At 54.0% G+C, this 56670-nt stretch carries 53 protein-coding genes, 2 tRNA genes and 2 pseudogenes (1 of these 57 only partly in view); 28 read left to right on the top strand and 29 right to left on the bottom strand.

Going from position 1 to position 56670, the window contains the following annotated elements; genetic code table 11:
* The 7 genes from K334_RS13735 to K334_RS0107950 form a co-directional block, all read left to right on the top strand.
* A protein-coding gene (locus K334_RS13735) for a PdxA family dehydrogenase (protein ID WP_025879941.1) crosses the window boundary here: on the top strand, window positions 1–150 show its 3' portion. Its footprint begins 1023 nt before the window's first position; the window shows 150 of its 1173 coding nt (coding positions 1024–1173); the start codon falls outside the window, past its left edge; it ends in the stop codon at window positions 148–150.
* Window positions 147–1163 carry a lysylphosphatidylglycerol synthase transmembrane domain-containing protein gene (locus K334_RS0107975; protein ID WP_027444796.1) on the top strand — a complete coding sequence of 339 codons (1017 nt, stop codon included), beginning with the start codon at window positions 147–149 and terminating at the stop codon, window positions 1161–1163. The genes K334_RS13735 and K334_RS0107975 overlap by 4 nt, the downstream gene beginning before the upstream one ends.
* Window positions 1164–1244: 81 nt before the next feature.
* Complete coding sequence (locus K334_RS0107970) at window positions 1245–2468, top strand: sigma-54 interaction domain-containing protein (protein WP_025879942.1); 1224 nt, start codon at window positions 1245–1247, stop codon at window positions 2466–2468.
* Window positions 2469–2546: 78 nt separating this feature from the next.
* Window positions 2547–3107, top strand: a complete 561-nt coding sequence (locus K334_RS0107965; protein WP_036890178.1) for an LptE family protein — start codon at window positions 2547–2549, stop codon at window positions 3105–3107.
* 16 nt (window positions 3108–3123) lie between these two features.
* The gene (locus tag K334_RS0107960) at window positions 3124–3888 is read left to right on the top strand and encodes a DUF8458 domain-containing protein (protein WP_025879943.1); all 765 of its coding nucleotides are present in this window, start codon (window positions 3124–3126) and stop codon (window positions 3886–3888) included.
* Window positions 3889–3956: 68 nt separating this feature from the next.
* The gene (gene secG / locus K334_RS0107955) at window positions 3957–4352 is read left to right on the top strand and encodes a preprotein translocase subunit SecG (RefSeq protein ID WP_025879944.1); all 396 of its coding nucleotides are present in this window, start codon (window positions 3957–3959) and stop codon (window positions 4350–4352) included.
* 115 nt (window positions 4353–4467) lie between these two features.
* Window positions 4468–4541, top strand: a tRNA-His gene (locus K334_RS0107950).
* Between the two features lie 348 nt (window positions 4542–4889).
* On the opposite strand, the gene K334_RS0107945 is transcribed toward K334_RS0107950, so the two are convergent.
* On the bottom strand, window positions 4890–6347 hold the full coding sequence (locus K334_RS0107945) for an aminoacyl-histidine dipeptidase (RefSeq protein WP_027444794.1): 1458 nt from the start codon (window positions 6345–6347) through the stop codon (window positions 4890–4892).
* Between the two features lie 11 nt (window positions 6348–6358).
* Window positions 6359–7369, bottom strand: a complete 1011-nt coding sequence (locus K334_RS0107940; RefSeq protein WP_025879945.1) for a lysylphosphatidylglycerol synthase transmembrane domain-containing protein — start codon at window positions 7367–7369, stop codon at window positions 6359–6361.
* Window positions 7370–8490: 1121 nt separating this feature from the next.
* Here K334_RS0107940 and K334_RS0107925 point away from each other — a divergent pair.
* The 9 genes from K334_RS0107925 (at window position 8491) to K334_RS0107885 (ending at window position 17929) form a co-directional block, all read left to right on the top strand.
* On the top strand, window positions 8491–10056 hold the full coding sequence (locus K334_RS0107925) for a glycine--tRNA ligase (protein WP_025879947.1): 1566 nt from the start codon (window positions 8491–8493) through the stop codon (window positions 10054–10056).
* Window positions 10057–10098: 42 nt separating this feature from the next.
* Window positions 10099–10803 carry a BamJ family beta-barrel-assembly machinery protein gene (locus K334_RS0107920; RefSeq protein WP_021589973.1) on the top strand — a complete coding sequence of 235 codons (705 nt, stop codon included), beginning with the start codon at window positions 10099–10101 and terminating at the stop codon, window positions 10801–10803.
* A 98-nt stretch (window positions 10804–10901) separates the two neighbouring features.
* On the top strand, window positions 10902–12287 hold the full coding sequence (locus tag K334_RS0107915; RefSeq protein WP_025879948.1) for an MATE family efflux transporter: 1386 nt from the start codon (window positions 10902–10904) through the stop codon (window positions 12285–12287).
* A gap of 173 nt (window positions 12288–12460) precedes the next feature.
* Window positions 12461–13030 (top strand): sugar O-acetyltransferase, encoded by a 570-nt coding sequence (locus K334_RS0107910; protein WP_025879949.1) that lies wholly within the window; start codon window positions 12461–12463, stop codon window positions 13028–13030.
* A gap of 22 nt (window positions 13031–13052) precedes the next feature.
* Entirely contained in the window at window positions 13053–13346 is a 294-nt protein-coding gene (locus tag K334_RS0107905; RefSeq protein ID WP_025879950.1) for a glutaredoxin, read from the top strand.
* A gap of 253 nt (window positions 13347–13599) precedes the next feature.
* Window positions 13600–14469 carry an electron transfer flavoprotein subunit beta/FixA family protein gene (locus K334_RS0107900; RefSeq protein ID WP_027444790.1) on the top strand — a complete coding sequence of 290 codons (870 nt, stop codon included), beginning with the start codon at window positions 13600–13602 and terminating at the stop codon, window positions 14467–14469.
* An 8-nt stretch (window positions 14470–14477) separates the two neighbouring features.
* Complete coding sequence (locus K334_RS0107895; RefSeq protein WP_025879951.1) at window positions 14478–15500, top strand: electron transfer flavoprotein subunit alpha/FixB family protein; 1023 nt, start codon at window positions 14478–14480, stop codon at window positions 15498–15500.
* A 63-nt stretch (window positions 15501–15563) separates the two neighbouring features.
* Window positions 15564–17294 (top strand): acyl-CoA dehydrogenase family protein, encoded by a 1731-nt coding sequence (locus K334_RS0107890; RefSeq protein ID WP_027444789.1) that lies wholly within the window; start codon window positions 15564–15566, stop codon window positions 17292–17294.
* A gap of 68 nt (window positions 17295–17362) precedes the next feature.
* Complete coding sequence (locus K334_RS0107885) at window positions 17363–17929, top strand: GNAT family N-acetyltransferase (protein WP_027444788.1); 567 nt, start codon at window positions 17363–17365, stop codon at window positions 17927–17929.
* Between the two features lie 33 nt (window positions 17930–17962).
* On the opposite strand, the gene mutY is transcribed toward K334_RS0107885, so the two are convergent.
* From mutY to K334_RS0107870, 3 genes are read right to left on the bottom strand one after another with little or no spacing between them, the layout of a single operon-like run.
* A complete protein-coding gene (gene mutY, locus K334_RS0107880; RefSeq protein ID WP_025879953.1) occupies window positions 17963–18976 on the bottom strand; it encodes an A/G-specific adenine glycosylase in 1014 nt (337 codons plus the stop codon).
* A 44-nt stretch (window positions 18977–19020) separates the two neighbouring features.
* Complete coding sequence (locus K334_RS0107875; RefSeq protein WP_025879954.1) at window positions 19021–19335, bottom strand: MGMT family protein; 315 nt, start codon at window positions 19333–19335, stop codon at window positions 19021–19023.
* 15 nt (window positions 19336–19350) lie between these two features.
* Complete coding sequence (locus K334_RS0107870; protein ID WP_025879955.1) at window positions 19351–19908, bottom strand: methylated-DNA--[protein]-cysteine S-methyltransferase; 558 nt, start codon at window positions 19906–19908, stop codon at window positions 19351–19353.
* A 114-nt stretch (window positions 19909–20022) separates the two neighbouring features.
* On the opposite strand from K334_RS0107870, the gene dnaG reads away from it, so the two are divergent.
* Both dnaG and cls read left to right on the top strand, forming a co-directional pair.
* On the top strand, window positions 20023–21957 hold the full coding sequence (gene dnaG, locus K334_RS0107865) for a DNA primase (RefSeq protein WP_021590034.1): 1935 nt from the start codon (window positions 20023–20025) through the stop codon (window positions 21955–21957).
* A 16-nt stretch (window positions 21958–21973) separates the two neighbouring features.
* Window positions 21974–23398, top strand: a complete 1425-nt coding sequence (gene cls / locus K334_RS0107860; protein ID WP_025879956.1) for a cardiolipin synthase — start codon at window positions 21974–21976, stop codon at window positions 23396–23398.
* Window positions 23399–23519: 121 nt separating this feature from the next.
* Here cls and K334_RS14460 read toward each other — a convergent pair whose 3' ends face one another.
* From K334_RS14460 to K334_RS0107850, 3 genes are all read right to left on the bottom strand, one after another.
* Entirely contained in the window at window positions 23520–23843 is a 324-nt protein-coding gene (locus K334_RS14460; protein WP_235782170.1) for a hypothetical protein, read from the bottom strand.
* Between the two features lie 470 nt (window positions 23844–24313).
* Complete coding sequence (gene rsmD, locus K334_RS0107855; protein WP_021590087.1) at window positions 24314–24856, bottom strand: 16S rRNA (guanine(966)-N(2))-methyltransferase RsmD; 543 nt, start codon at window positions 24854–24856, stop codon at window positions 24314–24316.
* A 39-nt stretch (window positions 24857–24895) separates the two neighbouring features.
* Window positions 24896–25708 (bottom strand): DUF3822 family protein, encoded by an 813-nt coding sequence (locus K334_RS0107850; protein WP_025879960.1) that lies wholly within the window; start codon window positions 25706–25708, stop codon window positions 24896–24898.
* Window positions 25709–25852: 144 nt separating this feature from the next.
* On the opposite strand from K334_RS0107850, the gene K334_RS13725 reads away from it, so the two are divergent.
* Entirely contained in the window at window positions 25853–27304 is a 1452-nt protein-coding gene (locus K334_RS13725) for a sodium:solute symporter (protein WP_025879962.1), read from the top strand.
* Window positions 27305–27390: 86 nt separating this feature from the next.
* On the opposite strand, the gene K334_RS0107840 is transcribed toward K334_RS13725, so the two are convergent.
* From K334_RS0107840 to K334_RS0107830, 3 genes are read right to left on the bottom strand one after another with little or no spacing between them, the layout of a single operon-like run.
* On the bottom strand, window positions 27391–28581 hold the full coding sequence (locus K334_RS0107840) for an anaerobic nitric oxide reductase flavorubredoxin (RefSeq protein ID WP_025879964.1): 1191 nt from the start codon (window positions 28579–28581) through the stop codon (window positions 27391–27393).
* 11 nt (window positions 28582–28592) lie between these two features.
* Window positions 28593–29522, bottom strand: coding sequence for a thioredoxin-disulfide reductase (gene trxB, locus K334_RS0107835; protein WP_021590082.1), 930 nt, complete (start codon window positions 29520–29522; stop codon window positions 28593–28595).
* Between the two features lie 17 nt (window positions 29523–29539).
* Complete coding sequence (locus tag K334_RS0107830) at window positions 29540–30094, bottom strand: glutathione peroxidase (protein WP_021589999.1); 555 nt, start codon at window positions 30092–30094, stop codon at window positions 29540–29542.
* A gap of 253 nt (window positions 30095–30347) precedes the next feature.
* Between K334_RS0107830 and K334_RS14215 the strand changes: the two genes are divergently transcribed.
* Window positions 30348–30905, top strand: coding sequence for a lipocalin family protein (locus tag K334_RS14215; RefSeq protein WP_025879968.1), 558 nt, complete (start codon window positions 30348–30350; stop codon window positions 30903–30905).
* Between the two features lie 79 nt (window positions 30906–30984).
* Here the strand turns inward: K334_RS14215 and K334_RS0107820 are convergent, their stop codons facing one another.
* The 5 genes from K334_RS0107820 to K334_RS0107790 form a co-directional block, all read right to left on the bottom strand.
* Complete coding sequence (locus K334_RS0107820; RefSeq protein ID WP_025879971.1) at window positions 30985–31896, bottom strand: DNA/RNA non-specific endonuclease; 912 nt, start codon at window positions 31894–31896, stop codon at window positions 30985–30987.
* Window positions 31897–32056: 160 nt separating this feature from the next.
* Entirely contained in the window at window positions 32057–32308 is a 252-nt protein-coding gene (locus K334_RS0107815; RefSeq protein ID WP_021590023.1) for a type B 50S ribosomal protein L31, read from the bottom strand.
* 1124 nt (window positions 32309–33432) lie between these two features.
* Window positions 33433–34794, bottom strand: a complete 1362-nt coding sequence (locus tag K334_RS14210) for a hypothetical protein (RefSeq protein ID WP_025879973.1) — start codon at window positions 34792–34794, stop codon at window positions 33433–33435.
* 40 nt (window positions 34795–34834) lie between these two features.
* Window positions 34835–35674 (bottom strand): DUF5689 domain-containing protein, encoded by an 840-nt coding sequence (locus K334_RS0107795; protein ID WP_025879974.1) that lies wholly within the window; start codon window positions 35672–35674, stop codon window positions 34835–34837.
* A 20-nt stretch (window positions 35675–35694) separates the two neighbouring features.
* Complete coding sequence (locus K334_RS0107790; protein WP_027444785.1) at window positions 35695–38232, bottom strand: TonB-dependent receptor domain-containing protein; 2538 nt, start codon at window positions 38230–38232, stop codon at window positions 35695–35697.
* A 211-nt stretch (window positions 38233–38443) separates the two neighbouring features.
* Between K334_RS0107790 and K334_RS0107785 the strand changes: the two genes are divergently transcribed.
* The 3 genes from K334_RS0107785 to udk are packed head-to-tail and all read left to right on the top strand — an operon-like array spanning window position 38444 to window position 40691.
* On the top strand, window positions 38444–39487 hold the full coding sequence (locus K334_RS0107785) for an endonuclease/exonuclease/phosphatase family protein (RefSeq protein ID WP_025879976.1): 1044 nt from the start codon (window positions 38444–38446) through the stop codon (window positions 39485–39487).
* Window positions 39484–40059 carry a uracil-DNA glycosylase family protein gene (locus K334_RS0107780; RefSeq protein WP_025879978.1) on the top strand — a complete coding sequence of 192 codons (576 nt, stop codon included), beginning with the start codon at window positions 39484–39486 and terminating at the stop codon, window positions 40057–40059. Before K334_RS0107785 ends, K334_RS0107780 begins: the two co-directional genes overlap by 4 nt.
* Window positions 40056–40691 (top strand): uridine kinase, encoded by a 636-nt coding sequence (gene udk, locus K334_RS0107775; RefSeq protein ID WP_025879980.1) that lies wholly within the window; start codon window positions 40056–40058, stop codon window positions 40689–40691. The genes K334_RS0107780 and udk overlap by 4 nt, the downstream gene beginning before the upstream one ends.
* 162 nt (window positions 40692–40853) lie before the next feature.
* On the opposite strand, the gene K334_RS14805 is transcribed toward udk, so the two are convergent.
* Window positions 40854–41051 carry a hypothetical protein gene (locus tag K334_RS14805; RefSeq protein WP_154655575.1) on the bottom strand — a complete coding sequence of 66 codons (198 nt, stop codon included), beginning with the start codon at window positions 41049–41051 and terminating at the stop codon, window positions 40854–40856.
* 258 nt (window positions 41052–41309) lie between these two features.
* Window positions 41310–41972 (bottom strand): HdeD family acid-resistance protein, encoded by a 663-nt coding sequence (locus K334_RS0107770; RefSeq protein ID WP_027444784.1) that lies wholly within the window; start codon window positions 41970–41972, stop codon window positions 41310–41312.
* A gap of 95 nt (window positions 41973–42067) precedes the next feature.
* Between K334_RS0107770 and K334_RS0107765 the strand changes: the two genes are divergently transcribed.
* Window positions 42068–42577: a histidine phosphatase family protein gene (locus K334_RS0107765; RefSeq protein ID WP_027444783.1), complete on the top strand. Its 510-nt coding sequence runs from the start codon at window positions 42068–42070 to the stop codon at window positions 42575–42577.
* A 309-nt stretch (window positions 42578–42886) separates the two neighbouring features.
* On the opposite strand, the gene K334_RS0107760 is transcribed toward K334_RS0107765, so the two are convergent.
* The 3 genes from K334_RS0107760 to K334_RS0107750 all read right to left on the bottom strand — a co-directional run bounded on the left by K334_RS0107760 (window position 42887) and on the right by K334_RS0107750 (window position 45209).
* A complete protein-coding gene (locus K334_RS0107760) occupies window positions 42887–43957 on the bottom strand; it encodes a hypothetical protein (protein WP_025879982.1) in 1071 nt (356 codons plus the stop codon).
* Between the two features lie 199 nt (window positions 43958–44156).
* The gene (gene yfcE / locus K334_RS0107755) at window positions 44157–44690 is read right to left on the bottom strand and encodes a phosphodiesterase (RefSeq protein WP_027444782.1); all 534 of its coding nucleotides are present in this window, start codon (window positions 44688–44690) and stop codon (window positions 44157–44159) included.
* Window positions 44691–44753: 63 nt separating this feature from the next.
* Entirely contained in the window at window positions 44754–45209 is a 456-nt protein-coding gene (locus tag K334_RS0107750) for a hypothetical protein (protein ID WP_036890158.1), read from the bottom strand.
* 78 nt (window positions 45210–45287) lie between these two features.
* Between K334_RS0107750 and K334_RS0107745 the strand changes: the two genes are divergently transcribed.
* On the top strand, window positions 45288–46748 hold the full coding sequence (locus K334_RS0107745; RefSeq protein WP_027444780.1) for an ATP-dependent DNA helicase: 1461 nt from the start codon (window positions 45288–45290) through the stop codon (window positions 46746–46748).
* Window positions 46749–46806: 58 nt separating this feature from the next.
* Here K334_RS0107745 and K334_RS13710 read toward each other — a convergent pair whose 3' ends face one another.
* Window positions 46807–48291 carry a potassium/proton antiporter gene (locus tag K334_RS13710; RefSeq protein ID WP_025879983.1) on the bottom strand — a complete coding sequence of 495 codons (1485 nt, stop codon included), beginning with the start codon at window positions 48289–48291 and terminating at the stop codon, window positions 46807–46809.
* A 268-nt stretch (window positions 48292–48559) separates the two neighbouring features.
* On the opposite strand from K334_RS13710, the gene K334_RS0107735 reads away from it, so the two are divergent.
* Window positions 48560–49225 carry a SprT-like domain-containing protein gene (locus K334_RS0107735; protein WP_025879984.1) on the top strand — a complete coding sequence of 222 codons (666 nt, stop codon included), beginning with the start codon at window positions 48560–48562 and terminating at the stop codon, window positions 49223–49225.
* 33 nt (window positions 49226–49258) lie between these two features.
* Here the strand turns inward: K334_RS0107735 and K334_RS0107730 are convergent, their stop codons facing one another.
* The 4 genes from K334_RS0107730 to alaS form a co-directional block, all read right to left on the bottom strand.
* Window positions 49259–49567, bottom strand: a complete 309-nt coding sequence (locus tag K334_RS0107730; protein WP_025879985.1) for a helix-turn-helix domain-containing protein — start codon at window positions 49565–49567, stop codon at window positions 49259–49261.
* Window positions 49533–49877 carry a type II toxin-antitoxin system RelE/ParE family toxin gene (locus K334_RS0107725; RefSeq protein ID WP_025879986.1) on the bottom strand — a complete coding sequence of 115 codons (345 nt, stop codon included), beginning with the start codon at window positions 49875–49877 and terminating at the stop codon, window positions 49533–49535. The genes K334_RS0107730 and K334_RS0107725 overlap by 35 nt, the downstream gene beginning before the upstream one ends.
* 168 nt (window positions 49878–50045) lie before the next feature.
* Window positions 50046–50116, bottom strand: a tRNA-Gln gene (locus K334_RS0107720).
* A 253-nt stretch (window positions 50117–50369) separates the two neighbouring features.
* A complete protein-coding gene (alaS, locus tag K334_RS0107715) occupies window positions 50370–52994 on the bottom strand; it encodes an alanine--tRNA ligase (RefSeq protein ID WP_027444779.1) in 2625 nt (874 codons plus the stop codon).
* 196 nt (window positions 52995–53190) lie between these two features.
* Between alaS and K334_RS0107710 the strand changes: the two genes are divergently transcribed.
* Together K334_RS0107710 and K334_RS0107705 are read left to right on the top strand one after the other, a co-directional pair.
* Window positions 53191–53541 (top strand): MerR family transcriptional regulator, encoded by a 351-nt coding sequence (locus K334_RS0107710; protein WP_025879987.1) that lies wholly within the window; start codon window positions 53191–53193, stop codon window positions 53539–53541.
* A gap of 428 nt (window positions 53542–53969) precedes the next feature.
* Window positions 53970–54893, top strand: a complete 924-nt coding sequence (locus K334_RS0107705; RefSeq protein ID WP_025879989.1) for a PD-(D/E)XK nuclease family transposase — start codon at window positions 53970–53972, stop codon at window positions 54891–54893.
* Window positions 54894–54956: 63 nt separating this feature from the next.
* Here K334_RS0107705 and K334_RS13705 read toward each other — a convergent pair whose 3' ends face one another.
* From K334_RS13705 to K334_RS14800, 3 genes and pseudogenes are all read right to left on the bottom strand, one after another.
* Window positions 54957–56252 carry a glycoside hydrolase family 28 protein gene (locus tag K334_RS13705; RefSeq protein ID WP_051218696.1) on the bottom strand — a complete coding sequence of 432 codons (1296 nt, stop codon included), beginning with the start codon at window positions 56250–56252 and terminating at the stop codon, window positions 54957–54959.
* A 3-nt stretch (window positions 56253–56255) separates the two neighbouring features.
* A pseudogene (locus tag K334_RS14455) lies at window positions 56256–56480 on the bottom strand (hypothetical protein).
* A 12-nt stretch (window positions 56481–56492) separates the two neighbouring features.
* Window positions 56493–56670 (bottom strand): annotated as a pseudogene (locus K334_RS14800) (IS1380 family transposase); the annotation flags it as partial.

The following is a 56670-nucleotide window of genomic DNA, read 5'->3' as shown; positions in this document are numbered from 1 at the left end:
CTGCAGAAACTCTATCATGAGAAGCGAGACGAGAGTGAGAAGACGCGTTTCGCCGTTCAGAAAAAGCGGGAGACGGCCAAGGATGCTTCGCAAGCGAAGCGGTCGCCGAGACCACAGGGCGACCATGGCGTAGCTGAGACCAAGGAATGAAAAAAAAATATCAGAACAGCTTCTTTGCCTTTGGAATCATAGTGCTGGTCATTATGGTTTCCCAGTTGGACTTTTCACAGGTATGGGCGGGGCTGAAGCATGCTGGCTATTGGTTTTTGGCCGTGCTGCTGTTGTGGTTGTTCCTATATATGTTCAATACGGCAGCCTGGTATACGATCATAAAAAGTCAGGAAGACAAGGGAAAGGCTGCGTCGAACATATCGTTCGGCTGGTTGTATAAGATAACGATTTCGGGTTTTGCCTTGAACTATGCGACGCCGGGAGGGCTGATGGGGGGAGAACCTTACCGAGTCATGGAGCTGGCGCCCAAGATAGGACCTGAGCGGGCGTCGTCATCGGTCATCCTATATGCGATGACGCATATCTTCAGCCATTTCTGGTTTTGGACTTTGTCCATATTCCTGTATCTGTTCACCCAGCCCCTCAACGTGATGATGGGGATTTTGCTGACTGCGGCGGGGGCGTTCTGTATCTTGGGCTTGTGGTTCTTCATCTCTGGTTATCGCAAGGGGTTGGCCGTGCGCGTGATGAATTTGATTCGCCATGTTCCGTTTGTCAAGAAGTGGGCGGCGCCTTTCGTGGAGAGCCACCGGGAACAGCTGGACACGATCGACAGGCAGATAGCGGCGTTGCACAACCAGACTCCAATGTCTTTCATCGGTGCCGTGGCTTTGGAATTGGCGTGCCGCATCTGTTCGGCTTTGGAGATTTATTTTATCCTTCTTGTCATGATGCCGGATGTCGGTTATGCGCAGTGCATCTTGATACTGGCATTTACGACGTTGTTTGCCAACCTGCTGTTTTTCATGCCACTCCAGTTGGGCGGCCGGGAAGGCGGTTTCGTCTTGTCGACAACCAATTTGGGAATAACCTATAGTGCGGGCGTTTTCGTCGCGTTGATAGTTCGTATTCGCGAACTGGTTTGGACAGGATTGGGCTTGTTGTTGATTAAATTGGATAAGACGCGCAAAACGGAGAACTCGCACCGGTAGCGTGCTGGATTTTCTCAAGATATATTAAAAAACTGCCAAAATTGCAGATTGTTGGAATTAATGATGTAATTTTGTCACTCAATGAATACATCGGAACTACAGAATATAAAGCAGAGATATAGTATCGTAGGAAATTGCGATGCTTTGAATCATGCGCTTGACGTCGCTTTGCAGGTGGCGCCTACCGACCTTAGCGTTCTCATCGTGGGTGAAAGTGGTGTGGGCAAGGAAATTTTCCCACGGGTAATCCATGACAATTCACCAAGGAGGCGTGAAAAATACTTTGCTATAAACTGTGGCTCGATTCCTGAAGGAACCATCGACAGCGAGCTCTTTGGCCACGAGAAAGGTTCGTTTACCGGTGCCGTTGGCGAAAGCGAGGGGTATTTTGGCGTAGCCAATAAAGGAACAATCTTTTTAGACGAAGTGGGAGAGTTGCCCCTGGCTACGCAGGCCCGCTTGTTGAGAGTGTTGGAAACGGGTGAGTATATCCGCGTGGGAGGACAGAAGGTCATGAAGACGGATGTGCGCATCGTTGCGGCCACCAATGTGAATATGCGCAAGGCCATCACTGAAGGCCGTTTCCGAGAAGACTTGTTCTATCGCTTGAATACGATTCCCATCTCCATCCCGCCTTTGCGTGACCGTGGTGAAGACATCGTGTTGCTGTTTCGGCTTTTTGCCATGCAGATGGCAGAGAAGTATCGTCTGCCTAAAATTACGTTGACGGATGAGGCCAAGCAATTGCTGTTGAAATACAAGTGGCCCGGCAATGTCCGCCAGTTGAAGAACATTACGGAGCAGATGTCTGTCCTTAGCAAGCAGCGTGAGATAGATGCTGAGACCATCTTGCAGTTCATTCCTCAAGACATGGAGAGTCGAGAGCTGGCCACTATTACACCCGCGGGAGGGCATTCCTATGAGAATGAACGGGAGATTCTTTACAAGATTCTTTATGAACTCCGTGGGAATGTAAGTGACTTGCGACGTGAAATGAATGGTTTGCGCAAGCAACTTGATGAGGCACGTTCACTGGAAAGCACTGCGTTCAAGTCTCATCAACTGGATAGTGCGGGGAGTTTTCCTGCTGTTCGGCCTTCCCAGGAAATGCGGCATGCAACGATTCAGGATGCGGTGGCTGAGGAAATCAACGAGCCGGAAAGCCTGAATCTGAGCGATCTTGGGAGACAGATGGTTGAGAAGGCTTTGGAACGGAATGGGGGAAATCGAAAGAAAGCAGCCCAGGAACTCGGCATATCGGACAGGACGCTTTATCGGCGTATCAAGCAATTTGGCCTGGACTGATGCTTACACATTATTATATATATAGAGGAGTCTTGTTTTTCAAGGTTTTGGATGCAGGAAATAACGATGGAAAAAGGAATGATTGACAAGATTGAACATATAATTCAACATCGGGAGAAGAGGAAACTTCACCTTGTCTGGGGACTTGTGGGCGTTCTTTTCTTTTCTTTATTGTTCTCATCGTGTTCAATCAAGGTAAGAATGGATGGTGCCAGTATAGACTATTCAAAGACGAAAACCATTCAGATTTCAGATTTCCCAATTCGTTCCAGCTATGTGTGGGGACCCATGGGGCCTTTGTTCAACAATGCGTTGAAGGACCAGTATGCCAATCACACAAAACTGATTCAGGTGCGACGGAACGGAGATTTGAAACTGGAAGGTGAAATTACGCAGTATAGTCAGCGAAACAAAAGTGTTTCGAGCGAAGGTTATTCCGCCCAAACGGAACTTTCTATCACCGTGAATGTTCGTTTCACGAATAAAGCAAACCATGCCGAGGACTTTGAACGCCAGTTTACCGCCTCACAAACTTATGAAACGACAAGGAGCTTGAACTCTGTCCAAGAAGAATTGGTTACGGAGATGTGTAGGGATTTGTGTGACCAGATTTTTAATGCAACGGTTGCCAATTGGTAAATAATCTGCAACAAGTATGAACCTGACCGAACTGATACAGCACCCTGAACGGATGAATCGTGAGACATTATATGATCTGCGAAGCCTTCTGGCTTTGCATCCCTATTTTCAGACGGCAAGGCTTTTGTTATTGCAAAACCTCTATATCCTCCACGATCCTTCTTTTGATGAAGAGTTGCGTAAAACCGCAATCTATATTACAGACAGGCGCGTTATCTTTAATATGATAGAGGCGGCTCACTATCGGCTCAAGCAGCTGTCCGGCCAAAAGTCCGACAAGAAAAGGGACGGGGTGGGCAATAGGACGATTTCATTGATTGATGATTTTTTGGAAACTATTCCTGTCGACGATTCAGAGAAAAGAAACAAAAGGAAACCCACACCGGCAGATGCGGCGGTAGACTATGTGTCCTATCTCATGGAAGTGGAGGCTAAAGAGTCGAATGTCCCGGTAGAAGAAGTGATGCCGCAGATGAAAGGCCAGAATCTCATTGATAATTTTATTAATAATGAGGGCGGAAATTTCACCTTGCAGGAAACGCCTGAATATGTTCCGCTTTTGGAGGAAGAACTCGTAGACGAAGCAGATAAAACCGGTGATGAAGGTTACTTCACCGAAACATTGGCCAAAATCTATATCAAACAGGGGCGTTATTCCAAAGCACTGGAAATAATTCAGCGATTAAATTTGAATTATCCAAAAAAAAATGGTTACTTTGCAGACCAAATACGGTTCTTGGAGAAATTGATACTCAACGAATCGTATGGTAAGCGGCATTAACTGCCCAGTATTTTTATTTTACTTTCCATCGTTACGTTAAGCAATAAATAATATAAAATAACAGCAAAATGATTTACACATTATTCGTAATTCTGATTGTCCTCGCTTCAATCCTGATGATTGGAATTGTTCTTATCCAAGAGTCAAAGGGTGGCGGCTTGGCTTCAAATTTTTCTTCTTCCAATTCCATTATGGGTGTTCGCAAGACCCATGATGTCGTGGAAAAAGCAACATGGATACTTGCCGTGTCAATGGTTTTTCTGAGTGTAGTTTGCGCTCACGTAGCACCTATGGCCGTTACAGACCAAAGCGTTATGGAAAACAACGCGGTAGAAAATGCAACCACCAATCCAAACAATGCTCCAGGTTTTGGGGCAAGTCAGACTCCTGCGGCTGGTCAGCAGCAGAATGCAACTCCCGGTCAGTCTTCGACTCCGGCTGCAAAGCCTGCCCCTGCAAAATAAGTCAGGTTGCAGAAAGCTAAAAGAGGTGGTTGTTGTGTAGAAATACGACATTTTATTTTGTAGATAAAAAATAAAGTTATATCTTTGCACTCGCTTTTGATAAGCAACCAACATGGTGCCCGTAGTTCAGTCGGTTAGAGCGTCAGATTGTGGTTCTGAATGTCGTGGGTTCGAATCCCACCGGGCACCCAAAGCGGAAGTCTTCACGTAAGGCTTCCGCTTTTGTTATATATCCCAGTATAAATTTCCATTTAATCGATATAGTCCTGTCAATACTTTAATGGTAATTGATGGGAGGAAGTCCGGTCTTTGAAGAGTGTTTCTAAAACAAAAGGGCACAAAAAAAGCGATTAACTTCACAGTCGACCGCTCCAAATCTTCAATAGGTATTAGTTTTCTTTAAGGTAAAAAGATTGTATTCAGGATAACGAATGCAAAAGTAAAGATTTCTGCTTAAACTTCCAAACAAAAATATATGTTCCTTAACACATTTGAACGTTTGCGGCAAAAATCTTCACTCTTTCGTTTCATTTAGTCTTATTTGGCGGGTATTTGCTCGAGCGCGCCCTTCAGCAGATTCCAGAACGGCTCTATCGTGGCGATGAGGCAACGCTCCGTCGTGGTGTGCGGTGAACGCAGGGTCGGACCGAAGCTCACGACATCCATGTGGGGATACTTGCCCAGGATGACGGAACACTCCAAACCGGCATGGTCCACCTGCACGATTCCCTCTTCACCGTTCTGCTCTTTGTAAACTTTTTTCAGCAAATTGAGGACTTCGCTGTCAGGGTTGGGATCCCATCCTCCATAGCTGCCGCTCATCTCTACCTTCATGCCGGCCATGTTGAAGCAGCTTTCCAGCATTGTTGCCACGTAGTCTTTCATGTCCTCGCGTGAAGAGCGGGCCAAAATCTTGATGGCAGCCTTGCCGTCTTCAATGTCGATAATGGCCAGGTTGCTCGATGTCTCGACCACGTCGGGGTAGACGGGGATGAAGCGGATCACGCCGTCGTGGCAGGCATAGATGGCGTCTACCAGATTGTCCTGAATCTCTACGGGTACTTCCATCTTCGGAGTTTCAACCTCTTCGGCAAAGAATTCTATGCCGCTTTCGATGGTCTTGAACTCGTCTTCAAAGTCGGCTTTCCATTCAGCCACCATCTCCTTGAGTGGCTCGACGTTCTCCTTCGGCAGCGTGAGCACCACTTCGGCCTTGAACGGGATGGCGTTGCGCATGTTGCCGCCATGCCAGCTGGCCAGACGGGCTTCTGTCTCCTCAATGGCCTCGCGCACGAAGCGCACCATCAGCTTGTTGGCATTGCCGCGGCCTTCGTTGATTTCGAGACCGGAGTGACCGCCGCGGAGTCCCTTGAGGGTCACTTTTACGGCTGCGTCTTCGGTGTCGGTGGCCACTTCCTTATAGTCGAGCGTCGCGGTGACGTCAATGCCGCCGGCCGAGCCGATGACAAACTTGCCCCAGGTCTCTGAGTCGAGATTCATGAGAATGTCCCCTTGCAGCTCGCCTTCGGGCAGGTCGTTGGCACCGTACATGCCCGTCTCCTCGTCGGCAGTGATCAGCGCCTCCACCGGGCCGTGTTTCAAGTCCTTTGCTTCCATGACGGCCATGATGGCGGCCACGCCCATTCCGTCGTCGGAACCCAGCGTCGTGCCTTTGGCTTTCACCCACTTTCCGTCGATATAGGTCTCGATGGGGTCGGTCTCGAAGTTATGTGTGCTCTCCGGCGCTTTCTGGGGCACCATGTCCATGTGTGCCTGCATGGTCACAACCTTGCGGTTTTCCATGCCCGGTGTGGCCGGCTTGCGCATCACGATGTTGCCCGCGGGGTCTTGGAAGGCCTCTACGCCAACGCTTGCGGCAAAGTCGAGTAGGAATTTCTGTACTTTTTCCAAATGTCCGGATGGACGTGGAACTTGTGTCAGTGCATCGAAGTTACGCCAGATGCACTCTGGTTTTAGATTTCTGATTTCTCCCATAAATTAAGTATTTAGGTGTTGAACAAATGTTTCCTTTTCGTGAACGACAGGGCTATCCACCCATAGACGCCCAGCAGGATGACCAGCATGGTCTGCACGGTGTGTACGATGAGCACGAAATACAAGGCGTCCGTGTCGGCCACGCCGTAGAGAATGAGCATAGTCTTCACGGCAAAATGCCACGGGCCGGCCCCGTTGGGCGTGGGCACGACCACGGCTATGCTGCCCACGATGAACGTGACGAGGGCGCACGTCATGCCCAGGTGTGCCGTGGCGTCGAAGCAGAAGAACGTGAGGTAGTAGTGCAGGAAGTAGCTCAGCCATATTCCCAAGGTGAGAAGGATGAACAGCGGCACGTTCTTGACGCTGCGCAGCGACAGCACTCCCTGCCAAATTCCGCCGAAGGTAGCTTTCACCTTGTTGTAGATGCGCAGTCGCCGCAGTAGATAGAAGAGCAGCAGCAAGGCCGCCGCGCCGCAGATGGCGGTCACGAGATAGCCTGCGGGCGAGAATTGCGCCAGCAAGCCGTCGAGGCTGGTGCCCGTCTTGTCGAAGAACGTATCGAACACACGCAGTTGCAACAGGATGGTGAGCCCCGTGACGCACAGCACGAGCAGCGAGTCGATGGCCCGTTCGGTCACCACCGTGCCCAGGGCCTTGGGGAAGGACACGCCGTCGTAGCGTCGCAAGACGCCGCAGCGCGCGAACTCGCCTATGCGGGGTATCACCAGGCTCACGGCATAGGACAGGAATACGCTGTTGATGCGCACGCCGCAGCGCGAGCGTTCGCCCACCGGCTCCAAGGTCTGGCGCCATCGCCAGCCTCTGAACACCTGGGCCGACACCCCGAACGGGAACGACAGCAACATCCACGTCCAATCCATCTTATGGAACAGCACGTCGCTGATTTGGTGGAAATCGAAGTCGCGATACATCCAATAAAGTATCACGCCGCCCAGCAAGAGCGACAGCGACACTTTGAAGATGTTGTCGGCCATGTTTCGATGTTTGGATTCTTCCATATTGTCATTACAAAGATATAGCTTTTGAAGCACAACGCAACCAATCGTTTGTTTAATTTGACCTAAATCAACAAAAAAGCCATGAAACATGTTTTTCAGCATGATTGTTTGCTGACACGTATGAAAGATGGTACCTTTGCACCCACAATAGAAAAGCAACCGCAGAGGTTGTGAAATGAAAATAAAGGATAACAATTTAAAGATTAAAAACTATGGTAGCATTGATTTCATTTGCCGTTGTCGCAATCATGATTGCGCAGGCCATCAATTTGAACAACAAGATCAACTTGGACAACAAGTAAATCTTGTGTTCTCCACAACAAAGGAGTTGTTTAAAAACGATATTCAGCGGCCCGGGTGAAAGCTCGGGCCGCTTTTTTGTTCCGTCATCTCTCAAAAACTTGTTGCCGTAAGGCAGACTTGGCGATGCCTCGCTGGGGGATAGGGATGGCGGGAGTCGCGTGTCCGAAGCTTTTTTGTCAATTTTTGTTGTTGGGAAAACGTGCCTTTTCTTTTGACAACTTAGCGAATATGGACGATGAAATGCCGGAATGAGCGAGGCCGATTATGCTTCAAAACGGCAAAAGCGAAGTCTTTGTTTTGCAAAAGGGCAGCTCTTGCATTCTCAAAGCAGTGCTTTGGGTGGGTGAAAGGGCTGCGATTGCATTCTCAAAGCAATGCTTTGGGTGGGTGAAAGGGCTGTGATTGCAGCGCAAAAGCGGCCTTTTGGAAACGCGATTAACATGTTTTTTGAGGATAAAAAGCCTCTTTTGGAATGGCATGAATTCATAACCTGTTGCCTGCCAGTGAGAAGTGAATTGCTGTCAGAATCGCTTGTTTTTGCCAGCAGGTCGATTTGGAATAAAGATTCGCGTTTTAAATCCACAATGAACGATTTGGGTTTGATGTCATTTGTCGATAAAATGACAATCCACTTGCCAAACGGCATGGACGAAATGGAACGGAGGCCGCCATGTGACGACTGCGCGTTCCGGTTTGATGAATGTGATGAGACCCAATTGCCTACTTCCTTTGTTTTAAGTTGTTTTTACATCTATATAAGTCGTTGTTGGTGGAAAAAGTCGTAACTTTGCCGCAAATTCCGAAATTCAAGTTAGTTTATGGCACAAGAAGATGTTTTCAAGAAGATAGTGAGCCACTGCAAAGAGTACGGCTTCGTCTTCCCCAGCAGTGAAATCTATGATGGCCTGGCCGCTGTCTACGATTACGGACAGAACGGCGTAGAGCTGAAAAACAATATCAAGCAGTATTGGTGGCAGAGCATGGTGTTGCTCCACAGCAACATCGTAGGACTCGACGCGGCCATCTTCATGCACCCCACCACCTGGAAGGCCTCGGGCCATGTGGACGCGTTCAACGACCCGTTGATCGACAACCGCGACTCGAAGAAACGCTACCGTGCCGACGTGCTCATCGAAGACCAGATTGCCAAGTACGAGGAGAAGATACAGAAGGAAGTGGCCAAGGCCCGCAAGCGGTTTGGCGACAGCTTCGACGAAGAGAAATACATGGAGACCAGCGAGCGTGTGAAAGAGGCCCGCGAGAAGCGCGACGCGCTGCATGCCCGCTATGCCGAGGCCATGCAAGGCCCCGACCTGGAGGCGCTGAAGCAGATCATCGTCGACGAGGAAATCGTCGACCCCATCAGCGGCACCAAGAATTGGACCGACGTTCGCCAGTTCAACCTGATGTTCGCCACCGAGATGGGGGCCAGCGCCGATGGCGCCATGAAGGTTTATCTGCGCCCCGAGACGGCACAGGGAATCTTTGTCAACTATCTGAATGTGCAGAAGACCGGCCGCATGAAGCTGCCGTTCGGTATCGCCCAGATAGGCAAGGCGTTCCGCAACGAGATTGTGGCCCGCCAGTTCGTGTTCCGCATGCGCGAGTTTGAGCAGATGGAGATGCAGTTCTTCTGCCAGCCCGGCACGGAGATGAAGTGGTTCGAGTATTGGAAGCACGTGCGTCGGGCATGGCACGAGGCCCTCGGCATGGGCACGGAGAACTATCGTTTCCACGACCACGAGAAGCTGGCCCACTATGCCAACGCCGCCACCGACATCGAGTTCAAAATGCCTTTCGGCTTCAAGGAAGTGGAAGGAATCCACTCGCGCACCGACTTCGACTTGAGTCAGCACGAGAAGTTCAGCGGCAAGAGTATCAAATACTTCGACCCCGAGAAGAACGAGAGCTATGTGCCCTACGACGTGGAGACCTCCATCGGCGTAGACCGCATGTTCCTCAGCGTGCTCTGCCATTCGTATTGCGAAGAGCAGCTTGAAAACGGCGAGACACGTGTCGTCTTGAAGTTGCCCGAGGCCCTGGCGCCCGTGAAGTGTGCCGTGTTCCCCTTGGACAAGAAAGACGGATTGCCCGAGCTGGCCGAGCAAATCGTGGATGAACTGAAGTTCCACTTCAACACCCACTATGGCGATCCCAAGGACTCCATCGGCAAACGGTACCGTCGTCAGGACGCTGTCGGTACGCCGTTCTGTGTGACCGTTGACCACGAAACGCCTAAGGATGGCAAGGTGACGCTGCGCCATCGTGACACGATGGAGCAGGAGCGCGTCGACATCAGTCGGCTCCGTTCCATCATCGAAGACCGTGTGAGCATTACTTCGGTGCTGAAGAAGCTGGGCGACGAAATCAAGAAATACGAATAGGCTGGTCACCGCTGTGGTGGCTATATATAATAAGGTGAGAAAATGAACCTGAATACAAATCATCATCCAATCATGGCAGCCCTTTCGAAGCTGCATGGAACGCTGACACCGAGCGTGTTGTCAATCCTGCTGCTTGCAGGGGTGCTCATGACGGCCTGCAAAGAAGACGACGGCAACACCGATGAATATGCCAATTGGCAGGAAGTGAACGACCGCTACATCAACAATCTTCAGACGACGGTCGACCAGCGCATTGCCGCCGGCGACAAGAGTTGGAAGAAAATACGCAAGTGGTCGCTCGAAGAGGCTGTCGCCACCGAGGCTTCGCAGTATGTCTACGTACACGTACTGACCGAGGGGCAAGGTTCGGGCTGTCCGCTCCTTACCGATTCGGTGAAGCTGAACTACCGCGGACGCCTTCTTCCGACGACGGCCCACCCGTCGGGCTACGTCTTTGACCAAAGCTATACGGGCGACCTGGACAACACGGCCATGCCCGCTAAGTTTGCGGTGAGCGGCAGTGTCATCGACGGCTTCACCACCGCTTTGATGCAAATGCACATAGGCGACGTGTGGGAAGTGTACATTCCCTATCAGTTGGCTTACGGCAGTCGGGCTAAAGGCAGCCTTCCAGCTTATTCCACATTGGTGTTCACCATGAATCTGAAGGCTTACTACCGTGCCGGACAGACCGTGCCCGAAACCCGTGGCGCGCAAGCGGCGGCCGGTCAGTGGGTCGAACGCTGAACGGAAACAATTCAACCAAACAGACCATGGATAGTGACGGGGCCGCATGTCTTCCGCCACTATTCGTGTTTTAACGGCATTCTTCATTCAAATAACGTATGTTCGGCAACAAACGCAATGAGGCCTTGATGGCCAGTATTCGCAACGGACTGCCCATGACGCAGCGTGAAAAGCTCAATCTGATAGTCGGATTGAGTATTCCCTCCATCCTGGCGCAGATCACCAACGTGATGATGTTCTTCATCGACGCGTCGATGGTGGGTCATCTGGGTGCGGAAGCTTCGGCCAGTATCGGACTTGTCGAGTCCACCACATGGCTTCTGGGCAGCGTGATGGGGGCTTCGGCCATGGGATTCTCGGTGATGGTGGCCCATTTCATCGGTGCCAATGACTTCGTGAAAGCCCGTCAGGTGCTGCGCCACGCCTTTGTCTGCGGACTCGTTTTTGCGTCGGCACTCGCGCTGATGGGTGTCGCTGTCCACGCGTCGTTGCCGTTTTGGCTGGGCGGCAAGGCCGACATCGCCCCGGCGGCGTCGAATTATTTCCTTGTTATCTCGCTCTGTTTGCCTTTCATGTTGCTGTTCCATCTGTCGTGCGACATGCTCAAGAGTGCCGGAAATATGCACGTGCCGAGCGTCATGAGCGTCGTGTTGTGCGTGCTCGACGTTGTCTATAACTATTTCTTCATCTATCTGCTCGGCCTGGGCGTGATGGGGGCTGCCATCGGAACGGCCTTGGCCTATGTCACGGTGTCGCTGCCTGCCACGTGGATTACGGTGCGCAAGAACAAGATCTTGGCCTTGCAACAAGATACGGAGCCGTTCCGTTGGGTGTGGGATTATGTGCGCAATGCCGTGAAAATCAGCCTTCCCATGGCTGTTCAGTCCGTGCTGATGAGTGGCGCGCAGATTGTCAGCACGCGCATTGTGGCCCCCTTGGGCAACATTGCCATCGCCAGCAACTCCTTTGCCATCACGGCCGAGAGTCTCTGCTACATGCCCGGCTACGGTATCGGCGATGCGGCCACCACGCTGGTGGGCCAGACTTTCGGCGCGGGTCGCAAGAGTTTGTGTAAGAATTTCGCCTATCTGTCGGTGGCGTTGGGCATGATTGTAATGGCATTTATGGGCGCGGTCATGTATATCTTTGCGCCCGAGATGATCGGGGTGCTGAGTCCCGTGCCGGCCATTCGCGAACTGGGCACCACCGTGCTGCGCATCGAAGCCTTTGCCGAGCCGTTCTTTGCCGCCAGCATTGTGGCTTACAGCGTCTGCGTGGGAGCGGGCGACACCTTGCGTCCGGCCGTCATCAATCTGGTTTCGATGTGGGGCGTGCGTCTGACGCTGGCCGCTTGGCTTGCCAAAGACTACGGGTTGCGAGGCGTGTGGACGGCCATGGCCATCGAACTGACGTTCCGCGGCCTGATGTTCCTTGTCCGACTGTTCCGTGGAGAGTGGCTGAGCAAGATTAAAAGTGTGGAGTAAGAGGTGTGGAATGGGGATTTTTACATTCCGTGCGTCTCATTCCTCATGCCACATTATTATATATAAGGTGTAAGAGGCGCAACCGGTGGGGCTTGCAAGTTAATAATTAAAAAAATCGGGTGGCTTTTTCATGGTTTATCGTAACTTTGTAGTCTATCAATAAAACCAAGGAAATGAAGACCGAATGGCAGAAAATGGTGAGTGGCGAGGAGTATCAGGCCGACGATCCTGAGATAATCCGTGTGCTCAACCTGACGAAAGACGCGGTCAGAGCGTATAACCAGATTCAGCCGACGCGGCTGGAAGAGCGTGAGGCGGCCATCCGCAAGATTATCGGGAAGTGTGGCGAGAAGCCGTTTTTCAATCAACCTTTCCTCTGCGACTATGGTGTCAATATACGGGTGGGCGACCGTTTCTTTGCCAATTTCACCTTTACGGTGCTCGACGAGGCCTACGTCACGATAGGCGACGATGTCTTCATCGGTCCCAACGTGAGCCTTTACACCGCCTGCCATTCCACCGATCCCGTTGAACGCAACTCCCGTAGGGAGTGGGCCGAGCCCATCACGATAGGCGACAACGTGTGGATAGGGGGCAACGTGACGGTGTTGCCGGGTGTGACGATAGGCGACAACTGCACGATTGGTGCCGGTTCGGTGGTGACAAGAGACATTCCGGCCAACTCCATCGCGGTGGGCAATCCCTGCCGGGTGATCAAGAAAGTTGGCGAGAATCATAAATAGAAAACAAATAAGCAGTAAACGTATGATCAAAATGTTTGTAATGGAGACCTGTCCGTATTGCGAATACGTAGAGAAGCAGGTCGTAGGAAATGGCAAGTTCCAAGTGATAGATATCAGTAAGCATGTGCGCAACCTGAAGCAATTCCTGGATTTGCGCGACCATCATCCCGCCTTTGACGAGGCAAAGAAGATTGGCGACGTAGGCATTCCTTGCTATGTGCTGGAAGATGGCACGGTGACGCTTTCGTCTGCCGACGCCGGTTTGGAACCCATGCCCGACGGGCCGGCTTGCAGTATCGACGGAACAGGTTGCTGAAAAATCCTCATAGGTGGCAATCGGACATTTCGCGTGTCTTGATTGCCTTTGCAACGGCCGATGGCAGTGAGATAAATCGTCTGTCATCGGCCATTTTGCATCGTATAAAATAGGCATTTGCAAACCTGCACAAATCGTTTGTTTTGTGCACAATGGGGCTGTTTTTGTGCATTTTGTTTGGTCGACAAGCAAAAAATAAGTAATTTTGCCCGCGGTTTTTGCAAATCATACAATTATATATAATAAGTTTTTTATGAGTTTGAAAATTGTTGTGCTTGCCAAGCAAGTACCAGACACAAGAAACGTAGGCAAAGATGCGATGACCGCAGAAGGTACTGTGAATCGCGCGGCTTTGCCCGCCATCTTCAATCCTGAAGATTTGAACGCGCTCGAACAGGCTCTCCGTATTAAAGACCAGCACCCTGGTACCACCGTAGGTATTCTTACCATGGGTCCTCCACGTGCCGGCGAAATCATCCGTCAGGGCCTTTATCGCGGCGCGGACGAAGGTTGGTTGCTCACCGACCGCAAGAGTGCTGGTGCAGACACGCTGGCAACTTCCTATTTCCTGGCCAAGGGAATTGAGAAGATAGGCAATGTGGACTTGGTGATAGGCGGTCGTCAGGCCATTGACGGCGATACCGCGCAGGTCGGTCCGCAGGTTGCGCAGAAACTCGGTTTGAATCAGGTCACATACGCAGAGGAAGTTGTGAAGATAGAGGATGGCAAGGCAACGATTCGTCGCCATATCGACGGCGGTGTGGAGACCGTTGAGGCTCCGCTGCCGGTCATGATTACGGTCAACGGCTCCGCTGCCCCCGCCCGTCCGTGCAACGCCAAGCTCGTGATGAAGTACAAGTATGCCGCTTGCCCGATGGAGCGTACCGGCGATGAGCCTTGGAAAGAGTTGTACGACGCCCGTCCTTACCTGACATTGGGCCAGTGGAGCATCGCCGATTGCGAAGCCGACTATGAGCAGTGTGGCTTGGCGGGCTCTCCCACGAAGGTGAAGACCGTGCAGAACATCGTGTTCCAGGCGAAAGAAAGTAAGACGCTCACCGGCAGCGACGCCGATGTCGAGAGTCTGGTTAAAGAATTGTTGGACGAAAAGATTATTGGCTGATAAGAATTATGAATAACGTTTTTGTATATTGCGAAGTAGAAGGGACGACCGTTCAGGAAGTTTCGCAGGAATTGCTGACAAAAGGTCGTAAACTTGCCAATAAGCTGGGTGTCGACTTGCACGCAATAGTTGCCGGCAGCGGCATTAAGGGTAAGGTGGAAGAGCAGATTCTTCCTTATGGTGTTGACAAGCTGTTTGTATTTGATGGTGAAGGTCTCTTCCCCTATACATCGGCTCCCCACACGGATGTTCTCGTCAATTTGTTCAAAGAAGAGAAACCCCAGATTTGCTTGTTGGGTGCTACCGTAATCGGCCGCGACCTCGGTCCTCGTGTCAGTTCTTCGCTGACGTCGGGCTTGACGGCCGACTGCACGCAGTTGGAGATTGGCGATTACGATGAAAGGAAGACCGGCAAGCACTATGACAACCTGCTTTATCAGATTCGTCCGGCCTTTGGCGGCAACATCGTAGCCACGATTGTGAACCCCGACCATCGTCCGCAGATGGCCACCGTCCGCTCCGGCGTCATGCAGAAGGCCCTGTATGAAGGTCAGGCCAAAGGCGAAGTGGTTTATCCTGACGTAGATAAATACGTATCGGCAGAGGCATACGCCGTGAAAGTCCTTGACCGTCACGTGGAGGCCGCCAAGCACAACTTGAAAGGTGCGCCCATCGTTGTGGCCGGCGGCTATGGCGTGGGCAGCAAGGAAGGCTTTGACCAGCTCTTCAAACTCGCCAAGGAACTTCATGGCGAGGTGGGCGCGAGCCGTGCGGCGGTAGACGCAGGCTGGGTAGACCATGACCGTCAGATTGGCCAGACGGGTGTGACCGTTCATCCGAAGGTTTACATCGCCTGCGGAATCTCAGGCCAGATTCAGCACATCGCGGGCATGCAGGACAGCGGTATCATCATTTCCATCAACAACGACCCCGAAGCACCGATCAACAAGATTGCCGATTATGTAATCAACGGAACGGTGGAAGAGGTGGTTCCCAAACTGATCAAGTATTACAAACAGAACAGCAAGTAAGCCGGTCGTTGACGAAAGACCGTCGTTGCTTGTTTACAGTAATCAAAAAACAACAGAACAATTATGGCAAATTACTATAGTGACCATCCCGAAATTGCGTTCCACCTGGACCATCCTTTGATGAAGCGTGTCGTAGAGTTGAAGGAAAAGAGTTTCGAGGATGCGGCAAACTACGATGACGCTCCCGTAAACTATGAGGACGCAATCGAGAACTACAAGCGCATGCTCGACATCACAGGCGATGTTGCAGCCAATATCATCGAACCAAACTCCGAATCCGTCGACCAGGAAGGCCCGCACTTGGAGAATGGCCGCATGATTTATGCCAGCAAGACATTCGAGAACCTTGACGCCACGCGCAAGGCCGGACTTTGGGGAATCTCCATGCCGCGCCGCTATGACGGCCTGAACATCCCCAACGTGATATTCTCCATGGCTTCGGAAGTTATCTCCGCAGCCGACGCCGGCTTCCAGAACATCTGGTCGTTGCAGTCTTGTATCGATACGCTTTATGAGTTCGGAACGGAAGAACAGCGCAGAAAATACATTCCCCGCATCGCAGCCGGTGAAACCATGTCGATGGACTTGACCGAGCCGGATGCCGGTTCCGACCTGCAGCGCGTCATGCTCAAGGCCACTCAGGACGCCGATGGCACATGGCGATTGAACGGTGTCAAGCGTTTCATCACGAACGGCGACTCCGACATCCACTTGGTTCTGGCCCGCTCGGAAGAGGGCACCCGCGACGGTCGAGGCCTGTCCATGTTCATCTATGACAAGAGAGATGGAGGCGTCACCGTGCGCCACATCGAGCACAAGCTGGGTATTCATGGCAGCCCCACCTGTGAGTTGGTCTACAAGAATGCCAAGTGCGAGCTTTGCGGCGACCGCAAACTCGGTCTCATCAAGTATGTGATGGCCCTGATGAACGGCGCCCGTCTGGGTATCGCCGCACAGAGTGTGGGCGTAGCCCAGGAGGCTTACAACGAAGGATTGGCCTATGCCAAGGAGCGTGCGCAGTTTGGCAAGAAGATCATCACGTTCCCGGCAGTCTACGACATGCTCTCCCGCATGAAGGCAAAGCTTGAGGCCGGCCGCTCGCTTCTCTACATGACAGCCCGCTATGTGGATATCTACAAGGCGTTGGAAGACATCGCCCGCGACCGCAAGCTCACGCCCGAAGAGCGCAAGGAGATGAAGCAATACAGCCGTCTGGCCGATGCGTTCACGCCGTTGTCGAAGGGTATGAACTCCGAATATGCCAACCAGAATGCCTACGACGCCATTTCCATCCTGGGCGGTTCGGGTTTCATCATGGAATACAAGAGTCAGCGCCTGTTCCGCGACGCCCGCATCTTCTCCATCTACGAAGGAACGACGCAGTTGCAGGTGGTGGCAGCCGTCCGCTACATCACCAACGGCACCTACCTTTCCATCATGAAGGAAATGCTTGAGGGAGAAGTTTGCGACTGCATGAAGCCTTTGAAGGAGCGTGTTGCCAAGCTCGTGGCCTTGTATGAGGCTGCTGTCGAAAAGGTGAAGGCCGACGACAATCAGGACGAACACGACTTCCTGGCCCGCCGTCTCTATGACATGACAGCCGAAATCATCATGTCGCTGCTCATCCTGGCCGACGCAAGCAAGGCCCCCGAACTCTTCGAGAAGAGCGCCAACGTATATGTTCGCATGACAGAAGAGGGTGTTCTCGGCAAGGCCGCGTACATCCAGGCCTTCAAGGCGGAAGACCTGAAGAGCTTCGAGGCAGCCGAACGCACTGAAGAAGTTGAGGCCTGATCGCTCCAACCGATATAAAACCATCGAAGGCCGTACTTTCCGAGTGCGGCCTTTTTTATTTTACGGATATGATACAGATAGAAAACGCGGTTCCAGAACAGGCGGATATGATTGCAACGCTCATCATGGAAGCCATGAATCATGAGTGTTGCCAATATTTCGCGGGCCCACGCCACACGCTCGCCGACTTCCATCGCTTGATGAAAAGTCTTGTGGAGCTTACGGATTCGCAATATTCCTACACGAACACATTGGTGGCATTGGATGGCGATGACGTCGTGGGCTGCTGCGTAAGCTACGACGGCGCGCAACTTCATTGGCTGCGACAGGCTTTCATCGCCGGGGCGCAGGCGGCTTTTGGCATAGACCATTCGACAATGGATGACGAGACGCAGCCTGGCGAGCTGTATATAGACAGCCTGGCCGTAGCCGCAAGCCATCGTGGGCAAGGTGTTGCCAGCGCATTGCTCAAGGCCACTTGCCGCAAGGCCCGCCGGATGAAGCTGCCTGCGGGGCTGTTGGTGGACAAGGGCAATCCCGCGGCCGAACGCCTGTATGCCCGACTGGGCTTCGAATACGTGAATGACGCCGAGTGGGGCTCCCATCCCATGCGCCATTTGCAGCGGAAAGTATAAGCAATTGAATCCCTGTAGGTCAAGAATCGGCCGTTACCGTGCGGCCTGCACAGCCTCGACGAGCATTTCAATGAGGCGGGGAATCCCATAATCGTCGATTTTCGCTTCCTCTATCCAGATGAAATCTGGAGGAAGGCATGGCTTCTTTGAGGTGTCGAGCAGGAAGAAGTCGGCCAGTAATATGCGATGTGTCAGGATGTGCCTCACGTCCCGACGCAACAATCGGGCTGCTCCTTTCCATTCCGCAGCCAGATGTTCCGCTTCCGGCACACACCACAGTCCCTGCCAGATGTCGCCGCCGCCACGCTTGTGGATGGCGATTCGTCCCTGGCTGCGTACATAATAGAAAGCCAGGCGGCGTTCCTTCACCTTTACCGTTTTCAGTTTCACGGGCCACTCCGCCGTCTTTCCCATCCTCACGGCCACACAGGTCTCGGCCAGTGGGCAGATGACGCATTTGGGATTGACGGGCGTACACTGGATGGCGCCGAAGTCCATGATGGCTTGGTTGTACATGGCCGGCGCTTCGTGGGGCAGATGTTCCTGGGCCAGCGCCGCAAAGAGCTTTTTGCCTTCGGTGGAGTTGATGGGGGTGTCGATACCGAAATGGCGGGCAAGGACACGATGGAAGTTGCCGTCGACCGACGCGGCCGGCAACCCGAACGCGATACTTCCGATGGCCGCTGCCGTGTAGTCGCCCACGCCTTTCAGCTTTCCGATTTCTTCAATCGTATCGGGAAACCGCCCCAAGGCCACAATCTGCCGTGCCGCCGCATACAGGTTGCGGGCCCGGGAGTAGTAGCCGAGCCCCTGCCACAGGCGCAACACCTCGTCTTCCGACGCCTTGGCAAGGTCTTCCACCGTAGGCCATTTGGCCATGAAGCGCAGCCAGTAGTCGGTGCCTTGGGCAATGCGGGTCTGCTGTAGGATGATTTCGCTCAGCCAGATGGCGTAGGGGTCGCTCGTGTTGCGCCACGGCAAATCGCGGCCGTTCTCCCCGAACCACCTTAAAAGTATCTCTGTAAAAATGCTTTGTTTCTTTTTCATTGTTCAAGTAGGCCTCCATGTCCACTTCGCCATGGCCTTTCGGCTCATATCAATTCGTCGAGTCGCCACAGCGAAGCCTTCAAGTCTACGCGTCCGTTCGGCCTGAACCGCACGCCTTCGTGCCGCAACATTTCGGTTTGTTCGTGCCAACCGGGCGCAGTCCGGCCTGTTCCGTCGACCACTCGATGGCACGGGATGTCGGCCGTTTCCATGCCGTGGAGCACCCGTCCCACCAGCCGGGCGTGTCTGGGAAAGCCTGTCAGGACCGCAATGCGGCCATAGGTGAGCACCCGTCCCGGCGGAATGGCCCGCACGATGTCCGTCACGCTCTGGCGGAAAAGCCTTGTGTCAACTTGCATTCGATGGTCTGTCAGTCATTGATGAGGTTCCGACGGCAGTGTGACGCCTTCATGTCGGAGCAGCCACTCCTTGCGTTCCAATCCCCCTGCGTAGCCCCGCAGGCTGCCGTCCGTGCCCAACACCCGGTGGCAGGGGATGATGATGGAGATGGGGTTGTGGCCAACGGCATTGCCCACCGCCTGGGCCGACATGCTGTCGACGCCCTTCCGGCGGGCTATCCTGGCCGCAATCTGCCGGTAGGTGACGGTCTGTCCTGCGGGTATCGCCAGGAGCTCGTGCCACACGGCCAGCTGAAAATCGGTGCCCACAAGGTGGAGTGGGGGCGTGAAGTCGACGGATCGACCGCTGAAATACAGGTCGAGCCACTGCCGGGCTTGGCGAATCGGCGGCGTGTCGACAGCCTGACGGTTGTCGGACAGTCCACGACCGTAATGTTTCTGCCCTTCAAACCATAGTCCGACGAGCCCTTTCCCGTCGGCTGCCAGTGTGATGACGCCCAGCGGCGAGCTGTAAGATGACAGATGGTGGACACACGTATGGCTTTGATTCTCCATGACTGTAAATTCTGACATGACTTGATTGGATGTGATTCGCTTGACAAAAATACATAGAATCTTCAAACGGGCCAAGTATTAAAAGCACCTTTTTCGCTTGCGGTTCGTTTGTTTTCGTGTATCTTTGCAACTATGATCGACAGACAGACGATAGACCGTATCAAGGACGCCGCCAATATTGTGGACGTAGTATCTGAGTTTGTAACGCTCCACAAGAGCGGCATCAATTATAAAGGGCTGTGTCCGTTCCATAACGAGAAGACCCCGTCGTTCTACGTGTCGCCGTCGAGAGGCACCTGTCATTGTTTCGGTTGCGGCAAGGGGGGCAACGCCGTGGGGTTCATCATGGAACATGAGCAGATGGACTATCCCGAAGCCCTCCGATGGCTGGCCAACAAATACCACATTGAGATCAAAGAACGTGAGCTGACCGACGAGGAGAGGCGCGAGCAGGGCGAGCGCGAGAGCATGTTCATCATCAACGATTGGGCCGAAAAGTACTTTCAGAACATTCTTCACCACGATGTCGACGGCCTGGCCGTGGGCATGCAGTATTTCCGGAGCCGTGGTTTCCGCGACGACATCATCGAGAAGTTCCACCTCGGCTACGACCTTCCCGACCGCCATGCCTTGGCCAAGACGGCCTTGGCCCAGGGTTACAAGGGCGAGTTTCTGCTGAAGACAGGTATCTGTTATCAGACTGACCGTGGCGAACTCATCGACCGTTATGCCGGTCGCGTGGTCTTTCCGTGGATAGGCAACAGCGGCCGCGTGGTCGGTTTCACGGCTCGTGTGCTCGACGCACGCACCAAGGGAGTCAATCAGAAGTACGTCAATTCGCCCGACTCGGAAATCTATCACAAGGGCAATGAGCTGTACGGCATTTATCAGGCCAAGAAAGCCATGGCCAAAAACGACCGCGTCTATCTGGTCGAAGGCCAGGCTGACGTCATCTCGATGCACCAGAGTGGCATTGAAAACGTGGTGGCCGGCTCGGGAACGGCCCTCACGCTGGCCCAGATTCACATGCTCCGCCGCTTCACCAACAACATCACCATGATTTATGACAACGACGAGGCGGGCATTCACGCGGCGCTGAAAGGCACCGACATGCTGCTTTCGGAGGGCATGAACCTCAAGGTGTTGCTGCTGCCGGCGGGCGAAGATCCCGACAGTTTCGCCCGCAAGCATACGGCAAGTGACTTCCGGGCCTACATCGAGGAGCACGAAACCGACTTCATCCGTTTCAAGACCAACCTCCTGCTCGACAACGAGAGCGACCCGCTGCGCCGCTCGGAAGCCATCAACTCCATCGTCAAGTCCATCTCGGTCATCCCCAACCAGATTCTGCGCGACACGTATATCCACGACAGCATGGCCCGTCTCGACATCAACGAGCGGACACTCATCAACACGATGAACCGCATGATACGCGAAGGAAAGAGCCAGGACCAGAAGGCACAGCTGCGCGAGGCCGAACGGCAGCCTGCCGCACCGCCGCAACCCTTGCAGCCCGCCACGCCCATGCAGCAGGCCGGCAAGGTGGAGCAGCTGCTCATCCAACTGGTCATCCGCCATGGCGAGAAGGTCATCTTCGACCATGTGGAGGACAATGAGGGCAAGCTCATCGACCTGACGCTGGCCCAGTACATCCACTACACGCTCTCGGCCGACGGACTCTACTTCCACACGCCGGCCTACAACAAGATATTGGACGAGGCGGTGGCCCGCAGCGGACAGGACGGCTTCGAGGCCGAGCCTTATTTCGTGCACCATCACGACATCGCCATCAGCCAACTGGCCGTGGACATGAGCACCGACAAGTTCAAACTGTCGGAGAGCCAGCAGCCGGTAGAGACGGAAGAAACCCTGCGCCAGCGCGTGGTTCACCTGATTCTGGACTTCCGCATGGACTATGTGGAGCAGAAACTCAAGGACTTGCAGCGCGAAATCGCGTTGGCGGCCGCCGACCACGACCGCATGATGAAGCTGCTGGAAGAGTTCAAGGACATGCAGATGATACGCAACGCGCTGGCCCGGCAGTTGGGCAACAATATAATCATGTAAGAAAGGAGACGCTTCTATGGTCTATCTTCATTGGACGATCTTGGCGATATACACCGTCACCATTGTTGCGGCCATGGTGACGGTGCTGATGGACCGACGGCAACCGGCCAAGACGATAGCGTGGCTCATGGTGCTGCTTTTCCTGCCCTTGCTGGGCGTTGTCCTGTATTTCTTCTTCGGACAGAACACCCGCAAGGAGCGGCTGGTCAGCCAGCGCAGTCTCGACCAACTGACGAAACGCTCCATGTTGGAGTTCGCCGGCCAGCGCAACCTGAAGATTCCCGACGAATGCGCGGCCTTGGTGCGCCTCTTCGCCAACCAAAGCATGGCGTTGCCGTTCAAGGACAACGACGTGGACATCTATACCGACGGCTACCGTTTCTTCCTGACGCTGATGCAGGAGTTGGGCGCCGCCCGCCACCACATCCATCTGGAATCGTACATCCTGGAAGACGACGCGCTGGGCCGGCTGCTCGCCGACATGCTGATGGACAAGGCCCGGGAGGGCGTGGAGGTGCGGGTCATCTACGATGACGTGGGCAGTTGGAAGGTGAAAAACCGCTTCTTCGACCGCATGCGGGCCGGTGGGGTGGAGGTGCGCTCGTTCATGCCGGTGAAGTTCCCGGCTTTCACGGGCAAGGTGAACTACCGCAACCACCGCAAGATATGCGTCATCGACGGCAAGGTGGGCTTCATCGGTGGCATGAACATCGCCATGCGCTACCTGCGTGGGCGCAAGCATCAGCCCTGGCGCGACACCCACATGCGGCTGGAGGGCGGCTTGGTCTATGCCCTGCAACGCTCGTTCCTCATCGACTGGTATTTCGTCGACCGCACACTCGTCACCTCGCGCCTGTATTATCCCGAACTCGACCCCGCCATCGACAACGACTGTCTCGGCCAGATCGTGACGAGCAGCCCCATCCAGCCCTGGCCCGACATCATGCAGGGCTACGTGCGCATCCTGCTCGAAGCCAAACGCTACGTCTATATGGAGACGCCCTACTTCCTGCCGACCGAACCGATACTCTTCGCCATGCGCACGGCAGCCGTGGCGGGCATTGACGTGAGGCTGATGATACCCATGCACTGCGACGCCATCCTGGTGGAGTGGGCCAGCAAGTCGTATGTGATGGAGGTCATCGAGGCCGGCGTCAAGGTGTATTTCTACGACAAGGGCTTCAACCACTCGAAGCTGCTGGTGTCCGACGACTTCATTTGCAGCTGCGGCAGCACCAATGTCGATTTCCGCAGTTTCGAGAACAACTTCGAGGCCAACGCCTTCTTCTACAGCCGCGACATGGCGTTGAAAATCAAGCAGATATTTCTCGACGACCAGGCCGACAGCCTTTCGATAGAAGAAGTGCGCGACCTGCTGCACACGCCTTTCCTCCAACGCCTCTGGGAAAGTATCATCCGACTGCTCTCGCCGCTGCTGTGAAGAGAACTTGTCGTATGGGCATTTAAAAAGTGATGAAGCTTTTTGGGGCTTCATCACTTTGATTGGTTTTATTTATTCTGTACAACCTTGATGTCCGCAGAGAAGTTATTTACTGCTCCATCTATATATAAGGTTCGTTTTTTCCTGTAGTATTGGGCTCTGCTATTATTTTTATGTGTGAGTCCATACCTATTCTATATTTAACGGTCAGCCACTCATATGTGGCTACAAGTGTGTCGTTTTCTCCCTGCTGAGGAATACGACTTCCATTTCCATCATAATTATTAATCCCTACGTAGTAAAAACTACTTGTTCCCGAACAGATTTTCGTTCCTCCTTCCCTTCCAAATGTAACTTTGGATGGATAACCAAAATTATCCGTAGGCCCACAAGAAGTGAGAATAGCCAATATAGCTACAGAAATTGCCCATAATTTCGCTTTCATATTGTAATTATATTGATTTCTTATATATGAACTAATGCTAACAATGTGGTTGGGAAATGTTTTGTTTTCATGAATTTAAGTTTTAAGTTATTAGATAAATGTTGTATTTGGCTTTTATATTAATGGCAAAGATACAGTATCTTTTGGATATTTTCTACTGATTTTGTTGTTTTGTAGGCCATAAACAGCGTTTTTTTTATGTACCGCTATTTTTTGCCTTCATCCTTTTCTTTTCAAATAGCTGCCCTTTGGACTTCTGATTGCTGCTCTTTGACGTTGTAAAAGCAGTCTTTTCAGAGACCTAAAGCTGGCCTTTGACAGGCTAAGAAGATGGCTTTTGAAAAAGTAGTACGAAGCCATAAGAACATAAGAATCCTGTCCTTATATTCTTATGGCTTTCCAACCACGGCATGAAAAACATGTCCTTATGTCCTGAAGGTGAAGGGGTCGGCGGCATGGGCGGGCCTGTGTCATTCTGTCGGCACTTGGAAGATGGAGAAGTTGACGCTTCCGTAGGCTCTGTGCTCGATGAAACCGGGCGTCTGGCTGAAGTCGTTTTGCTTGCCATGCTCGAAGACGAAGACGCCGTCGGGCTTCAACAGGCCGCTTTGCAGCACGAGGTCGGGAATCCTGGACAGCGTTTCCAGCGCGTAGGGAGGGTCGGCGAAGATGAAGTCGAACTGCTGGTGGCAGCCCTTGATGAACCTGAAGACGTCGCCACGGATGAGCACGCAGTTGTCATCCTTCAGCTTTTCGAAGCACTGGCGGATGAAACCGGCATGGTCGCGGTCGGCCTCTACGCTGACCACCTGGCTGCATCCTCGCGACAGAAGTTCCAGGCTGATGCTGCCCGTGCCGGCGAAGAGGTCGAGCGCGTGGGCGCCCTCGAAGTCGAGATAGCCCGTCATGACGTTGAAGATGTTCTCTTTGGCAAAGTCGGTGGTGGGCCTGGCTTTGAACGCTCGTGGGATGTCGAAATGGCGTCCCTTGTATTTCCCGGTGATGATTCTCATGTTTGTTGGTTGATGGTGGCCTGTGGGGCGGCGGTTCTTCTATCGTCCTTTCAGGAAGAGTATGCTGACGTCCATGGGCAGGCCCTTGATTTTGGTGATGGGAGCACGGTTGAATTCGGCTTCGGGGTTGATGACATAGACGCTTTGCAGGCATTTCTTCAGGTCGGCGAGCAGCGTCTCCCGTTCGTTGATACTGCCGAAGACGTGGAGTTCGTCGTTGCGGGCGTCCATGCCCAGCAGCTTCCACACGTAAAGGATGAAATAGGAGGCGTCGAATGGCGTCACGATTTTATAATGGTTGCAGAACTTGAAGCGGTTCTGCCTGAAGCCGAAGACCTCCACTTTGTGGTCGTGGAAATAGGCGTAGAGCTTGTTTCGGCTGCCGCTGAAGCTGCGATGGTGCATGTAGCTCCACACGGGTTGCATGAGCGGCAGTATCCGGATGTCGTTGAAATGGTCGTTGATGACCACGTTCAGGTCCTTGTTGAGTGGGAACAGCGCGACGGCGTTCTCGTTGGGGAGGATGGCATGGATGACGAGGTCGTTGCCCATGCGGGTGAAGGCATGTGAATAAAGCGTTTCTTTCTGGCTTTCATCGAACTCCTCGACAGGCACCAGCAGCACCGGCGCGTCGATCATGACCTGCACTTTGGTAAATCCCATGCCGAGCAAAGCGCTCTCGTTGAAAGCTTCACGCAGGTTGGCCGCGGTCGAAATGCCGTTTTTAACCGTATAAGGCTCGTACTCAATGCCTACCGCCGACGCCTGGTTGGCCACGGCGAACGACATGAAGCTCTGGCTAATGCGGATGGTCAGCCTGTTGTTTAATATGTTGTAAGCTTTATTCTGCATGTGATTGCAAAATTAGTTCATCTTTTTGATAATGCCAAATTTTACTTTGAATCTTTGTTAATGTGTGTCTAAAGCGGCGGAAAACGCCGCGAATATTGTACTTTTGCTGCTGTTTTGTTTATTTTTCTGACAGATATATAAGCCATGCTCATTATCGTTACCGTTTTGTGTTATTTTGGTTTGCTGATGATTTTCAGTCGGTTGACGGGCCGCAAGGCCGACAATGAAACGTTTTTTCGGGCCAACCGCCGGTCGCCGTGGTACATGGTGGCCTTCGGCATGGTGGGGGCGTCGATCTCGGGCATTACGTTTGTCAGCGTGCCGGGCATGGTGATGCGCACCGACATGACCTATCTGCAGATGTGTCTGGGCTTCATCGTCGGCTACTTTCTGGTGGCGTTCATCCTCCTGCCCGTCTATTATCGGCTCAATCTCACCACTATCTACGCCTATCTGCGCCATCGGCTGGGGCGGCGGGCCTACAAGACGGGGGCCTCGTTCTTCCTCTTGTCCAAGATGACGGGCGCGGCCGTGCGCTTCTATGTGGTCTGCATCATCCTGCAGCGGTTCGTCCTCGACCGCCTCGGCGTGCCGTTCGTCTTGACGGTGCTGGTGATGGTGGCGCTCATCTGGTTTTATACGCGCCGGGGCGGTATCAAGACGCTGGTGTTCACCGATACGTTTCAGACTTTCTGCATGTTTGCGGCGTTGATATTGATTATCTTCCAGGTCGTCGCCCAGCTGGGAATGACTCCCGGACAGGCCGTCGAGGCGGTGGCGAATGACGTCCACAGCCTCGTGTTCGTGTTCGATGACTGGGTTTCGCGGCAGTATTTCTGGAAGCAGTTCCTGAGCGGCGCGTTCGTCGTCGTGGTCATGACGGGGCTGGACCAGGACATGATGCAGAAGAATCTGACGTGCAAGTCGTTGCCCGAGGCGCAGAAAGACATGTGCACCTACGGCTTCGCCTTCGTCCCGGCCAACCTGTTGTTTCTCGTTTTGGGCATTCTGTTGATGATGTTGGCCCGGAAGCAGGGGATGGCCTTGCCCGAAATGGGCGACGACCTGCTGCCGATGTTCGCCGCCACGGGGCGCTTGGGCGAACTGGTCGTGGTGCTGTTCACCATCGGTATCGTGGCGGCCAGCTTCTCCAGTGCCGACAGTGCGCTGGCCGCGCTCACCACCAGCTTTTGCGTGGACGTCTGCGAGCGGCCCGACGACGAGCGGCTGCGCAAGCGCGCGCACTTCGGGATAGCCTTGCTGTTCGTCGTTTTCATCCTGGTTTTCAAGGTGCTCAACAGTACAAGCGTCATCGACGCCATCTACATCCTCTGCTCCTACACCTACGGCCCGCTGCTGGGACTCTTCGCCTTCGGCCTCTTTACGCGCCGTCAGCCCAAGGACGCCTGGGTGCCTTTCGTTGCCGTGGCTTCGCCGCTACTCTGCTTTGCGCTCGACGGGCTGGTGTCGGCGGCCACAGGCTATCGGTTCGGCTACGAACTCTTGATGTTGAACGGTCTGCTGACCTTCGTCGGGCTGTGGCTGTCGGGCCTCTTCCTGCGTGGGAAAGGGGCTGTCACGGTTGTCAGACAATGATTTCAGACCACAGGCTCTGTAAAAAAGAAAGCCGGAAACCGACCCGTGAGGTCCGTTCCCGGCTTTCTTGCTTGTTGTTTGAATGCTTATTTCGTCTGCAAGGCAAAGTCCTTGCCATATTCTATGCACTCAAGAAGGGTTGCCTCGTCGGGCACCCAGAGCTTCTTGATACCTTCGTTGACCAGTTCGAAACCTGCCTCCTGAAGGTGTTCGCCAATCATCTTGGGCGCGTCGCCGCTCCAACCGTATGACCCGAAGGCCGCGGCCTTCTTGTTCTTGAACTTCATTCCGCGTGCCATCTCCAAGATTCCGGCGATGGCGTATGAGAAACCGAAGTTGATGGTGGGCGACCCTACGAGCACTGCCTTCGACTGGAACATCTCCGTGAGGATGTCGTTCTTGTCTTCATGAGCCGCGTTGAAGAGTTTCACCGTGACGCTTGGGTCGGCCTTGAGAATGCCTTCGGCGATGGATTCGGCCATCAGGCGGGTCGACTGCCACATCGTGTCGTAGACAATGGAGATTTGATTCTCGCTGTAGCCACTGGCCCATTGGAGGTAAAGGTCGATGATGGTGGTCGGATTCTTCTTCCAAATGATGCCATGGCTGGGGCAAAGCAGCTTGATGGGGAGGTTCATTGCCTTCAGTTCCTTCACCTTGCGGAGGGCCATGTTGCTGTAGGTGTTGATGATGTTGGCATAGTATTTCTTTGCCTCATACAACACTTCGTAGTCATCTACACAATCGTCGTAAAGTGATTCGCTGGCAAAATGCTGACCGAAAACGTCGTTGGAGAAGAGTATCTGCTCGGTGTCGACATAGGTCATCATCGTGTCGGGCCAGTGGAGCATGGGCGCTTCGATGAACGTGAGGGTGGCCTTGCCCAGCGAGAGCGTGTCGCCCGTCTTCACGTTGACGTAGTTCCAGTCCTGATGATAGTGGCCGCGAAGGATGGCTTCGCCCTTTTTCGTGCAGTAGATGGGGGTGCCGGGAATCTCGCGCAGCAGTTCGGGGAGTGCCCCGCTGTGGTCTATCTCATTATGATTCATAATGATATAGTCTATCTGGTGCAGGTCGATCTCCCGTTTCAGTCGGCTTACGAACTCCTTGTCGTAGGGTTGCCATACGGTGTCGATGAGCGCGGTCTTCTCGTCTCTGACGAGGAAGGAGTTGTAGCTGGAGCCGTGGAGGGTGGAAAGTTCGTCGCCATGGAAGCGTTTCAGCTCCCAATCGATCTTGCCGACCCATGAAATGTTGTTTGTTATCTGTTTAGTCATGATGTGTTGAGTTATTTGTTGAGTAGGAATTCCTGTGCGTCGAGGGCAGCCTTGGCACCGGTACCGGCTGCAACGATGGCTTGCTGGTAGTGGGGGTCGCACACGTCGCCCGCCGCGAACACGCCGGGGAGGTTGGTGGCTTGGCTGTGGCCCGACACTTTGATGAATCCCTGCTCGTCAAGATCGACCGCTCCCTTGAAGAGGTCGGTCTGCGGCTTGTGGCCGATGGCCAGGAAGAAGCCGTCGATGGCCAGGTCGTAGGCCTTCTCGTCGGCCTCGCCTTTGCGATATACCACGTGGGCGCCTTCCACTCCATTGTCTCCGAAGAGGCCCAAAGTGTTGGTTTCGTAGAGTATTTCGATGTTTTCGATGTTCTCGACGCGCTTCTTCATGACGTCGGAAGCACGCAGATAGGGCTTGCGGACAATCATGTAGACCTTGGAACAGAGGCTTGCCAGATAGCTGGCCTCTTCGCAGGCAGTGTCGCCGCCGCCAACGACGGCCACCACCTTCTTGCGGTAGAAGAAGCCGTCGCATGTGGCGCAGGCGCTCACGCCTTGTCCCATGTACTTCTGTTCGTCGGGAAGTCCCAGATATTTGGCCGTCGCGCCGGTCGCGATGATGACGCTTTCAGCCTCAATCTCCTCGTCTCTGTCGGTCTTGAAGCGGTAAGGCTGTTGGCTGAAGTCGGCCGAAACGATGGATCCGTCGTGCATTTCGACGCCGAAACGCTCGGCCTGGCGGCGGAGTTCCATCATCATCTGGTTGCCGTCCACGCCGTCGGGATAGCCTGGAAAGTTCTCTACTTCGGTTGTCTGGGTGAGCTGGCCGCCCATCTGAATGCCGCAATACTGCACCGGCTGCAGGTTGGCGCGACCGGCATAGATGGCCGCGGTGTAGCCTGCGGGGCCACTACCTATGATTAAAAGTTTTGTTTTCATATTGTTCGGGGGGTGAATCAAGCTTCGAGAAGTTCTTCTATCTGCTTGGCAATGAGTTCAATCTTGGTCGTCGGTTCAAAGCGGGCGACAACCTGGCCCTTCTTGTTGATGAGGAATTTGGTGAAGTTCCACTTGATGTCCGCGCTCTCCTTGTAGTTGGGGTCGGCCTCGGAAAGCATCTTGTCGAGAATCGGATAGATGGGATGCGACTCGTCCCAGCCGGCGAATCCCTTCTGTTCCTTGAGGAACTTGTAGAGCGGATCGGCGTCTTCGCCGTTCACTTTCAACTTCTTGAACCGTGGAAAATCGGTGCCGTAGGTCAGCTTGCAGAAGCTGTGAATGCTCTCGTCGGTGCCGGGAGCCTGCTGGCCGAACTGGTTGCAGGGGAAGTCGAGAATCTCGAAGCCCTTGGGATGCAGCTCTTTATATAATTTCTCAAGCTCTTCGTACTGGGGGGTGAAACCGCATTTGGTGGCGGTGTTTACAATGAGGAGAACTTCGTTGGCGTATTCTTTCAACGATACGTCTTTACCTTTTCTGTCTTTAACAGAGAAATCGTAGACAGTTTTCATCTTTTTTATACTTTAATAAATGTAATGTTACTTAAATGATACAATTTTAATATGCAAAAGTACGCATTTAAAACGAGACTGACGACTGCGCCGTTGGATAATTATAATAATTTAGGTTTTAGGGGATTGTCCCCCGTTCAAATAGGAAACTCCCTATCGACGAATATGGATTTTCTCCATGCGGCGGGCTTTTTAATGGCTAACTTTGCCGTAGAAACAAGATGAAAGAACATTCACATAAAAGCATACGATTATGAAAAAGTTGACTACAATGCTCGCAATGGCCCTTATGGCCGCAATGACCGTGACGCTGTTTGCCTCTTGCGACGAGGACGACGAAATCGCCTATACGCTGACCGGGACGTGGACCGGGAGCCTGTCGGCCTACTATCAGGACCGTTGGGGGCTGACGGGCGACCACTATCGCACGACAATCACCTTCCATCAGGACGGCACCGGCGAGGAGGTGGATTATGATGTGCGCTCGCCATATCGGGACTACAGCTACTGTCCTTTCCTGTGGACGGTGAACAACGGCACCATCACGCTGCGCTATGAGGACAGCGAATGGAATCCCGTCTACATCTACGACTACAGCCTGAGCGGCAGTTACTTCAGTGGATACATGGACGATGGAACGAACCGCGACATCGTTTTCCGCTTCAACTACGATGGTTCGTTCAACTGGAATCCCTATTACGGGCTGTACACGCGCGGCAATGCCGAGGGCGACAGCTTGCAGACAAGGGGCGCGACAGGCAGGAAGGCCAGCGCGAAGGGGGCTTTCGCGAAGGCAACCCATGAGGAATGATGTCCACGAAAACGACGAGAGCGGGCATGCTGCGATGACAGCATGCCCGCTCTTGGCCTTTTTTGACGTGCTTGTCGGGCTATAGTCCCCAAGCTCTTTTCATGGAGTCGTCGGCCAGACTCTCCACCTTGTTCTCGATGTCGTCGGGCAGGTTGCAGAAGAAATCGAGCTTCGTCAGCCGTTCCAGTTCGTGGATGTTGACGGCATATTTGCCCAAGTTGGTGTCCTTGTTGGGCTTGTGCTCGAACCAAAAGCCGATGGCCTTGTAGCCTTGAGCGTTCTTCATGAGCAGCGCGCAGAAGAAATGGCCGGGAACAATCAGCTTCCGGTTGTTGTAAGTGAAGTCCTTTCCCTGGGTTCCCTCAATGATTCCACCCTTGCATACATAGAGCGTGTCGCTCTTGGGAGAGCTTGACGTGATCCAACTGCGTATTCTCTGTTCCATCGTTTCCCATACGCCTGCATTGAAACCGTTCAGCTGTGGCTGCATATTCGAGTAGTAGAAAGTCTGCATATTGGCCTCGCGGCTGTTGACTCTATCCTCCGATGGGCATATATGGCCACGGTCGTAGCCGTCGTTCCAATGGTCTTTGTCGGTAGACTGGTAGGCGGGTTGAATCGCCGGGTCTACCTGAAACGGGTCGCCGAACCACGGGTCTATCTTTTTCCAGTTGCTCCGCTTCCATCTTTTTGTTTGGTTCGAGGAGTACATCTGGTAGCAGGTCCAGCGTTGCGCCCGCTTTTGGTTGTCCCATTCGAGCGCGAAATTCACCTCTCCATCGACCTTGTGCACGATGACGGGGTTGCCGTCGTCACCCTTCACATGTGGAAACTCCAGCCGGATTATCTCTGTCGGCATTGAAGCGGTGGGCGTATTCTTGTTTCTATTGGCAATCTGTGAGTTGTCTTCAGGCGTGTTGTCACTGCCTCCGCATGATGTCATTGTCATGCCGGCAACCAGCAATGTAAATAACAGATACTGAATCTTCATGTGAATCTTGATGATGGGGAAGCCTGATGCGGCGACCGACTTCCTATGGGTTGTTTTTTATTTCGGAAGAATACAAAGAGAGTGCGGCCGACGTATATGCAACTACGTTCGAACGCACTCTCACGCTATGATAATATATCCTTAGAGAAAAGGTATATATTTACTTTGTCAACTTACCGTAGCGGTTCATGAAGCGGTCGACGCGACCGGCTGTGTCGACAAGCTTGCTCTTGCCTGTGTAGAACGGGTGCGAGGTGCTTGAGATTTCAATCTTTACCACGGGGTAAGTCTCACCTTCAAACTCTACAGTTTCGTTCGTTTTGCATGTAGACTTTGTAAGGAACATATCGCCGTTGGACATATCCTTGAATACGACGGGGCGATAGTTTTCGGGATGAATACCTTTTTTCATTTCTTCTAATGTTGTGTTTGTAATGTTGTTGCTTGTATATCAGGGTGCAAAATTAGTGAAAAGTTTGCACGCAACCAAATTATTTGCCATGTTTTGTGCCAAATCGGTTCGTTGGGGGTCATGCAAACATTTACCCCAAACCAATCAATGGGACATCGTCATGGTGCATTGTGCCTGCCACCGCTTGTATTTTGCCTGCCACCGCCCTGGCGGTTGGTCTTGGTTTGGAATAGTTATACTTTGTTGCTTTAGGGCAATACGCCTGCAACCGCACAGCGGTTGGTCCTTTTAGAGGGCAGGGGTGTGAGCGAAGCGAGCTACCCTGCCTGGTCGGTGACGGAGACTTCTAGGCCGAAGACCTTGGTCTTTTTATGTTTGTGGTGATTGCTGTCGGGCTTGATGGGTGAGCCGTCGGAATTGCCAATTGACTTTTGAAGCATGCGGAGGTAGGGGCAGCAAGGGCGATAGGATGGCCATGGTCGCCGCCGGCTGCCCCTTGATGGCAGGAGAGCAGGCTCGCATGACGGCACCCGGAGCTTTCTTGCGGGTGTTGAAGCCGGCGGCTTCACCTCTCCGTACCCCCCGGTCATGCCGCAGGATGACCGGGGGAGGTGTGCCCGCCACCATCCGTCGACCCTGGAGGGGTCGCCCACGGTCATCACGTCTGTCTTTGGGCGACCCTTCCAGGGTCGATTTCCGCTTGGTCTTTTATCCCCTGGTCACTCCGCTTCGCAGAGATGACCAGGGGTTATTGAGCGATGAAGCCTCCGGCTTCACCTCCTGTGCAGCCTGCGAAAGGCATTTGTTGATACACAATGGTTCATGGGGCCATGGTCATGGGTATTGCGTATGCCACCGTCTGTACACCATGACTATATTCCCCAACGACCAATTTAGAGATATGCCCACGGCGTGCGTTTGCGGGCTTGTCTTTCGTTTTGCAAAGCGGCCCTTTCGGCTTCCGGTCGCTGCCCTTTCATCCGCTGGGAGCTATCCTCTCGCAACGTAAAAGCAGCCCTTTCAGCGGATGAAAGGGCTGCTTTTGAAATGTGGAAGCATTGCCGTTGGAGGGCGAAGGACGAACTTCGGTCCCGCCATGGGCTTCCGATGGGCTTGCTGACGCTTTATTTGGCGTATTCGATGATGAACTTCACGATGCGAAGTTGTGAAGCGCCGCCATTGCCGGTGTGGCCGTTGGTCAGCGTCACCTTCGTGGCGTTGGCATTGCTGATGGTGTAAACGAGGTCTTTCAGCGCGATGGCGCCTGCCGAAGCTGTGGCTTTGCCTTCTGCGATATAGTCGGTCTTCTTGTTCGTTTTCTTATCTGTGTATGTGTCACAGGTAATTGTGATACTCTTGATTTTCTTGTTGCCGGCGTCGAAAGTAAGTTTGTTGCCGGGGTACATACGGATGGAACCGCTTCCAGCCTTGTAGTATTTGGGTTCATTTTTATCGTTGGTGCCTTTGTCGGCAATGAGCTTTGTGCCGTCGGCAAGTGTCTGGGTCGCGATGGCCGTCGCGTCTTGCAGTCCAAGGCTGGCGGCAGTCACCTCCTTGGAGCCTGTCTCTCCGCCCGGATTGTCTTCGCCCTTGATGAGTTCGGTCTTGCCGTTCACGGTGATGAGCTTGTTGTTCAAGTCCACTTCGTAGGTCACTTTGTTGTCTTTGCCCTTGTAAGCCTTGAGCTTGCCGAGCACGACGACGGTCTGGCCGGCCTGCAAGTCGTTCTTTCCGCTGAACTTTTTACCCTCGAAACTCAAGCCGCCATAGACTTGCATGGCGTTCTCCTCCTTGCCGTCATCGGAGATGTAATAGGTGATACTGCCGAATTTGGAATTGAAACTGGCCACCTTGCTGATGATACCCTTCACATACACGTCTACGGTGGGTATCTTCTCGGCCTTGATCAGTTCGATGGACTTGGCCACGGAATAAGGTTTGTCGGCCGAATTGTCGTCGGCGGGCACCACAGCGGGCTTGTCTGTCGTGCCGTTGAGCGACTGGATGTAGGTGGCACCCTTGCCCGCTGTCTCCGGAGTGTTGCCTTTGAAGTTGACGAACGGGCCGTAGATGACCACCTCGTCGCCCACTTTGATCTGGTCGGCGCTTGTAAACTTCTTGTTGCCAAGGAAGAGACTCTGGTAGATGTACAGCTTCTGGCTGTATTCCTTGCCGTCGGAGATGTAGTAAGTGGCGTTGCCGTATGTCTTCGTTTCCACGCTCTTGATTTCCACAATCTTGCCCTTCACGTAGATGGGAGCCGTGTTCTTGTCGGCCTCCGTGGCCTTGATGAGTTCGATGGCGGCCGCCACGTTGTAGGGTTCGGCCTCCGTTCCCTTGCCCGCAGGCGTGGCCTTGGTCTCTTCCTGCGGCTTGTTGCCGCCGTTGTCGGTCGGTATGTCGTAAGGTGTGGGGACGTCGTCGCAACTTGCGAATGTCATGGCTGCGAGGGCCAGGACGAACAATGAATTGATAATCTTTTTCATATTGTGTTTCTTTTATTGCTTGGTGATATATAAATAGGTGTTATTTGGCCGCAGTCACGTCGCCGGCTTGGCGTATGATGACCTGCCATTTCTTGCCATAGCGGGTGAAGATGCCCGTGATGTCGACCTTTCCGGCCGGCAGCTGTTCGGCGGCGAAGTCGGCATAGGTGCTGGTTCTCACGACGATGTTGCTGGAGGAAAGTCCTTGCAGCGCACGTTCGCAGCTGTTGTTGTTCACGATGTCGGCCCTGTTGGCATAAACCTTCTTGCCTCCGTCTGCGAAGGTGACGCCCTTCAGGGTCATCAGTCTGCCACTGTTGGCAGCCAGATAGTCGTCATCTTTCAGCTTGGTCTGGTCGAACTCGACAGGCACTGCGTCGACAGTCTTGCCCGTATAGTTGAAGTGTTGGTCCCAGCGCATGCGGGCCATGCGGCTCACCGACAGCTCTCCCTTGGCGTTTTCATAGAGCGTTCCGATTTGTGTCTGGTAGCCATAGTTGCCTATGTAGAGGTCCTTCAGGTTGACGAGAATCTCCGTTCCCACGGGAAGATAGCCGAAAATGCCGCCTTCGCTGATGGCGACGATCATGGCTCCGGTGCCGTCTTCCAATGCTATCTGGCTGAAGAGGTTGCCCTCTATGTCGTTGCCCGTCACGTGGGCTTTCAGCTGAATGTCGTCGGTCATCTGCACATAGCCGTATTGTTGTTTCAGCGTAGTGGCATATTTCGCCTTCAACTGGGCAATCGTCATGACGTTTGTCTCCTTGATGGCGGCGTTGCCCCTCACGTTTCGCGACACGTCGTCGAAGCCGTCGTTCATGCAACTCTGCATGGACAGGGCGCAGACGAGGGCCAGCATGATGTATTTGATAGTCTTCATATTTCTGATCGATGTTTAAGTTAGAATCTGTAGCCAATCTGAAGCATGCCGTTGGCGCCCCATGCGTGGAACACTTTCGGGTTCTTGGAGAAGCTGTAGGAGCGTTGGCTGGCCACGCCGGTGGTCTGGTTGGTCGAGTAGTCGCTGCGGCTCTGCTCGTAACCGCCCGTGACAATCTTCTGGTTGTTGAGGATGTTGGTCACCATCAGGTTGATGGTGAGGCTTCCTCTCTTGAGTCGGATGTTGCGGCCAATGCTTCCGTCGAGCATGAAACCGCCCTTCCCCTTGTCTTGGGGCGAAACCATGTAGTTGCCCTCGTTGTCCACCAAGCCCGCTTTCGTCATCGACTTGGCATAGCGGTAGTAGGGGGAGTAGCCCAGATAGATGCGGTCGTAGTAGTTGCCGTTGAGGTCTACGAACCAGCCGCTTTGATGATAGCTCAGTCCGAGGCTGGCGGCGGTGAGCGGTGTGCCGCTCTCACGCATGTTCTTGATGTAGGCCCGGTCCTTGTAGGGCTTGCCTTCGGTGGCGTTGAGATAGATGACGTCGGCGTTGCCGATATTCTTTGCCTCGCTGATGGCACCGATGACTTTCAGGTCGAGGAAGGAGGTGAGCTTCACCTTGGCCCCCAGTTCGGCGCCGTAATACTCCTTGTTGAGACCCGTGATGGAGTTGTAGGAGAACGAGTTGATGTCGTCGAAGTAGAAACAGGTCCATTCCGTGGCGTTGTCGATGCGGCTGTAGTAGCCACTCAGGTTAAGATTGAAGCGTGGAGTCTTCAGCTGATAAGCGAGTTCGCTGCTGAAAACGCGTTCGCTTTTCAGGCCGAGGGCGAAGTCGTTGTTCATTTCCGGCGCCTGGAAAGCCACGTTGGTGTTGGGCGCCTTCAGCTCGTAGCCCAGTCCCAGCGAAACGACATGGCCCTTGCCGAAGTCGAACGAGCTGGCCACCTTCATGCCGCCCGTCATGAACCGGGCCGTCTTGCTCTTGCCGTAGGAGTTCTTGGCAAACAGACCGTTGCGTATTTTGCCGTCACGGTTCATGGCGTCGTAGCCCACTTTGGCAGCTATGCTGTAGTGGGCAATGCCGAATGTCTCGGCATAGTTGGCCCAGACGTTGCCCCGCAGCACGTTGATGTTGTAGTCGTAGCCGAACTTGTCGCCCTCTCCCACCAAGGCGTTGGGGCGGTTCAGGTCGTATTGCACGGCGTCGGAGCTCCTCGTGTAGGTGCCGATGGCGTAGTTGTTCACGTTGTGGAAGTACTTGGCGCCCAGCAGGTCGTCCATCGTCTGATAGTGCATGCCTTTGTTTCCGGTCACGTTGAAGCCCAGGTTCAGCGTGCTCTGCTTGGCCACTTGCCTGGTCAGCGCGGAGGCGAGCGTCAGGTAGAGGTTGTTGTTGTGGCGGGCCTGGACGTAGTACATGGCGTCTGCGTTCACAGCGTTGACGTTGTGGTTGGCCGTGATGAGGCGGTCCCAGTTGATCTGCCGGTTGGCCTTGCTGCCCGACAACCAGTCGTAGGCCGTCTTCCAGTCGGCATAGGCGGCCGCCGTCTGATAGCGGGAGTTCGAGCCCCAGACGTCATAGAAGTTGCTGGGCAGCACCTTGTAGTAGTCCGGTGCGGGGTTGTCGGAGTTGTTGTAGTTCAGCTTTGTGCTCTTGTACATGCTGTATTTGCCGAGCAATGTCGTCACAAGTTTGGTCTTTTTATCGATGTTCCAGTCCCATGTGAGCAGGGCGGAAGGGGCGAAATCGTTGACAACACGTGAGTTGCGGACCTTTCCATTCTGGTATCCCCAGTAGGGATTGTACTGGTAGTTGTTGGCAATCCAGTAGCTTTCTTCGGTCGCTGCGCCCTGCGAGGCACGCTCGGTGGGATTCCCCCAGGTGGCGAAAGACAGGCTGTGGTCGCCCAACAGCTTCTGTACGCCGAAGAAATAGGACAGCGAGTTGTAGAACGTTCCTTCCACATAGCCGCGGTTCGCCCAGCGATAAGTGACGTTGGCGCTGTACGCCCAGCCCTTGTTGTTGAATCCGCTGTTGTACGTGTACATGCCGCGGAGCGTGTAGCTGCGGTTGGCGCCGGCCAGACTGACACGCTGTCCCGTGCTCATGGCACCGCTGCGGAAGTTGTAGTTGTTGCTTCCGGCCATGGCGGACATGCCGAAACTGTTGGTCTCGAACGGCAGAGAGAAGTCCACGTTGCGCGTCATCTGGTTCAGACCGCCGATGGAGGAGAAGGCAAACTGCCCGCGTTCGACGTCGTTCACGGGCGCGCCGTTGATGTAAATCTCGTTGTACTTCTGGTTGAAAGCACGATAGCGGAAGCGCACCGGTGAGAACATATAGCCTACACCGCTGGCATAGACGTTCGTGTTGGAGTTCAGAATGGTGACGTTTTGGTTGACGTTGTCGTCTTCACCCAGCTGTGCCTCCGTGAAAGTGAAGGCCGCTTCGTTGGCTTCGCTCGTCGTCTGGCCCGACGTGTTGTTGTTCTGGGCCGCCAGAGGAGCGCAGCAGCATAAAGCAAGCATCACTAATTTGAGCTGTTTCTGCATAATTCTGGTTGTTTTATCTTGTTTTTAATATGATTCGACGCCGTGTTCCGCAGACAACAGGTGTCCGGAACAATCGTATAAGGTTCTGGTGAGGGAAATGCAAAGTAACGAAATAATTTCTAAAAAGCCCGCGTTGTCGTGTATTTTTTTGATTTCCATGCAGTATTATCGTTGAAAATAGCGATATTTGCACTCAAATAATCGAATGACAATGAAAAAGTTACTTCTTCTTCTGTTGCTGCTGACCGGCTCGGTAGTGGCCATCCATGCGCAAGAAAAGCGATTCTCCGTTTATGCCGTTGGTTTTTACAATCTCGAAAACCTGTTCGACACCTGTCATGACGAGGGCAAAAACGATTATGAATTTCTGCCTACGGGCGGTATGAAGTGGAGCGGACTGAAGTATAGTCACAAGCTCCGCAACATGGCCCGGGCCCTTTCCGACATGGGAACCGACGTCCTGAAGGGAGTGGGGTGCGCCTTCATCGGCGTGAGCGAGGTGGAAAACGCGAAATGTCTCACTGATTTGTGCAACCAGGAGCCGTTGAAGGCACGCCGGTTCCGGTTCTGCCACATCGAAGGGCCTGACCAGCGCGGCGTCGACTGTGCCTTGCTCTACAATCCTTCGCTGTTCTCCGTGCGCAACGTAAAGCTGGTACCTTATATATATGAACAAGCCAAGGACAGCAGTCACGCCACCCGTGGCTTCCTGACCGTGAGCGGCGATTTGGCCGGCGAGCACGTCGTGGCCATCGTCAACCATCTGCCCAGCCGTTTTGCAGGCCCTTATTACCGCGAGTTGGGTGCCCGCCAGATCAAGGCCGTGAAGGATTCGCTGCTCGCCGAAGACCCCAACGCGAAGGTGTTTGTCATGGGTGATATGAACGATGACCCCGTTGACGCCAGCATGGCCAAGGTTCTTCGCGGCCGCCGGAACATCGACGAGGTGGCGGAAGGCGACATGTACAACCCTTGGTGGAATGTCCTGGCCGGCGGAACGGGCACCTTGTCCTATCAGGGAGGATGGAACTTGTTCGACCAAATACTGCTTACACCGAATCTGTTGAACAAGAACGGGCAGAAGGATTACGCCACATTGAAGTACTGGAAGAGCCAGATCGTGCGCCGAGACTACCTTTTCCAGACCGAAGGACAGTACAAAGGAGCGCCCAAGCGCACCCATGCTTCGGGCGTATGGCTCGACGGTTACAGCGATCACCTGCCCGTTGTCGTCTATTTGGTGAAGCGGCAATGACGACGGAGACGCATCCCTTTGAACCTTGGTTGCCCGCCGACGCCCGCCTTCTCATGCTCGGCACCTTTCCACCGGCCCCAAAACGCTGGTGCATGGAGTGGTATTATCCCAACTTCCAGAACGACATGTGGCGCATATTCGGCTACGTGTTCTTCGGCGACAAGCTCCATTTCGTGGACCAAACCAACAAGACTTTCAAGCTCGAAGCACTCAAGGCGTTTCTGAAAGAGAAGCGGGTGGCCCTCTTCGATACGGCTCTTCGCATTCGCCGAACCAAGAACACGGCGTCCGACAAGGACCTGGAAATCGTCGAACAGAGCGACCTTGACGGCATGTTGCGGGCTTTGCCCGAATGCCGGGGCGTCTTGCTGGCCGGTCAGTTGGCCACCAAGGTTTTCACAACGCACTACGCCATCAAGGCCATTCCCAAGATGGGAGAGTACACCACCTTCGCTTTCGAGGGACGCGAGCTGCGGCTCTACCGCATGCCCAGCAGTTCCCGGGCCTATCCCATGGCTGTGGAGAAGAAGTCAGAATACTATCGTATAATGTTTAATGATATTCTATTATGAGCATTCCTATAGATAAAATCACCATCATCGGCATTGCCGGCGGCACCGGAAGCGGCAAGTCGACCGTCGTGAGGAAGATTGTCGAGGCGCTGCCGCCCCATTTCGTGGCGGTCGTTCCGCTCGATTCCTATTACAACGACACGACGGGCATGACCGACGAAGAGCGCCATCAGATCAATTTCGACCATCCCGACGCTTTCGATTGGAAGCTGCTGCACAAGCAGGTGAACGAACTTCGCGAGGGCAGGGCCGTCGAACAGCCCACCTACAGCTACCTGAAATGCAACCGACTGCCCGAAACCATCCACGTAGAACCCAAGCCGGTCATCATCATCGAAGGCATTATGACGTTGCTCAACAAGAAGTTGCGCGACCTGATGGACTTGAAAATATTCGTGGACTGCGACTCCGACGAACGGTTGATACGCAACATCCAGCGCGACACGATAGACCGCGGGCGGACGGTTTCCATGGTTGTAGACCGCTACCTGGAAGTGTTGAAGCCCATGCACGAGCAGTTCATCGAGCCGACCAAGCGTTATGCCGACCTCATCATCCCGCAAGGCGGCGAAAACGCCAAGGGAATCGGCATTCTCTGCAAGTATATCGAGGGCCTCGTTCCTACGGAATAAGCCCGCATGCAATGGCAAAGTGCCGTTTTGGTCCAATGTGTTTTGAACAAAACGGCACTTTGCCTGTTGTATGCTTTCTTGCCTTCTATGCCGTCCGCCCGCTTCTGTGGCGTCGCCTCCGCATAGTCCCGGCAGGGAAATTCGCCCACCAGTAGGTTGCATTCAATGTCTGTCCAGTGTTCCTCCGCCATTTTCAGGCCTTACTGTGGTATTGTCCGGAAGAATGCTTTGTCGAGAATCATGGGGTGAAGTCATCATGAAGGTCTCCACTCGCACACGGGAACACTGCTCGATCATCTGTCCCAGTCCGCCTTTCCCTTGTCCTTGCAGGTTCGACTCCTCGAATGTCGTCTTGTCCACGACGTCGTTCAGAGAATGTCCGAGCAGTCGCTTGCTGTATTCGAAGATAGACGCGATGCTGGTTTTGGAAAGGCGGTGGCGAGCCGGTGGACGAGCGGGTGGGCTGTGAAAGGGCTGCTTTCGGCCGGTGAAAGGCCAGCTTTCAGCGTGCGAAAGGCCAGCGATTGCGTGGCAAAAAGGCTGCTTTCAGGAGGTCGAAGGGCAGCGAAGGGAAAGTGGAGTGGTGTCTTTATCGGTTGTTTGGCATGCCTTGCCAGGCTATTCGGCCTTGTCGGTCGTTGCGTCCTCTGCCTGGCTGTCGGCTGATTGCTGCAGTTGCTGCCGTGCCCTGCGGGCTTCCTCGGCCTTGGCAAAGGCGCGGCGGCAGCGGTGTATCTTGATGGAGTTGAGGCTTTCCACCACGCCGTAGACCATCATGCACCAGCCCAGGACGAACAGGGGGGCGGAGGCGATGGCCCGGGGATAGAGGATGGCGAGGAGCCCGACGAGCAGTATTAGCGAAGGCATGACCCAATAGAAGGCGCCTACGTGGGCGAACTTCCTGGCCGAGGCCAGGTTGACGAACTGGTTGACGGCTCCCAGGATGAGGATGGCTGCCATGATGTACATGAGCCAGTCGATGAACGTGGCGGGCATGAGGGCCAGGATGACGCCCAGAATCAGGCTTCCCAGGCCCACGATGGGGAAGTTGGGTTGCAGCGGCTCTATGCGCTGTCCGTCGTCGTCGAAGAGCGGGACGGTCGAAGCGGCGCTGCGGCGGGCACTGAAGTAGGTGGCACAGGAGATGATACCCGACAGAAAGAACATGACGCCGATGGCGATGGTGATCCACTGTACGGTCTGTTCGCGATATTGGACGAGCAACGCGCCGATGACGATGGCGATGATGGCCCTGAAAAAAGAACTTTGTAATACTCTCATACGATAGTTGGTGTGACGTTATGCTGCAAAAGTACGAAAATAATTAAGTTTTTCAGAGGAATTTTATAATTTTGCGCTGAATCAAAAGCAAGTATATGACGAAATTATATCTGGTCCGCCACGGCGAGACGGTGGACAACGCCGCCAAGATTCTGCAAGGACAGGAGCCTGGAAGGCTCAATCAGACGGGCGTCAGGCAGGCCGAGGAGGTGCGCGACAGAATGCGGAACGCCGCCATCGACGTGTTCATGGCCAGCGACCTGCACCGGGCCGTCCAGACTTGTGAGATCATTGCCGAGCCACACCACAAGCCGGTGGAGACGACGACGCTGCTGCGCGAACGCGACTGGGGAGACTTCACGGGACGATACATCCCCGACCTGCAGGCCGTGAGGGAATGGCCGCGGAACGTGGAGTCGCTGGAGGCGATCAAGGAGCGCGCCCGCCGCTTCCTCGCGATGGTCAGGACGCGCTATGAAGGCAAGACGGTGCTGGCCGTGGGGCATGGTATCGTGAACAAGGCCGTGCAGAGTGTGTATTTCGACAAGCCCATGAACGAGGTGGAAAAGATGGGCAACGCCGAAGTGCGCGTGCTGATGTTGTGAGATGGGCATGGGTTTCGGAGCCTTGTGGAAACGAATGAAGAGGACTTTCTTCACAGAAAATCCTCTTCCTTTTTTATAGCTCTCTAACGATGAGTTTCATTCCATAAACCTTGATTTTTATAGCTCTTCAACGATGGATGTCGTTTTGTTTCACTTGATTTTTCATAAATCTCCAATTTCATTGTCAATCTTTTTGCCCTGTTTTATGGCTCTCTATTTTTGAGACTTGCTGCCTGTCGTCCGGCATGACTGCCGTTTTTTCGATGCGGCATGCGTTATCCTATATCTGTTTTACCTGTTTACCTATTGTCATTTTCTTGTTCCGAAGCTGCCTCTGCTGTGAGCGCCGCCACCGAACGAGCCTCCGCTGCGGGCGCCGCCCGTCTGGTTGCGGTCTGAATTGAAGCTGCCGCGGTTGCCGAAGCTGCTGAATCCGTTGGCGGAACGAGGCGTGAACGAGGGACTTGGAGTGGAGTTGCCGCGGTTGCTGTCGAAGCGGTTGTCGCCGAACGAGCCTCTTTCGCTCGGTCCGGGACGCGTGACGGTGGTGCGGGTGCTGCTCTGGCGGTTTTCAAACGAACCGTAGCTGCGGTTGCCGAAGCTGCCCATCGACCTGCTTTCCGTCGAGCGTTGGCCCTGATAGGTGCTGCTGCGGTCGTCGCGTATGGTGGCGCCGCTGCTGAACCGGCCGCCTGAACGTGAGTCGAAAGAGCGTTTGTCATAGGAGTCGTTGTCCATCGGGCGGCGGTCGTCGCGGCTTTCATACGAGCGATTGTCGTAGGAGCGGTTTTCGAATCGGCGGCCGTTGAAGCCCCGGTTGTCGCGTCCGAAGTCGCCACGGCGGTATCCCCGGCCGTAATCTCCACGGTTGTAGCCGTCGCGCATGCCGAAGAACTCCCTGCGGTGAGGCATTCGTCCGAAGCTGCGGCCATAGTACCAGGAGCGTCCTCCGTTCACTCTCCAGCTGTGTCCGCCACGATATACGGTGACAAAGGACGGCCGTCCGAAGTAGAAATAGTCGCGGCGGGGATAGCGGGCGTAGACGCCGAAGTGCCAATAGCCTGCGTTCCAATAGAGCGGGCGATGGAAGTAGCTGGCCGCAAGGTAGGACTGGTATTGCCAATCCAGCAGGATGTAGCTTAAGTCGAGGTTGCGTTGCTGCCAGCAAGTGCCGTAGAGGTCGTTATAGTCGTCGATGCTCAGCAGGTAGTCGAGGTTCACTTCGTATGCAGCCTCATACTGGTCGTCGGTGAGATTGAGTTCATAAGCCATCTTGTCCGTGAGGAAGAGGGCCTGTTCGCGAGCCTGTTCGTAGCTCATGGCTTGGGCCGAGCCTGTCAATGTCAACAGTGCTGTAAGGGCTAAGATAAACTTCTTCATCATTTCAGGGTTTAAATGGTTGTCTTGTTTCTTTGCTTCGAGCCTCGGCGGGTCGGCGACGGCCGGGTCGCCGGAGGCCTTGCCTTGACTTTCTGATGCAAAGATAGGGCAATAAAACGATGAAGAAAGTGGATTTTCCCTAAACGGGGAGGGGGAAATCCCTAAAGGTTGAGCGTGTGGAAGAAAACCGTTGGCAGGCTCATTTTTCCGCCAACGGTTCGCCGTCGAGCGTGAACACCCGCACGCGGCCGTCTTCGTAGGTGGCCAGCGTCGGCGGATTGCCGCCTTTGGGGAAGGTGATGGAACCGGTGTTGCAGACGATTGTCTGTGCTTGCAGGGTGAGTTCCCAAAGGTGGGTGTGGCCGTAGAAGACGTAATCGAAGTGCCCTTTGGGCAGTTTCTCCTTATTATATATATGTCCGTGGGTGAGGAGTATGCGCTTGCCGTTGTCCATCAGCAGCATGTAGTCCTGCATGATGGGGAAGTCGATGAGCATTTGGTCCACTTCGGAATCGCAGTTGCCCCGTATGGCCACGATGTCGTCGGCCATGGCGTTGAGCTTTTCGGCGATGGCCTTGGGGTCGAGGCCTTCGGGAAGGCCGTTGCGCGGGCCGTAGTTGAGGATGTCGCCCAGGACACAGAGCATGTCGCAGTGCTGTCGGCGATAGAAAAGGAGTGCTTTCTCCAGGGCCGGCAGTGAGCCGTGGATGTCGGAAATGATGAGATATTTCATGTGATGATGTTGTTTGGGTTGGGCTCTTGGGTTCATTTTGTGGCCGGACGGCGCGGCCGTTGTTCAATCGCTGGTTTCCAGTCCGGGGAAAACACCTTTCTCGGCGGCCTCTTCCATGAGGTTGGCGATGCGGTCGCGGTCCAGTCCCCGCAGGTAGTCTTCATAGCCGGTGCGGCACAGTACCTGCGGCACCTGGCGTCCGCTCTTGGTCAGTTGCATGGTGGCCTGGACGTCGAACTTGCGCCGGTGGGCGTAGGGAATGTACTGAAAGCTGTCGGGCAGCAGCCCTTCGGCCACCAGGTCTTGCAGGTTTCCCGTGTAGGTGTGGTGCTGGTGGAGGTAGGCCCGTTCGGCTTGCAGAATGGCTTTCATGCGCTTTTGCACCGTCATTTCGCGGCGTTGCCGTTCTTCTTGGAAGCGAATGGGCGAATAGACGCTCAGAAAACAAAGAACCGCAAGGGCCGCCACGCAGAGTGAAAGCATGAAATTATTGCCTGTTTTGATATATTTGTACGGCATTTATTTATATTTTTGCAGCATTGTTGCAAAGTTAATAAAAAAAGAAGCAAGGCGTTTTGCCGCCTCATGAATTAATATATGATAACAGACGAATTGACGTTTCAGGTAGAACAAGGGTTGGGCTATGTCCCCACGGGCGACCAACGCAGAGCCTTGGAGACGTTTGCCGAGTTCCTGTTCGACCGCAATCCACGGACGGTCATGCTGCTCCGAGGGTCGGCGGGTACGGGAAAGACGAGTCTGGCCGGGGCCATCGTCCGCTCATTGGCCCGACTTCGGCAGAAGCTCGTACTGATGGCACCCACCGGAAGGGCCGCCAAGGTGTTCTCGCTCAACAGCGGGAGCAAGGCCTTCACCATCCATCGGCGCATCTATCGTGAGCGGAGTTATCACGGATTGTACGGCGAATTCAACTTGAACGACAACCTGGCTGCCGACACCCTCTTCATGGTGGACGAGGCGTCGATGGTCGCCGGCACCCGAAACGAGGCCGGCGGCAGCTTCGGCTCGGGCAATCTGCTGGACGATTTGGTGCGTTTCGTCTATTCGGGGCGCAACTGCCGCATGTTGCTGATTGGCGACAAGGCGCAGTTGCCGCCCGTGGGCGAACAGGAGTCGCCCGCGCTGAGCGTCGTGCAGATGGAAAGTATGGGGCTGAAAGTGTATGCCTGCGACCTCAACGAGGTGGTGAGGCAGGGTCGGGAGAGCGGAATCCTCTATAATGCCACGGTCATTCGGCACATGCTGGAGGCTTCGGCGGACGGCGCCCCCTTCCGTCTTGCGTTGCCACGGATTCGCTTCAAGGCCTTCGCCGACATCCAGGTGGTACCCGGCAACGAGCTGATAGAAGCGTTGAATGGCAGCTACAGTGAGGTGGGCGTGGACGAAACGATGGTGATAACCCGCAGCAACAAGCGGGCGAACATCTACAATCAGGGTATCAGAAACACGATTCTGGACTGCGAGGAACTGCTGTCGACGGGCGATATGGTGATGGTGGTCAAAAACAAATATATCGACGACGCGCCACAGCCGTCCGACGGACAGCGGCTGGGCTTCATCGCCAATGGCGACAGGGCCCGCGTGTGCCGTGTCAGGAATGTCCGTGAACTCTATGGGTTCCACTTTGCCGATGTCACCTTGCGCTTTCCCGACTACGACCAGCTGGAAATGGACCAGACGGTGGTGCTCGAAGCGCTCACGACGGAGGCCCCAGCCTTGACCAGGGAGCAGAACGAGCAGCTCTTCCAGCGGGTGATGGAGGACTATGCCGACGTGCCCTTGAAGTGTGACCGCATGGCCAAACTGAAGCAGGACGCCTATTTCAACGCCTTGCAAATCAAGTTTGCCTATGCCATCACGTGCCACAAGGCGCAAGGTGGGCAGTGGGCGCACATCTATCTGGACCAGGGTTACATGACCGAAGACATGCTCACACCCGACTATATCCACTGGCTCTACACGGCGATGACCCGCGCCACCGAGAAACTTTACATGGTGAATTGGCCCGAAAATCAAGCGGAAGACACCTTGGAATGATGTTCCGTCATTGTCGGAAGCCGATGGCCGTCAATCGGCATGGGGCGTCTGGCCCCTTTCAGCAGCCTGTGGAGTCCGCTTTCGTGGTGTTTTCCTTCGCAAGCCGCTTGTCCGATATGGTCAGGAGAACGTCTTTCGGCTGCAAGGCCACCTGCCCGTTGGGCACGATATAGCTGTTGCCGCGCTTGACCAGCATGATGAGTTTTCCCTTGGGCAGGCTCAAGTCGGCGATGAGTCTGCCCTTGTCGAGCAGGCTTTCGGTCACCAGAATCTCCTGAAGTCTCGACCCGATGTTGTCCGGAATTTCGATTCCGAACTCGCTCTTGGGCTCTTCCTTGCAGTCCAAATGCAGCTTCTTGGCCAGCCATGAGATAGTGGTGCCCTGGAAGGAGAGGGAGAGAAGCGTGATGAAAAAGACGATGTTGAACAACAGATGCGAGTCCTTGACGCCTGCAAGCATGGGATAGGTGGCGAAGATGATGGGCACGGCTCCGCGCAAACCCACCCATGAAAGGAACAACTTGGCCTTTGGAGGCAGTCCGTTGAAAGGGAGAAGGCAGAGCCACACGCTCAGTGGGCGGGCTATCAACATCATGAAGGCGCCGATGGCGATGGCCACTGGGATGATGTCGAGCATGTCGACGGGGTTGACCAGTAGGCCGAGTGTCAGGAACATGACCACTTGCAGGAGCCAGGTCAGGCCGTCGAGAAACGTCGTCATCTCCTTTCGATAGCTCAACTTGTGGTTGCCCACCATGAGACCGGCTATGTAGACGGCGAGATAACCATTGCCGTGAAGGTTGTCCGTAAGGGTGTAGGTGATCAATATGACACTCAACAGCAGCACCGGATAGAGCGCGGTGTTGGGAAGGTCTATGCGGTTCAGCAGCCAGGTGCACCCTTTGCCCATGAGAAAGCCCATGACGCAGCCCACTCCGAACTGCGTCAGGAGACTCAATATCAGGTCGGATGCGGAGAAGGAGGTGCCCGTTGCGATGACACCCACCAAGGTTAGGGTCAGCATGTAGGCCATGGGGTCGTTGCTTCCGCTCTCGAATTCGAGGATGGGACGCAGCCTGTGCTTCAGTCCTATGCCCTGCGAGCGCAGCAAACTGAAGACCGACGCGGAGTCGGTGGACGACATGGTGGCCGCCAGAAGCAGCGAGACAATCAGTGAAAGCTGGATGTTCAAGTGTGTAAAACGCGATATGCCGTAGATGAACAGGCCGACGAACAGCGTGGTGAAGACGACGCCGAGCGTCGAAAGGAGCAGTCCGGGGGCGAGAATGGGCTTGATGTCCTTCATCCGTGTGTCCATTCCGCCGGTGAAAAGGATGATACTCAACGCGAGCATTCCTATGGTCTGCGCATCTTCGAGGCTGTTGAATTCGATTCCCAGGCCGTTTGTTCCGAAGGCCATTCCCGTGAAAAGGAAGAGCAGGAGGGTGGGAATGCCGAACCTGTAGCCTGTCTTGCTGATCAGAATGCTTATCAATATCAGCAGAGAACCTAAGAGAAAGATGTTTTCTGTCGTAAATGTTATCATGCCATCGTTGGGATTTGAGCTTTTGGCCGGTGAGGGATAAAGGTATGAAATAATCCCGAGAAAAGCGATGGGAGTGGCGTGTGGTAAACTTATTTTAGCGTTTTCCTAATAGTTTTTACAAGCTTGTGCAGTCCCGACGCTTCGTGTGGGTGCCGAATCGATGTTTTCAAGCAGTTTGTTTGCGGTGATGTACACTTTCATTACCTTTGCAGGTGCATGACGGCAGGCGGCAAATGGCCGGTCGATTGCAGAAGCATTGCAAGATATGATCGTTACGACAGCATGGATGGAGACATGGTTCCACAAGTTCAACCATGACTATTTCGGCGCAGGTTTGCCCCTGCCCATTCTCAAGACATCAACCGCCCGCACGCAGTTGGGGCAGATGTCGTGCAAGCGGGCCACCCGATGGGGGCGCACGAAGTATGCTGATTTCACCATCAAGCTGACCACCTATTATGACATGACGGAGCGGCAGGCGCAGAACGTGCTGCTCCATGAGATGATCCATTACAGCATTGCCTATACGGGGTTGAAGGATACGGCTCCGCACGGCCTCGTCTTTCGGGGCATTGCCGACCGGTTGAACCGCCAATATGGCTGGGACATCAAAGCCACGACGACCACGCAAGGGTGGAAAAAGGCCGCGACGGCCCCGCCACGGGCCCGCCGTCGCCCCGCCACCTATTTGATATTGGCGCTCGAAATGAAAGACAACCGCCACTTCCTGTCGGTCGTCAATCCCCGCTACGCCCGTCAGATAGACCGCCGGTTGAGCCGATTGGCGGAGGTGGAGCATTACGGTTGGTATGCCTCTTCCGACGCGGCGTTCGACCACATGCCCATGGTGCGATCGCTGCGGGGCAAGCGTGTGTCGCAAGACGAGTATGAAAACAGGTTGGCCGTGATGCAACAGGTGGTCATGCAATAAGCTCCCGTCCCCTCGCTTGCCCGTGTTTGCCGGTCAGAGGCCCAGCGGCTTGGATATGTCGATGCGCAATCCCATCGCATTGATGAGGCGGAAGAACAAGCCGACGCCCGGTTCAATCACGCCATTTTCTATCTTTGAGATATACGACTTGGTTGTTCCGGCCCTTTGTGCCAGCTCACTTTGCGTCATCTTCACCTCCTTGCGTGCCTGCAACAGCAACTGAGAGGCGTAGAAAGCCTTTGCTTCTTCCTCGAATTGCGCACGTTGTGGCGTGCCCTCCTTGCCGTACTTGGCGTCAAGTACAAGGTCATAATCTTCTATTTTGTGATTGTTTGTCTGCATAATATGCCTCCTTTATCTTTAATGCCTTTTCTATTTCTTTCTGTGGTGTCTTGTCCGTCTTCTTCTGAAAGCCATTGAACAGCACCACTATTTGCCCTTCGTCAAAGATGAAGAACACACGAAAGATATTACCCTCATATTCAATTCGCAACTCAAACAGTCCGTCTTTGAGGGCTTTGACAAACTTTGTAGAGAGCCTCTCTTGCATTTTCAACAACTGCAAGACATAGTCTATCTTTCGCTGTACTTTCTTGTCAAGCGTCTGCATGAACGCTTGAAAATAACCGCCGTACGTTCTTATTCTCCTCATGCTGCAAAAATAACGACAGTTTCCATATTTTGCAACTCTTCAGGTGTTTTTTTTGAAGCTTTTTGGCAAATCTTTGTCTGAAATTCATTGATTTTTACTCAAATATGGGCGTAGGTCTGAAATGAAAAAAGTCAAGCGGTTGAATGCTACCACTTGACTTTCGTATCGTTGGGATACTCGGACTCGAACCAAGAATGACAGGACCAGAATCTGTAGTGTTACCATTACACCATATCCCAAGAAGTTTTGCAGAAGAAATCCGTATCTCTCGTTTGCGTTGCAAAGGTACTGCAAATTTTGAAAACGGCAAAGTTTCGCGCTTACTTTTTTGCAAACAGACCGCATTTTTTTTGCTTTGACAAGCCAATATGCCTGCTTTGACAAGCCGATATGCCTGCTTTGACGGGCTGTCGGTGGGCATGAAACAAGAAAGCCGCAGGTCGAATGACCCGCGGCTCCGCTTTGAGATTTAGTGAAAATTATAACATCTGATTACAGATTCAGCAGTTCGATGACCTTGTCGACAGCCTGATGGATTCCGTCGAGGTCCTTGCCGCCAGCTTGGGCGTAGTGAGGCTGACCGCCACCGCCGCCCTGGATGAGTCTGGCCGCTTCGCGGATAATCTTGCCGGCATTGAGTTCATGGCTCCGGACCATGTCGTCGCTGAACATGACGGTCAGCAGCGGCTTGTCGCCGGCGGTGCTGCCGATCACGGCCACGAGGTTTTCGGGCTGCGCCTCACGCAGTTTGAAGACGAGGTCCTTGGCTGCGTTGGCCTCCAAAGGCAATACGGCCTTGACGACTTTCACGCCGTTGACATTGCTGGCACGGTTGAGCAGCTCCACCTTGGTGCGCTCCACGGCCTGTGCCTGGAACCTTTCTATTTCTTTCCGCATGTCGTCGTGCTCCTCAATATACTTCTTGATGGCCGCCGTGAGGTCCTTGGCGTTGTTGAACATGCCCTTCAAGGCCGTCATGGTGTCCTGCATCAGGTAGATGGCGTCCTCGCAATTCTTGCCCGTAAGGGCCTCGATGCGGCGGATTCCGGCTGCCACGCTGCTTTCGCTGACAATCTTGAAGAAGCCTATCCGGCCCGTGCTCCGCGCGTGGATGCCGCCACAGAATTCGCACGAAGGGCCGAAACGCACGACACGAACCTTGTCGCCGTACTTCTCGCCGAAGAGCGCGACGGCTCCCATGCGCTTGGCTTCCTCCAAAGGCGTGTCGCGATGCTCGTCGAGCGGCAAGTCCTGGCGAATCATTTCGTTGACGAGTCGCTCCACCTGGCGCAGCTCTTCGTCGGTTACTTTCTGGAAGTGGGAGAAGTCGAAGCGCAGTGTGGTGGCGTCGACATACGAGCCTTTCTGCTCTACATGGTCGCCGAGCACCTGCTTGAGCGCATAGTCGAGCAGGTGGGTGGCCGTGTGGTTGGCCGCCGAAGCGCTGCGTTTGTCGGTGTCCACACACGCCATGAAGTCGGCGTCGATGTCCTTTGGCAATTCCTTGATGATGTGAATGCTCTGGTTGTTCTCACGTTTGGTGTCGATGATGTCGACCGTTTCGTTTTCAGAAACGAGCACACCCTGGTCGCCCACCTGGCCGCCCATCTCGCCATAGAATGGCGTGAAGTCGAGCACGACCTCATAGAAGGTGTTCTTTTTCTGCGTGACCTTGCGGTAACGGAGGATGTGGCACTCGTATTCCGTGTAGTCGTAGCCCACAAATTCCTGCTCGCCTTCCTTCACCACTTCCCAGTCTCCGTTCTCCACGACAGCCGCGTTGCGCGCCCGTGCCTTCTGTTTGGCCATTTCCTCGTCGAACCCTTTCGCGTCGACGGTGAAGCCGTGCTCGCGGCAAATCAGTTCGGTCAGGTCGAGCGGGAAGCCGTAGGTGTCGAACAGGCGGAACGCGCTGGCCCCGTCGAGTTGTGTTTGACCATGTGCTTTAAGCTCGTCCATGTCGCCGTTGAGCAGGTTGATACCCTTTTCGAGCGTGCGGAGGAACGAGTCTTCCTCCTCTTTCATGACGCGACTGATGAGTTCCTGCTGGGCGGGAAGCTCGGGATAGGCGCCTCCCATCTCCTGAACCAGCACGGGAACGAGCTTGAACATGAAGGCAGACCGCTGGCCGAGGAACGTATAGGCATAGCGGACGGCCCGGCGCAGGATGCGTCGGATGACGTAGCCGGCCTTGGCGTTGCCGGGCAACTGGCCGTCGGCGATGGAGAAGGCCACGGCGCGCAGGTGGTCGGCGATGACGCGCATGGCCACGTCGACGTCCTCCGTCTGTCCATATTTCATGCCCGAGAGGTTCTCTATCTCCTTGATGATGGGCTGGAAGATGTCGGTGTCGTAGTTGGAGTGCTTGTCCTGCAACATGCGCACCAGGCGTTCGAAGCCCATGCCGGTGTCGATGACGTGCATCGGGAGGGGCGAGAGCGAGCCGTCGGCCTTGCGGTTGTATTGCATGAACACGATGTTCCAGATTTCGATGACCTGCGGGTCGTCCTTGTTGACGAGTTCGCGGCCGGGCACCTTGGCCTTTTCTTCCGGTGTTCGTGAGTCGACGTGGATCTCGGAGCAGGGCCCGCAAGGTCCCGTATCGCCCATTTCCCAGAAGTTGTCGTGCTTGTTGCCGTTGATGATGTGGTCTGCCGGCACGTGCTTGGCCCAGTAAGCAGCCGCCTCGTCGTCACGTTCGAGCCCTTCTTCCTCGGACCCTTCAAAGACCGTTACGTAGAGATCGGCCGGATTCAGGTGCAAAACATCCACCAGATATTCCCATGCCATGTCGATGGCGCCCTCCTTGAAGTAGTCGCCGAAGCTCCAGTTGCCGAGCATTTCGAACATGGTGTGGTGATAGGTGTCGTGCCCCACCTCTTCCAAATCGTTGTGTTTGCCGCTCACGCGCAGGCATTTCTGCGAGTCGACGCGGCGCACGTCCCGGCCGGGGTCTTTCGTTCCGAGGATGATATCTTTCCACTGGTTCATGCCAGCGTTCGTAAACATAAGCGTGGGGTCGTCCTTGATGACCATAGGAGCGGATGGTACAATTTTATGTCCGTGAGCTTCAAAGAACTTCTTGTAGGACTCGCGGACTTCATTAGCTGTCATCATCATTATAATCGTTTAAATATTCTTTCTTAAGAAAACGCTGCAAAGATACAAATAAAATGAGAATATGAAATTGGGAAATAGCATTAATTTGCTATCTTTGCATAAGATAGGCTGCGTTCAGCAATTAGAAAGCAAGCTTTCATTGCGTTCACTTGCACTATCTTTGCAACGAAAGGACCCATCAAACGCGTTTATCATGGCATTGAATATCGACAAGAATCTGAAATTGTACTTCTCCATCAAGGAAGTGGCGAAGATGTTTGACATCAACGAAAGTACTTTGCGCTATTGGGAGTCGGAGTTTCCGCTCCTCAAACCCAAGACGCAAGGGGCCAGCAAGGTGCGGCAATACACGCAGAAGGACATCGACCAGATCAAAGTCATCTACAACTTGGTGAAAGTAAGAGGCTTCAAGTTGGCCGCGGCACGCAAGATGTTGAACGAAAACAGGGAGGGAGCCGACCGCAGTGCCGCCGTCATGGAGACGCTGGTGGCCGTGAGAGACGAACTGAAAGAGCTGAAACGCCATCTCGACGGATTGGTGTGAGGAAGGTGAAGGGTGCGGCGTGACGTTTGAAATGTGGGATGTCTCCGCGCTTGTAGCTGTGCTTTGGCCTTGTAAAAGCAGTCCTTTGAGGAGCTGAAAGGGCCGCTTTTGCAGGCTGAAAACGCAGCTTTTGCAAGGTCAAAGGGCTGCTTTTTCCGGACGGTTGCTGCGCCTTGTGTTTGTGGTCTTGTGTAAATCATTGATTTTTAGTTTGTTAAAAGGTGTGTGGGCGCATGCTTCCTTTCGGGAAATCGTGCCTTGCTTGGGGATGGCGAAGGTGCTTTGCGCGTGTTGTCATGGTTTCCCATCGTTGTCATGATGGCGTTCGTGTGGTGCAATGGGAGGCATTTTGACACTTCATCATGAAAAAAACGGAATCATTTGCTTTTTTGTTTGAAAAGCCATATCTTTGTAACAAAGTAAACGATATGGCTACTTACGTTAGGTTTGATTGGGCGATGAAGCGGCTGTTGCGCGACAAAGCCAACTTCGGAGTGCTGGAAGGGCTGATAACCACCCTTCTCGGTCATCCCATCAGGATTCTCAAACTGCTGGAAAGCGAAAGCAACCAGGAGGATGAGGACGACAAGCAGAACAGGGTGGACGTGCTGGCGGAAGACGCCGACGGCGCGCTGTACCTGATAGAGGTGCAGAACGAGACGGAGTTCGCCTATTTCCAACGCATGCTCTTCGGCACGTCCAAGCTGGTGACTGAGTACATCAACCGTAGCGAAGGCTACGAGAAGATACGCAAGATCTACAGTATCAACATCGTCTACTTCAATTTGGGCAACGGAAAGGACTACGTGTATCACGGCAAGACGGAATTCCGTGGAATCCACGACAATGAGTTGCTCAATCTTTCGCCGTTCCAGCAACAGAAGTTCGGCGTGGATGAGGTGAGCGAACTTTATCCCGAATACTGGATTCTGAAGGTGAACGACTTCAACAAGTGGAGCAAGACGCCGTTGGAGCAGTGGGTCTACTTCCTCAATACGGGCGAAATCCCGGATGACGCCGATGCGCCGGGACTGAACGAGGCCCGCAAGAAACTGAAACTTGAGCAGATGACACGCGAGGAACTCGCCACGTATTACCGCCATTTGGACAACGTGGTCATTCTGCGCGACAACATAACGACGGCTCGTGGCGAGGGTTTCCTCGAAGGAGAAAGCCAGGGACTGAAGGTCGGGAAGGCCCAAGGGCGTGCCCAGGGCTTGGAAGAAGGTCGCCGGGAAGGCTATCGTCGCGGCAAATTGGAGATGGCGAGGAGCCTCAAGCAGCTGGGAATGTCAGTTGCCGACGTGGCGAAAGTGACCGGACTGACAGCCGCTGAGGTTGAAAACGCCTGACCGAAAATGAAAACGCCGACCGCCCAAACCTGTGATGATACAGGCTTGGGCGGTCGGCGTGTGTCATTGAAACCGCATTGCCTTGAAGCGCACCTTCCTTTGCTTTGTTTTGCCGGCATGGTCGAACATGATGGCCTGGCGGTAGTCTTTGCCGTTGAACGATAGGAGGACGTTCTTCAGGTCTACTTCGTCTACGTTTCGGAAGTACATGCCCCAACAGGGGAACACGGGCCACTGGTCGGTGGGGCGGTTCTTGAACCATTCCGGCAGCTTCGGGTCGTCTATTCCGTCGAATGTCAATTGCACGTTTTGGATGCTGACGCGCCGTGTGGGAGCCTTGCCCCAGCTCTTGACAGACAGTGCCATGCGCGTGATGTCGCGCGCGGTGACATGGTCTATCCTGATGGTTCCGGCCCTGTTGTCGTCGCTCAGCGTGACGGACAGCGGCGTGAGTACGCGGGTGGCCCGGATGTGGTGGATGTGTATGTTGTCGAGAAGCCCCGGAGCAGGCCCCCAACCGCCAGGTTCCAGGCTGATGGCCGCGTCGGATGTGGTCTTGCCCGATGTGCGGTGCTTGTGCAGTCCAGGGCCGTAGATGTCGCAATGGGCAATCTCCATGTTGGTGGAAGGCATGATCATTCTGACGCCGTTGCACGACGAGTTGAGGACGTTATGGTGTATCTTGATGCGGTTCCAGTAGCCTCCGGCAATGGCGTCGTCGCCCGTGTGCATCTTGCAGTGGCTGATTTCCACCTGTTTGCAGCCACGGATGTGAATGCCGTCCCAGCCTTCGTTGATGGTCAGACGGTTGAATTTGCAGTCTCGTATGTCGTAGGCCAGGATGGCGTAGTTGGCCGAACGGGTGACCTGGAAGTCCTTGAAGCGCAGTTTCTCGCCATTGACGATGAGGATGGTGTGCGGCCCGCGCATGTGTTCCTCGCCCCGCTCGTTCTCCACATGCCGCCCGTCGATGGTGCCCGGGCCTTCTATGCCGGCGTTCCGGATGTCGATGCACTGTATCATCGCTTTCGACCACTCGGGGTCGGAAGCGCTGTTGAAGTTGACCGAGCCACGTCCGCTTTCGTATTTCGACAAGTCGTGTGCGGTTTGCAGCGACGCGTAGGCAGCGAGATTGTCCACTCCCCGCAGCACCGCGCCTTGCTCCAGCCGGAGCGTGACATTGCTTTGCAGCCGGATGGTGCCTGTCAGGAAAACTCCTTCCGGTACGCTGACGACGCCTCCGCCATGCTGCGCGCAGGCCGTGATGGCCCTTTCGATGGCCGCCGCGTTGTCGGTGGCGCCGTCGCTGACGGCTCCGAAGCGGAGAATGCTGAATATGATGGAAAGGAAAAGGGCCATGGCTTAGAGGATTTGCTGCACTTCCTGCAAGTCCTTGACGCTCTTCAGGTTCTCCATGATGATTCTCACCCTCAAATCCGCAACTAAGCCCTTGAAGGTTCTTATTGCGTTTACACGTCCTCTCATTACTGAATTTGCAGATAATTTGAACTTGAAGCACCCACTTCTGCCTACAATATCCCCTTACCCCACAATGTGACTTGAGGCAATACACAATATCATTCCCATAAGTTGTAGGCACTATCCAAAATCAGTCTGGAAAACATCTGCGTAAGCATAATTACAGGTATAGATATTCAGCACATACCGCCTTGATGTCTTGATCCACTTGGCTGGTACAGAGATAAACCTGAAGACAAACGCTTTTATGCGACTTGTTACATTGAGTCCGAACTTCTTTACGTCAAGTCTTTGAATA

The organism is Segatella baroniae DSM 16972 = JCM 13447 (genome assembly GCF_000426585.1).
GTDB lineage: Bacteria > Bacteroidota > Bacteroidia > Bacteroidales > Bacteroidaceae > Prevotella > Prevotella baroniae.
The sequence above is the reverse complement of the archived record's forward strand: the minus strand, read 5'-3'. Positions and strand labels throughout refer to the sequence as shown.

Bases quoted from the DNA above. Each gene is read 5' to 3' on its own strand.
- K334_RS0107975 (WP_027444796.1), top strand. From the start codon at position 147: ATGAAAAAAAAATATCAGAACAGCTTCTTTGCCTTTGGAATCATAGTG.
- K334_RS0107970 (WP_025879942.1), top strand. From the start codon at position 1,245: ATGAATACATCGGAACTACAGAATATAAAGCAGAGATATAGTATCGTA.
- K334_RS0107965 (WP_036890178.1), top strand. From the start codon at position 2,547: ATGATTGACAAGATTGAACATATAATTCAACATCGGGAGAAGAGGAAA.
- K334_RS0107960 (WP_025879943.1), top strand. From the start codon at position 3,124: ATGAACCTGACCGAACTGATACAGCACCCTGAACGGATGAATCGTGAG.
- secG (WP_025879944.1), top strand. From the start codon at position 3,957: ATGATTTACACATTATTCGTAATTCTGATTGTCCTCGCTTCAATCCTG.
- K334_RS0107945 (WP_027444794.1), bottom strand. From the start codon at position 6,347: ATGGGAGAAATCAGAAATCTAAAACCAGAGTGCATCTGGCGTAACTTC.
- K334_RS0107940 (WP_025879945.1), bottom strand. From the start codon at position 7,369: ATGGAAGAATCCAAACATCGAAACATGGCCGACAACATCTTCAAAGTG.
- K334_RS0107925 (WP_025879947.1), top strand. From the start codon at position 8,491: ATGGCACAAGAAGATGTTTTCAAGAAGATAGTGAGCCACTGCAAAGAG.
- K334_RS0107920 (WP_021589973.1), top strand. From the start codon at position 10,099: ATGAACCTGAATACAAATCATCATCCAATCATGGCAGCCCTTTCGAAG.
- K334_RS0107915 (WP_025879948.1), top strand. From the start codon at position 10,902: ATGTTCGGCAACAAACGCAATGAGGCCTTGATGGCCAGTATTCGCAAC.
- K334_RS0107910 (WP_025879949.1), top strand. From the start codon at position 12,461: ATGAAGACCGAATGGCAGAAAATGGTGAGTGGCGAGGAGTATCAGGCC.
- K334_RS0107905 (WP_025879950.1), top strand. From the start codon at position 13,053: ATGATCAAAATGTTTGTAATGGAGACCTGTCCGTATTGCGAATACGTA.
- K334_RS0107900 (WP_027444790.1), top strand. From the start codon at position 13,600: ATGAGTTTGAAAATTGTTGTGCTTGCCAAGCAAGTACCAGACACAAGA.
- K334_RS0107895 (WP_025879951.1), top strand. From the start codon at position 14,478: ATGAATAACGTTTTTGTATATTGCGAAGTAGAAGGGACGACCGTTCAG.
- K334_RS0107890 (WP_027444789.1), top strand. From the start codon at position 15,564: ATGGCAAATTACTATAGTGACCATCCCGAAATTGCGTTCCACCTGGAC.
- K334_RS0107885 (WP_027444788.1), top strand. From the start codon at position 17,363: ATGATACAGATAGAAAACGCGGTTCCAGAACAGGCGGATATGATTGCA.
- mutY (WP_025879953.1), bottom strand. From the start codon at position 18,976: ATGAAAAAGAAACAAAGCATTTTTACAGAGATACTTTTAAGGTGGTTC.
- K334_RS0107875 (WP_025879954.1), bottom strand. From the start codon at position 19,335: ATGCAAGTTGACACAAGGCTTTTCCGCCAGAGCGTGACGGACATCGTG.
- K334_RS0107870 (WP_025879955.1), bottom strand. From the start codon at position 19,908: ATGTCAGAATTTACAGTCATGGAGAATCAAAGCCATACGTGTGTCCAC.
- dnaG (WP_021590034.1), top strand. From the start codon at position 20,023: ATGATCGACAGACAGACGATAGACCGTATCAAGGACGCCGCCAATATT.
- cls (WP_025879956.1), top strand. From the start codon at position 21,974: ATGGTCTATCTTCATTGGACGATCTTGGCGATATACACCGTCACCATT.
- K334_RS14460 (WP_235782170.1), bottom strand. From the start codon at position 23,843: ATGAAAGCGAAATTATGGGCAATTTCTGTAGCTATATTGGCTATTCTC.
- rsmD (WP_021590087.1), bottom strand. From the start codon at position 24,856: ATGAGAATCATCACCGGGAAATACAAGGGACGCCATTTCGACATCCCA.
- K334_RS0107850 (WP_025879960.1), bottom strand. From the start codon at position 25,708: ATGCAGAATAAAGCTTACAACATATTAAACAACAGGCTGACCATCCGC.
- K334_RS13725 (WP_025879962.1), top strand. From the start codon at position 25,853: ATGCTCATTATCGTTACCGTTTTGTGTTATTTTGGTTTGCTGATGATT.
- K334_RS0107840 (WP_025879964.1), bottom strand. From the start codon at position 28,581: ATGACTAAACAGATAACAAACAACATTTCATGGGTCGGCAAGATCGAT.
- trxB (WP_021590082.1), bottom strand. From the start codon at position 29,522: ATGAAAACAAAACTTTTAATCATAGGTAGTGGCCCCGCAGGCTACACC.
- K334_RS0107830 (WP_021589999.1), bottom strand. From the start codon at position 30,094: ATGAAAACTGTCTACGATTTCTCTGTTAAAGACAGAAAAGGTAAAGAC.
- K334_RS14215 (WP_025879968.1), top strand. From the start codon at position 30,348: ATGAAAAAGTTGACTACAATGCTCGCAATGGCCCTTATGGCCGCAATG.
- K334_RS0107820 (WP_025879971.1), bottom strand. From the start codon at position 31,896: ATGAAGATTCAGTATCTGTTATTTACATTGCTGGTTGCCGGCATGACA.
- K334_RS0107815 (WP_021590023.1), bottom strand. From the start codon at position 32,308: ATGAAAAAAGGTATTCATCCCGAAAACTATCGCCCCGTCGTATTCAAG.
- K334_RS14210 (WP_025879973.1), bottom strand. From the start codon at position 34,794: ATGAAAAAGATTATCAATTCATTGTTCGTCCTGGCCCTCGCAGCCATG.
- K334_RS0107795 (WP_025879974.1), bottom strand. From the start codon at position 35,674: ATGAAGACTATCAAATACATCATGCTGGCCCTCGTCTGCGCCCTGTCC.
- K334_RS0107790 (WP_027444785.1), bottom strand. From the start codon at position 38,232: ATGCAGAAACAGCTCAAATTAGTGATGCTTGCTTTATGCTGCTGCGCT.
- K334_RS0107785 (WP_025879976.1), top strand. From the start codon at position 38,444: ATGAAAAAGTTACTTCTTCTTCTGTTGCTGCTGACCGGCTCGGTAGTG.
- K334_RS0107780 (WP_025879978.1), top strand. From the start codon at position 39,484: ATGACGACGGAGACGCATCCCTTTGAACCTTGGTTGCCCGCCGACGCC.
- udk (WP_025879980.1), top strand. From the start codon at position 40,056: ATGAGCATTCCTATAGATAAAATCACCATCATCGGCATTGCCGGCGGC.
- K334_RS0107770 (WP_027444784.1), bottom strand. From the start codon at position 41,972: ATGAGAGTATTACAAAGTTCTTTTTTCAGGGCCATCATCGCCATCGTC.
- K334_RS0107765 (WP_027444783.1), top strand. From the start codon at position 42,068: ATGACGAAATTATATCTGGTCCGCCACGGCGAGACGGTGGACAACGCC.
- K334_RS0107760 (WP_025879982.1), bottom strand. From the start codon at position 43,957: ATGAAGAAGTTTATCTTAGCCCTTACAGCACTGTTGACATTGACAGGC.
- yfcE (WP_027444782.1), bottom strand. From the start codon at position 44,690: ATGAAATATCTCATCATTTCCGACATCCACGGCTCACTGCCGGCCCTG.
- K334_RS0107750 (WP_036890158.1), bottom strand. From the start codon at position 45,209: ATGCCGTACAAATATATCAAAACAGGCAATAATTTCATGCTTTCACTC.
- K334_RS0107745 (WP_027444780.1), top strand. From the start codon at position 45,288: ATGATAACAGACGAATTGACGTTTCAGGTAGAACAAGGGTTGGGCTAT.
- K334_RS0107735 (WP_025879984.1), top strand. From the start codon at position 48,560: ATGATCGTTACGACAGCATGGATGGAGACATGGTTCCACAAGTTCAAC.
- K334_RS0107730 (WP_025879985.1), bottom strand. From the start codon at position 49,567: ATGCAGACAAACAATCACAAAATAGAAGATTATGACCTTGTACTTGAC.
- K334_RS0107725 (WP_025879986.1), bottom strand. From the start codon at position 49,877: ATGAGGAGAATAAGAACGTACGGCGGTTATTTTCAAGCGTTCATGCAG.
- alaS (WP_027444779.1), bottom strand. From the start codon at position 52,994: ATGATGACAGCTAATGAAGTCCGCGAGTCCTACAAGAAGTTCTTTGAA.
- K334_RS0107710 (WP_025879987.1), top strand. From the start codon at position 53,191: ATGGCATTGAATATCGACAAGAATCTGAAATTGTACTTCTCCATCAAG.
- K334_RS0107705 (WP_025879989.1), top strand. From the start codon at position 53,970: ATGGCTACTTACGTTAGGTTTGATTGGGCGATGAAGCGGCTGTTGCGC.
- K334_RS13705 (WP_051218696.1), bottom strand. From the start codon at position 56,252: ATGGCCCTTTTCCTTTCCATCATATTCAGCATTCTCCGCTTCGGAGCC.